The sequence below is a fragment of the Thermoleptolyngbya sp. C42_A2020_037 genome (assembly GCF_015272455.1).
Taxonomy (GTDB): Bacteria; Cyanobacteriota; Cyanobacteriia; order Elainellales; family Elainellaceae; genus Thermoleptolyngbya.
This window is the reverse complement of record NZ_JACYLP010000028.1, coordinates 112,951-164,844: the sequence shown is the minus strand read 5'-3', so window position 1 is coordinate 164,844 and position 51,894 is coordinate 112,951. Positions and strand designations below refer to the sequence as shown.

The 51,894-nt window shown below is 57.9% G+C and carries 43 protein-coding genes (1 of these 43 only partly in view); 20 read left to right on the top strand and 23 right to left on the bottom strand.

Going from position 1 to position 51,894, the window contains the following annotated elements:
* Positions 1-313: 313 nt before the first annotated feature.
* Complete coding sequence (locus IGS16_RS09020) at positions 314-613, bottom strand: hypothetical protein (RefSeq protein ID WP_297085049.1); 300 nt, start codon at positions 611-613, stop codon at positions 314-316.
* 288 nt (positions 614-901) lie between these two features.
* Here IGS16_RS09020 and IGS16_RS09015 point away from each other — a divergent pair, with 288 nt between their 5' ends.
* On the top strand, positions 902-1,345 hold the full coding sequence (locus IGS16_RS09015; RefSeq protein ID WP_297085048.1) for a hypothetical protein: 444 nt from the start codon (positions 902-904) through the stop codon (positions 1,343-1,345).
* 68 nt (positions 1,346-1,413) lie between these two features.
* Here the strand turns inward: IGS16_RS09015 and IGS16_RS09010 are convergent, their stop codons facing one another.
* The 4 genes from IGS16_RS09010 to IGS16_RS08995 form a co-directional block, all read right to left on the bottom strand.
* The gene (locus tag IGS16_RS09010; RefSeq protein WP_068510594.1) at positions 1,414-2,046 is read right to left on the bottom strand and encodes a Crp/Fnr family transcriptional regulator; all 633 of its coding nucleotides are present in this window, start codon (positions 2,044-2,046) and stop codon (positions 1,414-1,416) included.
* Positions 2,047-2,189: 143 nt separating this feature from the next.
* Positions 2,190-3,608 (bottom strand): ATP-binding protein, encoded by a 1,419-nt coding sequence (locus IGS16_RS09005; RefSeq protein WP_297085047.1) that lies wholly within the window; start codon positions 3,606-3,608, stop codon positions 2,190-2,192.
* 89 nt (positions 3,609-3,697) lie between these two features.
* The gene (locus IGS16_RS09000; RefSeq protein ID WP_297079788.1) at positions 3,698-4,651 is read right to left on the bottom strand and encodes an SPFH domain-containing protein; all 954 of its coding nucleotides are present in this window, start codon (positions 4,649-4,651) and stop codon (positions 3,698-3,700) included.
* A 115-nt stretch (positions 4,652-4,766) separates the two neighbouring features.
* Positions 4,767-5,198 (bottom strand): NfeD family protein, encoded by a 432-nt coding sequence (locus tag IGS16_RS08995; RefSeq protein WP_068510600.1) that lies wholly within the window; start codon positions 5,196-5,198, stop codon positions 4,767-4,769.
* 739 nt (positions 5,199-5,937) lie between these two features.
* Here IGS16_RS08995 and IGS16_RS08990 point away from each other — a divergent pair.
* Both IGS16_RS08990 and IGS16_RS08985 read left to right on the top strand, forming a co-directional pair.
* Entirely contained in the window at positions 5,938-7,947 is a 2,010-nt protein-coding gene (locus IGS16_RS08990; protein ID WP_297085046.1) for a PP2C family serine/threonine-protein phosphatase, read from the top strand.
* A gap of 123 nt (positions 7,948-8,070) precedes the next feature.
* Positions 8,071-8,295, top strand: a complete 225-nt coding sequence (locus IGS16_RS08985; RefSeq protein ID WP_068510603.1) for a ferredoxin-thioredoxin reductase variable chain — start codon at positions 8,071-8,073, stop codon at positions 8,293-8,295.
* On the opposite strand, the gene IGS16_RS08980 is transcribed toward IGS16_RS08985, so the two are convergent.
* The 6 genes from IGS16_RS08980 to IGS16_RS08955 form a co-directional block, all read right to left on the bottom strand.
* Positions 8,288-8,578 carry a hypothetical protein gene (locus tag IGS16_RS08980; RefSeq protein ID WP_297085045.1) on the bottom strand — a complete coding sequence of 97 codons (291 nt, stop codon included), beginning with the start codon at positions 8,576-8,578 and terminating at the stop codon, positions 8,288-8,290. The two genes, IGS16_RS08985 and IGS16_RS08980, sit on opposite strands and share 8 nt — an antisense overlap.
* 8 nt (positions 8,579-8,586) lie before the next feature.
* Positions 8,587-9,378 (bottom strand): YdcF family protein, encoded by a 792-nt coding sequence (locus IGS16_RS08975; protein WP_297085044.1) that lies wholly within the window; start codon positions 9,376-9,378, stop codon positions 8,587-8,589.
* Between the two features lie 171 nt (positions 9,379-9,549).
* On the bottom strand, positions 9,550-10,584 hold the full coding sequence (glsA, locus tag IGS16_RS08970; RefSeq protein ID WP_297085043.1) for a glutaminase A: 1,035 nt from the start codon (positions 10,582-10,584) through the stop codon (positions 9,550-9,552).
* 166 nt (positions 10,585-10,750) lie between these two features.
* Positions 10,751-11,512, bottom strand: a complete 762-nt coding sequence (locus IGS16_RS08965; RefSeq protein ID WP_297085042.1) for a MinD/ParA family protein — start codon at positions 11,510-11,512, stop codon at positions 10,751-10,753.
* Positions 11,513-11,890: 378 nt separating this feature from the next.
* On the bottom strand, positions 11,891-12,148 hold the full coding sequence (locus tag IGS16_RS08960; protein WP_297085041.1) for a hypothetical protein: 258 nt from the start codon (positions 12,146-12,148) through the stop codon (positions 11,891-11,893).
* A gap of 299 nt (positions 12,149-12,447) precedes the next feature.
* Positions 12,448-14,121 (bottom strand): low-complexity tail membrane protein, encoded by a 1,674-nt coding sequence (locus IGS16_RS08955; protein ID WP_297085040.1) that lies wholly within the window; start codon positions 14,119-14,121, stop codon positions 12,448-12,450.
* A 397-nt stretch (positions 14,122-14,518) separates the two neighbouring features.
* Here IGS16_RS08955 and moaA point away from each other — a divergent pair, with 397 nt between their 5' ends.
* Entirely contained in the window at positions 14,519-15,502 is a 984-nt protein-coding gene (gene moaA / locus IGS16_RS08950) for a GTP 3',8-cyclase MoaA (protein WP_297085039.1), read from the top strand.
* Positions 15,503-15,555: 53 nt separating this feature from the next.
* On the opposite strand, the gene IGS16_RS08945 is transcribed toward moaA, so the two are convergent.
* Positions 15,556-17,154 (bottom strand): peptidoglycan-binding protein, encoded by a 1,599-nt coding sequence (locus tag IGS16_RS08945; RefSeq protein ID WP_297085038.1) that lies wholly within the window; start codon positions 17,152-17,154, stop codon positions 15,556-15,558.
* Positions 17,155-17,397: 243 nt separating this feature from the next.
* Positions 17,398-18,072 (bottom strand): YqiA/YcfP family alpha/beta fold hydrolase, encoded by a 675-nt coding sequence (locus IGS16_RS08940; RefSeq protein ID WP_297085037.1) that lies wholly within the window; start codon positions 18,070-18,072, stop codon positions 17,398-17,400.
* Positions 18,073-18,223: 151 nt separating this feature from the next.
* Here IGS16_RS08940 and IGS16_RS08935 point away from each other — a divergent pair, with 151 nt between their 5' ends.
* The 4 genes from IGS16_RS08935 to IGS16_RS08920 all read left to right on the top strand — a co-directional run bounded on the left by IGS16_RS08935 (position 18,224) and on the right by IGS16_RS08920 (position 22,430).
* Positions 18,224-19,444 (top strand): succinate--CoA ligase subunit beta, encoded by a 1,221-nt coding sequence (locus IGS16_RS08935; RefSeq protein ID WP_297085036.1) that lies wholly within the window; start codon positions 18,224-18,226, stop codon positions 19,442-19,444.
* A gap of 93 nt (positions 19,445-19,537) precedes the next feature.
* Entirely contained in the window at positions 19,538-20,428 is an 891-nt protein-coding gene (locus tag IGS16_RS08930) for a CoA-binding protein (protein ID WP_297085035.1), read from the top strand.
* A gap of 236 nt (positions 20,429-20,664) precedes the next feature.
* Positions 20,665-21,519 (top strand): peptidoglycan recognition family protein, encoded by an 855-nt coding sequence (locus tag IGS16_RS08925; RefSeq protein WP_297085034.1) that lies wholly within the window; start codon positions 20,665-20,667, stop codon positions 21,517-21,519.
* Complete coding sequence (locus tag IGS16_RS08920; RefSeq protein ID WP_297085033.1) at positions 21,519-22,430, top strand: DMT family transporter; 912 nt, start codon at positions 21,519-21,521, stop codon at positions 22,428-22,430. Before IGS16_RS08925 ends, IGS16_RS08920 begins: the two co-directional genes overlap by 1 nt.
* On the opposite strand, the gene IGS16_RS08915 is transcribed toward IGS16_RS08920, so the two are convergent.
* Entirely contained in the window at positions 22,320-23,309 is a 990-nt protein-coding gene (locus IGS16_RS08915) for a LysR family transcriptional regulator (RefSeq protein ID WP_297085032.1), read from the bottom strand. The two genes, IGS16_RS08920 and IGS16_RS08915, sit on opposite strands and share 111 nt — an antisense overlap.
* Before the next feature lie 257 nt (positions 23,310-23,566).
* Between IGS16_RS08915 and IGS16_RS08910 the strand changes: the two genes are divergently transcribed.
* Positions 23,567-23,875: a hypothetical protein gene (locus tag IGS16_RS08910; protein WP_297085031.1), complete on the top strand. Its 309-nt coding sequence runs from the start codon at positions 23,567-23,569 to the stop codon at positions 23,873-23,875.
* Positions 23,876-23,929: 54 nt separating this feature from the next.
* On the opposite strand, the gene IGS16_RS08905 is transcribed toward IGS16_RS08910, so the two are convergent.
* From IGS16_RS08905 to IGS16_RS08890, 4 genes are all read right to left on the bottom strand, one after another.
* On the bottom strand, positions 23,930-25,066 hold the full coding sequence (locus IGS16_RS08905; protein ID WP_297085030.1) for a spermidine/putrescine ABC transporter substrate-binding protein: 1,137 nt from the start codon (positions 25,064-25,066) through the stop codon (positions 23,930-23,932).
* Between the two features lie 234 nt (positions 25,067-25,300).
* Positions 25,301-25,810, bottom strand: coding sequence for an inorganic diphosphatase (locus tag IGS16_RS08900; RefSeq protein WP_068510631.1), 510 nt, complete (start codon positions 25,808-25,810; stop codon positions 25,301-25,303).
* A 303-nt stretch (positions 25,811-26,113) separates the two neighbouring features.
* Positions 26,114-26,413, bottom strand: a complete 300-nt coding sequence (clpS, locus tag IGS16_RS08895; protein WP_225894776.1) for an ATP-dependent Clp protease adapter ClpS — start codon at positions 26,411-26,413, stop codon at positions 26,114-26,116.
* Between the two features lie 77 nt (positions 26,414-26,490).
* Positions 26,491-28,317 (bottom strand): PAS domain S-box protein, encoded by a 1,827-nt coding sequence (locus tag IGS16_RS08890; RefSeq protein ID WP_297085029.1) that lies wholly within the window; start codon positions 28,315-28,317, stop codon positions 26,491-26,493.
* A 765-nt stretch (positions 28,318-29,082) separates the two neighbouring features.
* Here IGS16_RS08890 and dnaN point away from each other — a divergent pair.
* From dnaN to IGS16_RS08850, 8 genes are all read left to right on the top strand, one after another.
* A complete protein-coding gene (dnaN, locus tag IGS16_RS08885) occupies positions 29,083-30,234 on the top strand; it encodes a DNA polymerase III subunit beta (protein ID WP_297085028.1) in 1,152 nt (383 codons plus the stop codon).
* A 442-nt stretch (positions 30,235-30,676) separates the two neighbouring features.
* A complete protein-coding gene (locus IGS16_RS08880; RefSeq protein ID WP_297085027.1) occupies positions 30,677-31,537 on the top strand; it encodes a DUF72 domain-containing protein in 861 nt (286 codons plus the stop codon).
* A 15-nt stretch (positions 31,538-31,552) separates the two neighbouring features.
* A complete protein-coding gene (locus IGS16_RS08875) occupies positions 31,553-32,449 on the top strand; it encodes a UbiA family prenyltransferase (protein ID WP_297085026.1) in 897 nt (298 codons plus the stop codon).
* A gap of 265 nt (positions 32,450-32,714) precedes the next feature.
* The gene (locus IGS16_RS08870) at positions 32,715-35,261 is read left to right on the top strand and encodes a PEP/pyruvate-binding domain-containing protein (protein WP_297085025.1); all 2,547 of its coding nucleotides are present in this window, start codon (positions 32,715-32,717) and stop codon (positions 35,259-35,261) included.
* Positions 35,255-36,448: a DUF3419 family protein gene (locus IGS16_RS08865; protein ID WP_297085024.1), complete on the top strand. Its 1,194-nt coding sequence runs from the start codon at positions 35,255-35,257 to the stop codon at positions 36,446-36,448. The genes IGS16_RS08870 and IGS16_RS08865 overlap by 7 nt, the downstream gene beginning before the upstream one ends.
* Positions 36,449-36,591: 143 nt before the next feature.
* Positions 36,592-37,488, top strand: a complete 897-nt coding sequence (locus tag IGS16_RS08860) for a class I SAM-dependent methyltransferase (RefSeq protein WP_297085023.1) — start codon at positions 36,592-36,594, stop codon at positions 37,486-37,488.
* 162 nt (positions 37,489-37,650) lie between these two features.
* Entirely contained in the window at positions 37,651-38,361 is a 711-nt protein-coding gene (locus tag IGS16_RS08855) for an HAD family phosphatase (protein WP_297085022.1), read from the top strand.
* A gap of 129 nt (positions 38,362-38,490) precedes the next feature.
* On the top strand, positions 38,491-39,858 hold the full coding sequence (locus tag IGS16_RS08850) for a Glu/Leu/Phe/Val dehydrogenase (RefSeq protein WP_297085021.1): 1,368 nt from the start codon (positions 38,491-38,493) through the stop codon (positions 39,856-39,858).
* A 112-nt stretch (positions 39,859-39,970) separates the two neighbouring features.
* On the opposite strand, the gene IGS16_RS08845 is transcribed toward IGS16_RS08850, so the two are convergent.
* Together IGS16_RS08845 and IGS16_RS08840 are read right to left on the bottom strand one after the other, a co-directional pair.
* The gene (locus IGS16_RS08845) at positions 39,971-41,146 is read right to left on the bottom strand and encodes a TRC40/GET3/ArsA family transport-energizing ATPase (protein WP_297085020.1); all 1,176 of its coding nucleotides are present in this window, start codon (positions 41,144-41,146) and stop codon (positions 39,971-39,973) included.
* A 160-nt stretch (positions 41,147-41,306) separates the two neighbouring features.
* Positions 41,307-41,699 (bottom strand): DUF2358 domain-containing protein, encoded by a 393-nt coding sequence (locus tag IGS16_RS08840; protein WP_297085019.1) that lies wholly within the window; start codon positions 41,697-41,699, stop codon positions 41,307-41,309.
* 553 nt (positions 41,700-42,252) lie between these two features.
* Here IGS16_RS08840 and IGS16_RS08835 point away from each other — a divergent pair.
* Positions 42,253-44,553 (top strand): bifunctional diguanylate cyclase/phosphodiesterase, encoded by a 2,301-nt coding sequence (locus IGS16_RS08835; RefSeq protein ID WP_297085018.1) that lies wholly within the window; start codon positions 42,253-42,255, stop codon positions 44,551-44,553.
* A 70-nt stretch (positions 44,554-44,623) separates the two neighbouring features.
* Here IGS16_RS08835 and murF read toward each other — a convergent pair whose 3' ends face one another.
* Positions 44,624-45,973, bottom strand: coding sequence for a UDP-N-acetylmuramoyl-tripeptide--D-alanyl-D-alanine ligase (gene murF / locus IGS16_RS08830; protein WP_297085017.1), 1,350 nt, complete (start codon positions 45,971-45,973; stop codon positions 44,624-44,626).
* A gap of 348 nt (positions 45,974-46,321) precedes the next feature.
* Between murF and IGS16_RS08825 the strand changes: the two genes are divergently transcribed.
* Both IGS16_RS08825 and IGS16_RS08820 read left to right on the top strand, forming a co-directional pair.
* A complete protein-coding gene (locus tag IGS16_RS08825) occupies positions 46,322-49,147 on the top strand; it encodes a response regulator (RefSeq protein WP_297085016.1) in 2,826 nt (941 codons plus the stop codon).
* Complete coding sequence (locus tag IGS16_RS08820; RefSeq protein ID WP_297085015.1) at positions 49,144-50,529, top strand: diguanylate cyclase; 1,386 nt, start codon at positions 49,144-49,146, stop codon at positions 50,527-50,529. The genes IGS16_RS08825 and IGS16_RS08820 overlap by 4 nt, the downstream gene beginning before the upstream one ends.
* Before the next feature lie 42 nt (positions 50,530-50,571).
* Here IGS16_RS08820 and IGS16_RS08815 read toward each other — a convergent pair whose 3' ends face one another.
* Both IGS16_RS08815 and murG read right to left on the bottom strand, forming a co-directional pair.
* A complete protein-coding gene (locus IGS16_RS08815; RefSeq protein ID WP_297085014.1) occupies positions 50,572-51,330 on the bottom strand; it encodes a 1-acyl-sn-glycerol-3-phosphate acyltransferase in 759 nt (252 codons plus the stop codon).
* Between the two features lie 298 nt (positions 51,331-51,628).
* On the bottom strand, positions 51,629-51,894 hold the final stretch of the coding sequence (gene murG / locus IGS16_RS08810; RefSeq protein WP_297085013.1) for an undecaprenyldiphospho-muramoylpentapeptide beta-N-acetylglucosaminyltransferase. Its footprint extends 805 nt past the window's final position; the window shows 266 of its 1,071 coding nt (coding positions 806-1,071); the start codon falls outside the window, past its right edge; its stop codon occupies positions 51,629-51,631.

Here is a 51,894-nt window from a genome sequence, read left to right as displayed (position 1 = left end):
TATCTACCCCGCAGAGGGCAATTAGGCTGAAATCTCTCTGTCTAAGATCCCAAATTGGGTAGATAGGCTGATTCAGATCTGTCTAAGATCCCAAATCGGGGAATTAGGCTGACGATTGTCTGTATAATACCCCTGTTTCAGGGAGTTAGGCAGACGGCTTTACACAGGCTTCAGATAAGTGGGGCTGATGAATAGGCGCGATGCAGCGTTAGGTGCAGTTGCCCTGTTTGAAATTTTCGATTGGGGAGTTTGGATTTTGGATAGGCAGACTAAACCGCCAAAATCCAAAACCCAAAATCCCCCTTATCTGTTCTTACTCATTCGCGCCAGGGTTGCTCCGCATTTCGCGGTGCAGGCAGCGCAGCACTTCGCCGGGTTGCTCGGCATTGAGGACGATGCCGTTGGGCGGAAATTCCAGGGCGTGCGTCCACTCAAAGCGTTCGGCGTAGCGGAGCAGGTGCAGCCGGTCGATCGCCAGTTGCGCGTCTTCGGGCAGGCCGATGATGTAGTGGCGCAGGCGGCGACGGTGGGGCAGTTCGCAGGTGAGCGGGGGCAGCGAAAACTGGGTCGCCTCCGAGCGTGGGGACGACCAGGTGTATTGAACTGTTAGCATTTGGGGTTTCCTCCAGGAAACGAGTGGGGTAGGAAACCCCGAAATGTTGGCCGCCCCCGGAGGTGAAGCGCTGGGACAGGGCGGCCTACAATGGACGCAGCCCTGAGACAGGCGGTGACTGTCGAGGGGTCAGGCGTTGGTGGGTGTTGCGAGCACCTGCCAATGCCGTGGATGACTAAACGACCAAAATTTCGGGGGAAAGGTAAGCCGCGCTGACTTGGGGTCATTCACAGCTTGATGGACGATTGTACTGGATGCGATCGCCCTCGTCAATTGCCCTGATGACTTATGCTCTTGCAACCCTATCCATCCGGCGATCGCCTGGTGCGAATGTTCAATCATCCGGTGGTACTTTGTCTGGGCAATCAGGGTGAAGTAATTACAGGTAGCTCAGCAGGGATACTGCGATTTTGGGAGTCTGGAAGTAATCAAATTGTGACCGTGAAAGCACATGAGGGACAAATTCATGCGATCGCCATTAGCCCTAACGGTACTCAAATTGCAACCCTAGGTGAGAAGAAGATAAATGCTACCGGAGATAGCCAGATTCGGGTTTGGAATCGCCAGGGAGATCTGCTGGAGATATTGGAGGAAGATGCCTCAACGCTTTTACGAGAAGGCACGATTGATCAGCTAACTAGCTCATTCTCTTTGAAATTTACGCCTGATGCAGCGCAAATCATGGCCGCTGAAACAGGTCAAGTTGGCCCTACCTTCCGATGGACACTATGAACCTAGAGGCAGGGCAGAAAAGTCACTCAGAATAAGCTCGTGAAGTTGTCACGCTCAGATCCTAACCGTTACACATTCGCGTAGGGCAGCAAGACGATGTGGCGATCGCGATCGATCAAGAGCCAGCCTTCTTCGCGCAGTTGGCTGATCAGGCGCGTGACTGTGACGCGAGTCGTGCCGATGGCGTTGGCAAGCTGCTGATGAGTCAGGCGGACGCTCAGGCGGGTTCCCTCTGGAGCAGGCTGTCCCACTTCCCGCTTTAGCAGCACCAGCAAATGCCGCAGCCGATCTTCCACCCGGCGATAGCCCACCATCGCCAGCACGGCCTCCGTTTGCCGCAGCCGCCGCGCCATGTGTTGAAAAATGCCCTGCGCCAGCATGGGCGACTGTTCAACTTCTGACCAGGTGAGGCGCATCAAGTCTACGTCCGACAGCGCAGTGGCGTGATAGGGACGAATCAGCGTCAGCGGCAGCCCAAACGGCATTGAAGCGGAAGCCAGCCCCAGCAGCGCCTCGTCGCCCGTGTCATAAAACGTGCCCAACTGCACCACGCCCCGGCAAACCACCCAGACTTCATGTGGCGTGAGCGGGATGTCTTGCCCTGCACGGAAGGACTGCAAGCTTCTGCCCTGATAAAGTTTCTCCAACAACAAGCGCAAGTCTGACTGGCTGGGAACTTCTAGGGCGAATGACTGAAGCATATTGAACTCCCTTGTGTGAGCGTGCCCCCTCAATCTAGGATCTGCACCTAAAGACAGGGTAATTCTCTGGTTTAGAGGAGGTTAAGATCCCGTATACTCACGGATACGCAATCATTTGCAATTTTACGTAAGAATTCATGGGTTTATCTATCCAACCGGTCTGGAAGGGGCGGATTGGCAGATGGCAAGTTGGCGCTCCGAACCCAATCGACGAACTGGCGGGCGGTGCGGCCCGATCGCCCGTTTTGCTGGGTTGCCCACTGTAGGGCCTGAAATTCCAGCGTCTTGGGGTCGAGCGGGAGGTCATTTTGGCGGGCGAGATGACGCACGATGTCCAAGTAGGTGTCCTGGTCAGCAGGTTCAAAGGTGAGCGTCAGCCCAAAGCGATCGCCAAAGGACAGCTTTTCTTGCACCGTGTCCCAACTGTGGATTTCGTCGGCATCACTAGGGCGGGGGCGATCGCCAAAAAACTCGCGGATCAGGTGACGACGGTTGGAGGTGGCGTAGACCACAACATTGGGCGATCGCGCGACTACGCTGCCCTCTAGCACGACCTTCAGCGCCTTAAAGGCTTCGTCGTCTTCTTCAAAGGACAGGTCATCCACGAAGAGAATAAACGCCTGCGGCACCTCGCGCAGCAGCGGCAAAATGTCGGGCAGTCCCGCCAGTTCCGCCTTGCCAACTTCGATGAGTCGCAAGCCGCGATCGCCATACTGATTCAGCAGCGCCTTCACCAGCGACGACTTGCCCGTACCCCGACTGCCATACAGCAGCACGTTCAGCGCCGGAGCGCCCGCCAGCAGCGCCTCAGTATTTTGCAAAAGCGTCTGTTTTTGCCGCTCATAGCCCACTAGCGCATCGAGCGAAATTGGGTCGGGATGGGCAATCCCCTCTAGCCGACCACCTTGCCAGCGAAAGGCACGATAGCGGGCATAGTCGCCCACGCCCGCGCGGCGGTAGTGTTGCGCCAGATCGGGCAATAGGCTGGCCCAATCGGCGGCGGTTTGAACCTGAGCGCGAAGTCGTTGGGTTTGCAGGGCTGTCGGTGCTGTTGGCAGATCGTCTGCTGCGCTCCAGCCCACCGGCGGCAGCGACAGCCCGGCGGCGATCGCCAGCCATTGCCCCAGGCGATCGCCCGTGCAGGTGGTATAGAGCGCCTGGAGCGATCGCAGGTCGGCAGCGGCGGCGGCCACCAAGGGTTGCGGCAGGTCGCTCAGGTCGGTTCGCTGGGCCGCCTGGGTAAAGGGGTTGTCGTCTAGCAAGATCTGGTCGAGCAGGTGCGATTGCCAGCTTTGCTGACGAGTCGCCAGCGTATGAAACCAGTCGCCATAGGTATGCAAAAGGTCTACCCGGTCGGCGGGCGATCGCCCCAGTGCGGTCAACAGCCGCAGCAAAGCCTGCCCTGGCGCTTGCCGCAGCACCGATTGATAAACCAACAGGGAGGCGGCTTGCTGCTGGAGGAGGTGAATTTGCTTTAAAACCTGGGCATCCATTCGGCGATCGCGCGGTTGAGGAAACAGAGTTCGGGACGGGGGGCGGAGGTCAGCCCGACTCGTTTGCATTCAGTCTGCATTCAGTCTGCATTTAGCCTGTATCTTAGACTGAACAAATTCAGAAAGAACACAGCGGCGAACCCCCACACCCTGAATCCCTAACCCTCTTTCTCGTCCACCATCGACAACATGCCTTGCAGCGCGGCGGGGATGCTCTTGGGGTCCATAAACATCACCTTGCTGCTGTCGCTCTTGCCGATGGTGTTGCCCATGTCGAGGTAGCCCAGCGCCAGCAGAACCTGACCTGCCTCCATTGCGCGGGGGTCGTTTTTCAAGGCTTGCGTGACGATGCCGATGGCTTCGGCGGTGGCCTGGGCCTTTAGCACGGCGGCCTGGCGCTCGGCCTGGGCCTTTAGCACGGCCGCTTTTTGGTCGGCTTCGGCTCGCAGCACGACGGCTTTCTGGTTTGCCTCGGCTTCGAGAACCTGCGCGTCGGCCTTGCCTCGGGCAGAGTTTACCGCCGCTTCGCGATCGCCCTCGGAGGTCAAAATCGCCGCCCGCTTGCGCCGCTCAGCAGACATTTGCAGTTCCATCGACTCTTGCACCGCTTTCGACGGCACGATGTCGCGCAGTTCCACGCGAGTCACCTTCACGCCCCAGGGGTCGGTGGCGGTGTCTAGCTCTCGCAGCAGGATTTCATTAATCTGCGATCGCGCAGTAAAGGTTTCATCTAGCTCCAGCTTGCCCATCTCGGCGCGAATCTGGGTCAGCACTAGGTTCACCATTGCCGCCTGGAGATTTTGCACTTTGTAATAGGCTTTTTCCATGTCCACAATCCGCCAATAGACCACCGCATCCACTGTGATTGCTACGTTGTCTTTGGTAATCGACGGCTGGGGCGGAATGTCCAGCACCTTTTCCCGAATCGTTTCCTGAAACGCAACGCGATCGGCAAAGGGCAGGATAAAGTTCAAACCGGGCTTTAGCTTCTTGTTGTAGCTGCCGAGGCGTTCGACCAGGGCTTCGTTCCCCTGGTTCACAATTTTGACAGAGCTAGACAGCCCCGCCGTACCCAACACCAGCGCAATCAGAGCGGTGAAAAAACCTTCCATGCAAAACCTCCAAAATCCAAATGTGAATCCAATGAATCCAATATGCAAGAGCAACTAATCCGCGACTTACCCGCAGCGACTCATCCTCGGCGATTTATCCTCAAGCGACTTACCCTCAACGACGCACCATATGCTCTGGCAGCACGATTAGCGTGGTGCCCTGACGTTCTACCACCACCACCTTTTGATCAGCGGCGATCGCCAAATTTTCGTCCTCACACCGGGCCTGCCAGGAGTTGCCTTCGTAGATCACCCGCCCCGTTTCGCCAGGGGGAATCGAGGTCAGCGTCCGCGCCTCGTGGGAATCTTCGATCAAGCGCGATCGCCGCTGCGGGATGAATCGGCGCGACAGCACCACCAGCAGCACCGACAGCACCAGCCAGAGAATTACCTGAAGGCTGACCTGCGGCACCGACAGCGCCACAAAGGCAACAATCAGCGCACTAATTCCCATCACAAATTCCACGAACGCAGTCGGCAGGACGATCTCCATCATGCAGAGGACAATGCCTGCAATTAGCCAAATCACGCTAGGACTCATGGTCATCAGCCGTTATCCGAGAGAGAGGGACAAACGATACAAGGAGAAAGCCAGGAGAACGCTTGGTTGAGAGACTTTTCAGCAAGACGCTGTGGACGAAAAGACTCTGTTGACGAAGAGGACTATATTTCGAGGAGCAGAGGGCTATGCAGAGACATGAATGCAAGGAATGCAAACGTCGCCGCTTAAATCCAACACGTCGGTGTCACGGGTTCATTACGACACTTTCGATACTACGGATAGCTACAAAAAACGCTGGCAATATTCCAGATGGACGGCCGTTGAACGAGCCGCTGGGTTCAGACTGCGGGTGGCGATGTTTCAGCCAGTTCTACGTGAAATCTGGGTAACGTCTGCACAAACCCTGGGACGCGCTCGGATTGGGGGATTGGTTTGCGGGTTTGAGCGTCTGCCTGTTTGAACCCAGCCGCTTGAATCTAGCCACTTGAATTCAGCCACGCTTGCAACATTCGACCGGAATTGTCGCGTTTTCTGGAATTGGCGCTATCTTTGGCTAGTTAAGGGCTGCCCTAGTCGGGCTTGCTGAGATGCCTTTCACTCCCCTTCTATCCTGACTGATTCCATCTTGAACGACCCCGTTCCAAAATCAGAAGATTTGAATGATGGCTTAACGATTGGTCAGGAATTTAGAGGATCGTGCCCGACGGGCAAGGCATTCAAAATCCGTCGCCCAGTCTGATAGACCCTGTTAATTAGCTCAGCGTCGAACGCCTCTATCACGCTTATGATCTCCTCTTCACCTCCTTCGCGTCGTCCGGCGGCGCTGCTGTCTACCCGAATCCAGTGTGCCCAGGCAGATTGTCAACACGACAATCCTGCGGATCAATCGCTGTGTGAACACTGTGGGCGGCCGCTGACCTATCGCTATCTCTGGGTTGTCGGGCAGAGCGAGGGGGTGAATCCGGCCCATGTGTCTCCGTCGGGACGCTATCGAGCCGTGTCGCCGAGGGTGTGGCTAGATACGCAGCCCGCCGCTGCGCCCGACCTGCCGCAGCCCTGGCCCGAGGAGGCGCTGCCCTATTTCCACCTGTTTCCCCATCGGCTGCATCTGCCCGTGCTGTTTGGCTTTGGCTGGCATGGGGGGCAACGGCTGATGCTGCTAGAGAATGTGCCCGTAGATGCGGCGGGGAAACTGCTTCCGGCGATCGCCCCTAGTTTCGCGGCTGCGTCTCCGACTCGTCAGGTCTACTGGCTGTGGCAAATTCTCGACCTGTGGGCTCCGCTGCGCGACTATGGCGTGGCGGCCAGCCTGCTGATGCCAGACAACTTGCGGGTAGAGGGCTGGCGGGTGCGTCTGCGGGAGCTAATTCCCGATCGGCTGCATCCGGGGGGGCAGCCGTCCCTGGCGGATCTGGCGGCGGGCTGGCTGGGCTGGCTGGGGGCAATGCAGATCCAGGTGGCAGACCCCGTGCGATCGCTCTGCGAGCAAATGCAGCAGCCCATTGCCGACACGCCAGAAGGACTGCGGGCGATCGCCCTCCAGCTTAACGACCTGCTGCTGCAACAATCGACCCAACTGGCGCTGAAGCTGGCGGTGGCGGGTGGCACAACGGCGGGCCCTCAGCGGGCCCACAACGAAGATGCCTGCTATCCGCCGACGCAGCACTCGGCAGAAACCAGCCTCACCTGGCTCCAGAGTCCGCCTGACTTGCTCTCTGGTCTGGGCATCGTCTGCGACGGCATTGGTGGGCACGCGGGCGGCGAGGTGGCCAGCCAGATGGCCGTGCGATCGCTCGTGATGCAACTGCGGGCGCTGCTGTATGAAGTGGCAGAGGAAACCACCGTGCTGTCGCCGGACGTGGTAATGCAGCAGCTAGAGGCGATCGCCCGCGTGGTGAACAATCTCATCGCCAGCCAAAACGACAGCCAGCAGCGCCAGTCGCGCCAGCGCATGGGCACGACCCTCACGCTAGCGCTGCATCTGCCCCAGCGGGTCAACGGCGGTACTGCCCAGGAGCTTTATCTGCTCAACGTGGGCGATAGCCGCGCCTACTGGATTACGCCGGAGCGCTGCCAGTTGCTCACGCTAGACGATGACCTGGCTGGGCGGGAGGTGCGCCTGTCTCGCGCCACCCATGCCGAAGCCCGCAAGCATCCCAACGCAGGCGCTCTGACGCAGGCCGTAGGGATTCATGAGGGCGATCGCCTCTATCCCACGGTGCAGCGCTTCATGATTGACGAAGACGGTGTGCTGCTGCTGTGTACCGACGGACTCAGCGACCACGGCTGGGTCGAAGCCCTGGGGCCAGAAGTGGCGCAACTGCTGTTCAATGACCAGCTTACGCCGCAACAGGCCGTGCAAACCTGGCTGGAACACGCCAACCAGCGCAACGGCCACGACAACGCTTCGGTGGTGGTGATGCGCTGCCGCGTGACGGCGCAGGCTCCAAAACTGTTCGACCCGACGGTGTTCGACCCGACAATGACGGAGCGGGCGATCGCCACCGCCATGCCCCAGCCCGCCCCAGATGCCGATGTGGAGCTATCTCAGGCTTCGCGGGCCCTGCTGTTTGACGACACCCTCGATGCGCCAACTCCGGCAAAACTTCGTCCTAAGGGAGATCGCTGGATCACGATGCTGCTGCTGGGCATCACGCTGCTGACGCTGGGAGCCGCAGGCGTGCAAATCTGGCGGCAGATGCACACTCGCCAAACGCCGCGCCTCTGGCCCAGCGCCCCGGTCGATCAGCCTGCGACCCGCGACCCAATGGATTCCATCAACACCCAGCCTTAGGCTGAAGGATCATCCTGTGAGATGATGAGAGATGCTGTTTTGCTAAGCACCTCTCAAAAATTGCTGGCTTGTTACAGGTCAGCCTCTTTTGTATAAGACACTCTTTGGAACCCTTGGAACACTATGAAGGCTGGCGATCGCGTCCGGGTGACTGAATCAGTCATTGTTTACCACCATCCCGAACATCGCAACGAACCCTTTGACCTCAAAGGGCAGGAAGGTGAAGTTGTCGGACTGGCAAATACTTGGCAGGGCAAAGCCATCAGCGCCAACTTCCCAGTCCTGGTTCAGTTCACCAAAAAATTCAAAGCCCATCTGCGCGAAACGGAGCTAGAAATCATCAGCTAGCATCCGAGCCTGAGTTAGAAGCCTCTGGGTCAGGCTCAGGGAGCTTGGGCTTGTCCGACCGTCGGTTCAGCCATCCAAAGAAATTTAGCTCCCGCTGCATCTGGGCAAGATCCCGCTGATTTTCGGCAGCCGTTTCGGCGTACCACTGGCAATACTGCTCAAAGGCCTCGCGATAGCGCACCTCGCGATAGAACTCGTAGGCTGCATATTGGCTTTGCAGGATTTCCTGCGCCTCGGTTTCAGGCGGCGGCAGAATGCGGCGGTAGAAGATGGGTTCCGGCATGGTCACGCTTACAGCCACCCCCGCAGTCGGTAGACCAGCAGCCCAATATATTCCTTGAGGGCGCGGGTGGTTTGCTGAAGGCGATCCGCATCCGGCATAACGTTGAGAATTGTGGCCTGCCAGGAATTATCGACTTCTTCGAGTTCCTGGTTGCTCACAAAAAAGTCGGTGGGCGCAGGGATTGCGTCAATGCCCAGCTTTTGGAAAATTTTGAGCGATCGCGGCATGTGCATCGCAGACGTGACCAGCAAGATCTGCTGAATGCCCCGTTCGTCTAGAATTTTTTTCACATTTACCGCGTTTTCGTAGGTGTTGAGCGAGGTCTGGTCTTCCAGAATGGCATAGGAGGGAACGCCCAAATCCTGCGCCAGCTTTGCCATGTCGGTCGATTCGGGTGGACCACCGCCTTTCCAATAAATTCGCCCGCCGCTCATGATCACCAACGGCGCTTTGCCCTGGCGATATAGCTCGGCTCCATACAAGACGCGATCGCCCGGCTCCATCACATCGATCGACGGGCGCGGCGGAATATGCGGCTTCAGGCTGCCCCCCAGCACCACGATCGCCCCAGCACGCGGCAACTCTCCTTCGGGAATATGCTGCCACTCCAGGGATTGTGTCAGCGCGTTGGACAGCCGCAGGTTGCTGCCCAAGAGCAGGCTGGCCAGCGCCAGCACCAGAGACACTGCGGCCAGCCGCGGCCGCTTCCATAGCGTCGCCAGCGCCACCAGCATCAGCACACACGCCAGCCCAACTGGGTAAATAAACAGCGGCAAGAGTTTGGAGAGGAACAGGAACATGAGCAGTTGGAGATTGGGACAATCAGGTGGGTTGGGGTAGGGTGAGGGGTTACTTTATAACTCCATCACACCATCCCCCACTACTCTAATGCCCTCGCTCCTGTCCTGGCTGCTCAAGCCGCGATCTATCCAAAATCAAATAGCTAACCCTCAATTGCCAGCCGTTCGGAATTACCAACCGTCTGGAACGTCCCGACTTTCGATCCAGTCGTAGAGGTCGCGCTCTGCCTTGGCGACGTTAAATAAATGCAGCCCAAAATCGCGGGACAGATCCTCACAGGCCTTGATGCCCCGGACGCTGTTGCCCTTTTCGTCGAGCAGGGGCGAGAAGGTGCCAATGCCCAGCTTTCCGGGCACGACCGCAGTAATGCCGCCGCCGACCCCGCTCTTGGCAGGCACCCCCACGCGATAGGCCCACTCGCCGGAATAGTCGTACATGCCGCAGGTCAGCATGACGCTGATCACGTCCTGCACATAATGCTCATCGATCGCGCGATCGCCCGTGATTGGGTTCACACCGCCGTTGGCCAGCGTAGCCGACATCATCGCTAGGTCGCGGGCGCTGACCAGGATGGAACACTGCTGAAAGTACAGATCGAGTGTTTCATCAATGCGGTCGGTCACCATGCCAAAGTTCAGCATCAGGTAGGAAATCGCCCGATTGCGGTGTCCGGTTGCTTTTTCAGACAGAAACACGGGCACGTTGATGTCGATTTCTTTGCGTCCGGTGTAGCGCAGGAACATATCCAGAATGCGCTTGAGCCGATCGGTGGCGCTGTTTCCCTTGATCAGGTCAGTGGTGGCGATCGCCCCCGCATTCACCATCGGGTTATAGGGTCGATTCGTCTTTTCGTCCAGCACGATGGAATTAAACGCCTCACCCGTCGGCTCCACGCTCACCTTGCTGTTGACATACTCCCGCCCGTGATCTTCCAGCGCCAGACCATAGACAAACGCCTTAGAGATAGACTGAATCGTAAACACCTGGTCGCAGTCGCCCACATCAAACACGCGCCCGTCCGTTGTGACGACACAGATGCCAAACCACTCCGGTCTAGCCTGGGTCAGTTCTGGAATATAGTCCGCAACCTTTCCGGTGTTGAGAGGCTTGTATTTTGCGTGCAAATCGCTCAGATAAGCCCGAAACGGCGATGCCACAGCCTGAATCGAGTTTGCCAGCGATTTCAAGTCTCCGATATCCGCCATAGCTGCCTCAACATAGCTACCTCAAACAGTGACCTTAAACAAACTTAGGGGCAAATCTGGACATGAAGGGGCAAGTCTTAAATGAAGAATGAACATAGAGGCGATTCGTCTGGTATCCGCTATTTAGATAGGGTTTGCGGATTTACCGCAACACAGAATCTACGCGCTAATCCGTGTCCCGGATCTGCTGCGCCAATCGCTGAAATTCCTGGCTTACTGGATGATCTGGGAACTTCATGCAAAACACGCCCTCGCTGGCCAGCTGCACCACATCTTCAGACAACGGAAAGATGCCCGCCACCGGGGCATCGTAGGTTTCTTCGATCTTTTGCTTCAACGCCCCAAAGTTGAGGCGGCTATGTACCTTGTTGATGGCCAGCAGCATCTTGCGGACGCGCAACTGTCGGGCCACGTCCACCGCCACCGCTGTTCCCTGATAGTCTTGTTTATCGGGGCGCAGCAGCAGGATCAGCACATGGGAAATGGCGATCGACAAAAAGGTTTCCTTCGATAGCCCCGGATGCGTATCGATAAACAGGTAGTCCAGCTGGAGGTTTTTGACCAGGCTGCGGAAACCGTCGTTGAGCAGCTTTACGTCGTAGCCTTCTTTGAGAATGCGGGCAATGTCGTCTGCTTTGACGCTGGAGGGCACCAGCAGCACCTTTCCGTCGCCAGATAGCCCTGCGTTGGCGCTCACGTCGTAGGCGGCTTCCTCAATCGGCGCTTCTCCCCAAAGGTAGTTGTTGAGCGTCTTCGTTATTACATCGGGTTCCAGGCTGAAGATGTTGTGAATGCCCGGAGAGGGCACATCAGTATCGACCACGCCCACCCGGTTCCCCTGCATCGCCAGCGCGGCTGCCAGGTTTGCCGTGAAGTTAGATTTGCCAGTGCCACCCCGATAGGAGTGGATCGAGACGACTTTAGGCATCAGAGGCTTGTGAAAGCGTATGACTTTCAGTAGATAAAAGTACAGTCAAACAAGGTGTGCCTTTCAATACAAATTTGCTCTAATTGCGGATTTTTTCTCTTGTTTTAGCTGAGGATATCAGTCTTTTCCCTGGTTTTCACCGCTATTAACCAAGTTCGTTACCATTCAGTACAACAGGACACAAATTCCGAAGAAATGATTAACAAACACGGGGATTGCCCAAGATTCCTGGCAGGATCAATATAATTTCAAATGAGGTCAGCCGAATAAAGACCTTAATCATAAACTACTGTTATCAATAGCAATAGGCGCCAGTTACCGTGTTTGGTATCTGGCGCTTTTTAGCCTTTATGTAGCTCCAGAAGTTCACTCAGAAAGTCAATAGGCAAGCGTTTCTAGTGTTTCTCGTAGGTAGCGACGAACGCGCTGATCCAGAGGTAAGGTGCTGAGTTCGTCTGCGACTGGCGGATCGCCCGCTGCGGATTCAGCCGCCGACTGTTCGCCGCTGCGCTCAAGCTGCCAGCGCTGGAAACCAGAGCTAGAGGCGATCGCCTGCTTTAGGCTTTCCCAAATGGTTTCGTCATTTGAGACTGAGGGATTTGGCAGCGAGTTGGAAGGTGTGGATGAGCTGGTCATAGGATCTCAGTAATGCCTCAAACGTTAGATCAGCAATCAATCAACCGAGCAGAACACAGCGAACCGTCAAGAGACTTAATCTCACAAGATACAAAGCTAAAGAGGGAAAGCTAGGTAGTCGCAATGCAAACGCATACAAAAGCAGCACAAGGGTTCAGGCTTAAACCTGTTTCCTTTCTCACCATAGCGTACTCTTTGGGGCGAGTTGTGCTTTGAAGCACGGTCGCTGTGCCGGATCAAGCCTCGACCCGCCCAAATTTTAAGTCTTTACTCAAATCTTGCAGCAGCCTGCGGCTTCTTTACGGGTTCTCGGCGGGCGGGCACTCTGGCGACTCGAATTCGGACGCTGCATCGTCGGTCAGGCTGACATCGGTCAGCGGATCGGGTAGCTCACGCAATAGCTCGGCATCTACCGCTTCCAGGGCCTCTGCGACCAACGCTTCTACGTTTAAGTCGAGCGTGTCTGCGGAGATGGGGTCTGAGGGTTCCTCCAGGGAATTCTGCTCAGGGGCGATCGCTCCCTCGGGGGTTTCCTCTGTTTTCTCTATCGACTGTTTCTCTATCGACTGATTTGCCAACAGAGCGCTGGCATCGACAATTTCCAGGGTTTGGGGTTCTGCGGAGTCGTGGGTCAATTCTGGGGTTAATTCTGTCGCGCTGGCATCAATCAGTTCTGGGAGTTCTGGGGTGGAATCCGGCGCGTCCAGGGAATCCAGAGCGTCTAGCCCAGCGGCGATGCCGCTGCCAAAATCGTCTCCAAGATCCAGGCCAGGGTTGAGAGTTTCGGTGTCCAGAATCGTGGCTTCCGCTGGGGGGGGTTCGGGAGCCTGGGCAATCAGGTCTGCTGCCTGGGCAATCGCCCCCGCCATCGCGTTTATCTCTGCCACGCCCTCGTCTGCGTCTGAAGGCGCTGCGGCCCCGTCTGGCGGCTCTGCGGAAACCCGCACTTCTGAAACGATCGTCTCTGAAACCACGGCTGCGGCATCTGACAGGGGTGCGGACGAAGCTTGTGCGTCTGAAATGGCTTCCGAACCGACACTCGTGGGCTGGAAGCTCTCAGGCGAGTCCTCTCTCTCAGGCGGGTTCTCTACTTGGAACGCTTCAGAAAACGGCTCAGGCAGGGCGGTGGAAGTTTCCAGCGGCGGTTCTGGGGTTGAAACCTCTGGGCTTACAGGTTCCGGGATTGCAAGGTCGGGAGTGCCAGAGTCTGGGGTCAGTTCCGGCGCGAGAGGCTGCGACCCTGAAGGCTCAGATTCGTCCCAGGGCGACTCGTTCAGCGCTTCGTCAACCATCAACGGTGCAGCGGAGGGCGGTTGGGGGCGATTCCCGTAGGGCTTGCTTCGCGAATCGCGCTGGATGGCAGGCGGAACGCGGGGCGCAGCGGTGACCAAATCGGGCACAATTTGCTTGACCCGAAAGCCGGGAATCGTGAAGGATTTCGCCACTTCGTCCGGCGTATAGGGTGCGAACTGGGCGATCGCCCCATCGGTTGACAGCAGCACCCGAATCACGCTCAGCGGCACTTGCACAAACAGGTTGCACAGCAAAAACGCGATGGCTGCAATGAGCAGGCCCAGCGCCCGGTTTTGGGGCAGGGTTGCGGCGGCTTCCGTCGCCACGGGCGCAAAGCGAAACAGTTGCCAGAGCAAGAGAAACAGGGCGATCGCTGCCGACCCCGCTAGTGCCTGTACCTCAGTTCCCTTGAACAAATGCAGCATCCGTCGCCGATCGTCCGACAGCGCATCGGGGCGCAGCGCCAGCGGGGTCAGGCTAAAAATACAAAACGGCCGCTTCCACTGCATCCACAGCACGGGCGCAATGCCCACCACCCCCACCAGCAGCACCTCCAGCCACACGGGCAGCCACGGATCACCCACCGCCAATCCGACCAGGCACACCTCCGCCAGCAGGGGCACTGCCGCCAGACCTGCAAGATGAACCCAGAGATACGGATCAGACCAGAAAGATCGCATAGGGCTTACCAGAGTATCCGCCGCGATAGCAGCGAGTGTTACAGCAAAAATTAGAGCCTGGGGCTAAGTTTCTTGACCTACTTTTGTGATCCTAATCCAACCCGCGTGCGATCGCGCTGTTTCTATGGCACAACGCTCTCCCCAGGGCGGGTCGCGTTCAGCCACGGTTTACCACAGCGCCGATGCTGCGATAGATGCAGAGGATTGCCCCAGACTGTTTCAAACCCCAACATCCTGCTTACATCCCTTAACATGGTCAGTAAGCTAAAGGGCAGGGACTCGATCGCCTTGGGGCAGGACTTTCACACTCGCAGCCTCCCATCCTGATCCCCCCTTAACCTCCTGAATCAGGAGGAATGCTAGGAATGCCGGAAGGATCATTGTTTCAGGAATTGGGATGCCGCTGGATCGCTTTGGTCGCAACATCAACTACCTCCGCATTTCCCTCACCGATCGGTGCAATCTGCGCTGCGTTTACTGTATGCCCGTTAATATGACGTTTCGCCCACGGGCAGAACTGCTGCAAGACGCAGAGTTGTATCAACTGCTGCCGATTTTTGCCAAGCTGCTGGGCTTCAACAAGTTTCGGCTGACAGGCGGCGAACCCACCCTGCGAGAAAACATCGTCGAAATCGTCCGCTTTATCGCCGACCTGCCCGATGCGCCAGAGGTCGCCATGACCACCAACGGCGTGCTGCTGGGGCAACTGGCTGCGCCCCTGGCGGCGGCCGGTCTGCGCCGCGTCAACATCAGCATCGACACGCTCAATCCAGAGAAATTTCAGCAGATTACGCGCTGGGGAAAGCTAGACGACGTATGGCGCGGAATGCAGGCGGCGGCCGATGCGGGGCTGCGGGTGAAGCTAAATGCCGTTGTGGTGCGCGGCTTTAACGATGGGCAGGACGTGGTAGACCTGGCGCGGCTGACCTACGAATTTCCCTGGCAGGTGCGGTTTATCGAGATGATGCCCTTTGGGGAAGTATCGGGCTTTCAGCAGCAAAACACGGTCAGCGAGGACGAGTTGCTGGGCGTGATTGGGCAACACCTGCAACCGCCAGCCCTGCTGAACCAGGGAGAACTGGATGGCGAAGCACGGCTCTATCAACTGCCCGGAGCGCTGGGCACGCTGGGCTTTATTAGCTCTGTGACGAAGCCGTTTTGTGCGGGCTGCAATCGGGCGCGGCTGACGGCAGACGGGCGGCTGCGGCTCTGCCTGCTGCGGGAAAAGGAACTGGACTTGCTGACTCCGCTGCGCCGGGGAGCCAGTGTAGATGACCTGAAGGCGCTGATTGAAGAGAGCATCTGGTGGAAACCCTGGGGCCACGGGCTGGCAGATCGGGACGTGCCGATGAATCGGGTGATGTCGGAGATTGGGGGCTAGTGCTGGGAATTGGGGCGTGAATTTTCTCGATTCCAGTCGGCTTGAAAGCTCGTCTAGTCTGCTTGAGTGCCCGCGCTGCCGTTCAAGTCTGAGCGCGATCGCCCCCGCGACAACTGGGCGATCGCCCAACGCGCCGTCGCCTGCACCTCTGGGTCTGGGTCATTCACCGCATGGCTGAGCAGGTCGCTCATCTGCGTCACCACGTCATACATGCGCGTCACGTCTCGAATCGCGTTTTTGCGAACATCGGCATTGCTGTCGCGCAGGGAGGTGAGCAAGGCTTGCTTCATCGGCTTGAGCGTCCGCAGGGCAATCTCCGACAGCGTTGCCAGAATCAGGCCGCACTGCTGCGAATCGGCCTCCACCAGCAGATCGACCAGCGGCTGCACTGCCCGCGAATCGCCCGCCTGACCCAGTTCCCAAATGGCCTTGCGGCGAGTCGCTGGGTCGGGGCTGTGCAGTTCCTCCAGCAGCTTATCCACGATGCTGATGCGCTGGAGCCGGGTGGTTTCTGTGAGAACGGTTTCCAGGGAAGTTTCAGGGTTTGAGTCGGGTGCGGCGTGGGCTAGGGAATCCACAGACTGGGGCGATCGCGCTGGCGTAGGAATCAACGCCTGGGAGGAACTGGTCGCCGCGATCGGGCCCACCGTTTCCCACAGCATATCGGGCTTTGGATCAGGCTGTGGGGCGGGTTCAACGCCCGTCGCGCGGGTCACGACCTCAGAAGTCGCAGGTGAAGCCTGTGGCGGTGCATCGCCATTCCCTGTGGCGGCATGACCTGTGGCGGCATGACCTGTGGCGAGGTTGCTTGGGGCGGCCGACTCTGCCGCTGCCCGCGACCAGCCCGGATTGAGCGGCGGCTCCAACGGCACGCCCACCCCTGAGCCGCCGGCCCCATCGAGCGCAGGCCCGCTGTCTGTTTCCAGCGTCCCCAGCCGACTCTGGCGCAACTGGCTGTAGATAACCCCGATGGCGATCGCCAGCCCTGCCAGCAGTCCTGCCCAGCCGATCCAGTCTGCGGATTCAGTCGATTCTGGTTCCGGTGGCACTGGCTCCCGCTGCGGCACTTCAGCAACTTCGCCAGACTCACCCACTGGCAACTCAGACGGTTCCACACCCGCTTCATCTTGGCCTATTCCACCAGCAGACACATCTTCACCACCAAACAGCGGCGCTTCATCCCCCAACAGTTCCACTCGAGCCTGCCGCAGTCTGGCGCGGGTAGGGTCGTCTAGCTCACCCGTAGCCACCAGCCCCGATTCTTTTTGAAACGTCAGCAGCGCGGTCTGCGTCTCTTTGCCAAACTCGCCATTGATCGCGCCGTAGTAATAGCCCAGCCGATTGAGCGTGGTTTGCAATTCTTGCACAGCCGCGCCCCGGCTGCCCAAGCCCAATAGCTCTGGCGGCGAGGGCAAAGGAGCGCTGGACGGGTCAGTTGGCTGGCGGGTCTGGGCAATGCGGAATGCAGGGGCAATTGCCCCATCCGTCTGTGCCTCCTTGCCGCTGGTTTGAGCTGCTGCAACAAAACCCCAAGGCGAGCTAGCGGAAACCCCTCGCAAGTTGGCAGCGAGTCCCACAGAAGAAATCACAGTCAGCAGCAGAACCGCAGAGCAGCGCATGAAACTCCAGGTCAAGATTGCAGACGGAGGCACCGTAGCTCGGAGGAGAACACCATCACGCCCGTTTTCACCTCAGCAACTCTAGGTTATAAATGCCCGTTATAAATGCCCATCGAACACCCATTTCATCGATCCATTTCACCTAGTAGTCAGGATTTTAGAGTGAATTTACGCTACCAGATGCGCGGCGCGGATTTACCCTTCAGATGACTATTTTTCCAATTCTAGGCAGCTTTAACGGCTCTAGTATCCAAGCACGAGGGGCAACGCCCCCCACTAGCTTAGTTCTAAATCAATTTCACAGAATGTTCGGACGGCCTGCCAAATCGCATCCTGTTGGTCGGTTAACGCATGGTCACTATCAAATTCCAGTAGCGTCACCCAGGGGCGCGTAGCGGCGTAATCTCGGCTGGACTGAATTGGAATTACGTCATCTCGAACCCCGTGCAAGATCAGCGTGGGCACTGGCCGCCTCAGCGTGGTGTGATCATACATCGCTGCATCCGAGACAAATCCATAATGCAGCGGCCGCATTGCCTGATCGCCATAATGATAAACCGACAAAAAGCCGGTCGTTTTCCACTGCTCGACCTGCGCTGGGCCCAGGCGAGGCAGCCAGTGATCGAGAAACCCAAACGCCGGAGCCAGCAGCACCAGTTTTTGCACCTGGGGAGGGCGATTCCCGCAGGGATCGCTTCGCGAATCGCCCAGCCAGGCCGCCGTCAGCCCCCCAAGGCTCGACCCAATTAGCACCACAGGCTCCGGTGGAGGCGGCAGCAGCGCCTCTACCTGGGCAATTTGGCGACTGAGCGTTAGATGGGCAAAGTCATTTTGGTTTAAATCTGGGATGACCAGAGAAAGACCCGCCGCCCGAAAGCGATCGCCCAGATCCCGCGCCTTAGCAGAATTAGGACTCGACGCAAACCCATGCAAGTAGCAGTAGAACACCATTGCTCAGTCGTTTTCTGGTCTATATTTAGATCTCTCTTGCAATCTTCTTTGAGATTACGCGATTGGTCATCTGTAGGGCGCGGAGTGTTCAAGCAGTCAGCAACTCACCTCCCTCCATCGCCTCCTCCCTTCCTTACCCTTCTCTTACTCTATGGATCTCCTTGAATATCAGGCAAAAGATCTATTTCAGAAAGTTGGCATTCCTATCCTGCCGTCGCAGCGGATTGACCATCCCAAGGACTTGAAACAGTTGCGGATTCCCTACCCCATTGTGCTGAAGTCGCAAGTCTATGCGGGCGGGCGAGGCAAGGCGGGTGGCGTGCGCTTTGCAGAAAACACAATTGATGCAGTGGCGGCGGCTCAGGCGATTTTCCATCTGCCGATTTTGGGGCAATATCCAGAGGTGCTGCTGGCGGAGGCAAAATATGAGCCAGACCAGGAACTCTATCTGGCAGTGGTGCTTGATCCGTCGCTGCGACGACCGCTGCTGCTGGGGTCGCGGGAAGGGGGCATGGCGCTGGAAGCAACCTCGCGACAAATTCAGCAGGTGCTAGTGGATGGGGAGTTTTCGCCCTTTTATGCGCGGCGATTGGCGATCAAAATGGGGCTAACGGGTGAGCTGATCGAGTCCGTCAGCGCGATCGCCGAGAAAATGTATCGCCTGTTTTTGACCTACGACCTGGATCTGGTCGAGATCAACCCCCTGGCAGTGAATCCGGCTGGGGAAGTGATGGCGCTGGATGGCAAAGTCACCGTAAATGATGCGGCGCTGGGGCGACATCCCGATTTACTGGCGATGCCATCGGGCGATTCCCACAGGGATTGCTTCGCGAATCGCCCCGCCCTCTCTGCCCTGGCCATGGGGCCGACCTGTGGCGTGGCTGCCAGCGCCTTTGATCTGCCCAACTTGAACCCCATGCTGTTTCCTGGCAGTTTGGGCATCTTGTGCAACGGGGCGGGGCTGACGATGGCGACGCTTGATCTGGTTGATCGGGCGGGTGGACAGCCCTCGGCCTGTCTGAACCTGGGGGGAGAGTCGTCCTACCGGCTGCCGCCTGATACCTTGTGCGATCGCCTGGAAAAGGGGCTGGACTGGATTTTGCAGACCCAGCGGCTGCGGAGCGTATTGCTCAACTTGCTGGGCGGCGCAGACACCTGCAATGCAGTTGCCAAGGCGATCGCCCGCTACCTGGAGCAGCAGCGCCCGCCTGTGACCGTTCCCCTCGTTGTGCGGCTGGGCGGGGCCCACGCGGCGGCAGCCCGTAAGCAACTGGCTGCCCTAGACTTGCCGATGCTGTTTGTTCTGGATTCGCTGGATGAGGCCATCACCAAGGCGATCGCCCTCAGTGAGGGAGCCAGAGTCGGGCGATAGGGTCGCTTCTGGGCTGGCGTTTTGCGTTTTGCCCGTCTCTTCTGAAGGCTCAAGTTTCAAACCCAAATCTCACACCAAAACGCTCTATCAGGCATGGATTTATCTGCAAATAGTAAAGTTCTGGTGCAAGGCATCGCCGGCGCTCTGGGAAGCCTCTACACAGCGCGAATGCGGGCCTACGGCACGTCGATCGTGGCGGGGGTGTCGCCAGGGCACGGTGGGCAAGTGCTAGAGGGCGTGCCGGTGTTTGACCTGGTGGAACAGGCCGTAGCGACCACTGGCCCGGTGGATGCCGCCGTGATCCTGGTGGAGCCATATCGGATGCTGGATGCGGCACTGGAGGCGATCGCCGCTGGGATTCGGCATCTGGTGCTGGTGACGGAGGGCGTACCACCGCTGGACATGGTGAAACTGCTGCATATTGCCGAGCGCACCGATACGCTGGTCGTTGGGCCCGATAGTCCCGGCATTATCCTCCCTGGCAAGGTCTTATTGGGAACTTACCCCGCCGAGCTATATTCCCCTGGATGCATCGGGGTGATCAGCCGCAGCGGCACGCTCACCCACGAAATTGCGCTGCACCTGACGCAAGCGGAACTAGGGCAGTCAATCGTGGTGGGCATCGGGGGCGATCGCATCGTTGGCTCCTCCTTTCAGCAATGGCTACAAATTCTGGACGAAGATGACCAGACCGAGGCGATCGTGCTGGTGGGCGAAATTGGGGGCAACAGTGAAGAAGCAGCAGCCCGCTACATCGTCGAGGCGATCGACAAACCCGTGATTGCCTATATTGCTGGCCACACGGCTCCCAAAAACCATCGCATGGGCCACGCCGGGGCTATCATTGCTTCTCTAGTAGCGGGCTGGGGCAGCGAAATCGGTACGCCTGACAGCAAGGTGGCTGCTTTCCAAAAGGCAGGCGTTCCAGCAGCCAATCGCCCCTCCGATATTCCTGGCTTGATAGAACGCGCCCTGCGGAAATGACTGCAAATGCTTCTGAGGTACTTTATTCTGCTTAAGCACCCTTGTTTCTCTTTCCGAAACGGGTTAGAAGGCATTACATTGAGGTAGCTTGGCGCGGGTTTGGGTGATGTTTTGCAGAAGCGATGCAGAAAGCGGTGAAAAAGCTTGCGGAAGCTTGCGGAAGGCGATCGCCCTCTTCTGAAAAAACAGTCAGACCTCGGATAATTTAGACCTTAGAGCATTGAGAGAACTTCAGTATGGGACGACGGCTATTGCAGGGGATGATGGCGGCGCTGCTAATCCTTTTGGTGATGAAAGGGGCGGCGGCGATTCCCCGGTTTTCGCGGCCAGAGCCTGCGCCGCGTCTCCCTGTGTCGGAAGTTCCCGCCGTTGCCGACCCTGCCATTCCGCCCGATCGCGTGCCGCTGCCTGTGCCGCCCGACCCCATTCCCAACGATTTGCGGCAGGTGCTGGTTCCTGGCAAAGCGGATTTTTCTGGCGTGCGTGTGCCCTATCCCATCATGCGCGAGGTGGCATCCCGCTATACGCCGCGCCAGGAAATTGCGCCGCCGCACCCGACCAACTTTGGCTATCGCTTTTTGACGGATGCCTCTGGTCGCCCGGTTAGCAACGACCCAATTATCGTGCTACATGAAACGGTTGGCTCGGCCAGCAGCGCTATCAACACCTTCCGCACGCCCCATCCCAACGACGCAGATCAGCGCAGCTATCACGCCCTGATTCGGCTAAACGGCACGGTGGTGTATATCGTGCCGCCGGAGTATCGCGCCTTTGGCGCAGGGAATTCGGTGTTTGACGGGCCCAACGGTCGAGAAACGGTGAACACCAACCCGCAGTTTCCGCCCTCGGTGAATAACTTTGCCTATCACATTTCCCTAGAAACCCCCGGCGACGGCCGAGGCAACCAGTCGCGACACAGCGGCTACACGTCAGCCCAGTATCAATCGCTGGCCTGGCTGACTGCCCGCACGGGCATTCCGGTCAACCGCATCACCACACACCGCGCCGTCGATCGCTCTGGCAGCCGCAGCGACCCGCGCAGCTTTGACCGGGAGCAGTTTTTGGCGCTGCTGCGGCAGTTTTCGGGTTGATGGGGCTGACGGCGTTTCGGGGAGAACTGGCGGCGCTGGCGGCGGCCCTGATCTGGGCGATCGCCTCCATTGCGTTTACCAAGCTGGGTCGGCGGCTGTCGCCGATGGCGCTGAATTTGTCCAAGGGGCTGATTTCCATTGGGCTGATTTTGCTGACGCTGGGGCTGAGCGGGTCGGGGCTGCCAGCGGTCAGCGGGTCGGCCGTCTGGCTGCTGGGGCTGAGCGGGGCGATTGGCATTGGGCTGGGCGACACGGCCTATTTTGCATCGCTGAATAGCATCGGGGCGCGGCGGGGTCTATTACTCGAATCGCTGGCTCCCCCGCTGACGGCGCTGCTGGCGCTGGTGTTTTTGCAAGAGCGGCTGAGCGGGGCGGCGTGGCTGGGCATTGGGCTGACGGTGGGCGGCGTGGCGTGGGTTATTGTGGAGCGATCGCCCGATCTGGCTATTGGTCACTATCGCCCCCTGCGCGGCCTGGCCTTTGGACTGATTGCAGCACTCAGCCAAGCCAGCGGGGCCGTCCTCTCGCGGGCAGCGCTTTCGACCACCGACATTAGCCCGCTGTGGGGCACGCTGATCCGGCTGGTGGCGGGGCTGCTGGTGCTGCTGCTGTGGCTGGCGTGGCGGCCGCCGCAGTTTGTCAGCGTAGGCAAGGAAGTGGGCCAGTTGCGATCGCCCCGGTTTCTCGGCATTGTGGCGGCCACGGCCTTTGCCAGCACGTTTCTCGGCATCTGGCTCCAGCAAACCGCGCTGAAGTTTGCCCCGGCAGGCATTGCCCAATCGCTGCTGGCCACCAGCCCGCTATTTGTGATTCCGATTGCCGTTGCGCTGGGCGATCGCGCGAGTTTCCGGGCGGTGCTGGGCGTGCTGGTGGCGATCGCCGGGATCTGGCTGCTGTTTTGGCGGGGCTGATTGCTTCAGCGCGTCCAAAAAGGCATACACCGCAGGCGGATGCAGCGCGTCTTTGCGAACCGCGACTTGAAATTCGCGCATCAGCGGCACGGGCAGCGGGTAAACCTGAATTCCCGGCGGCAACGGCTCGGCCGCCAGTTGCGCCATGATCGTCGCGCCCAGCCCGCGCATCACCATGCTAACGATGGTGGAATCTTCGCTGATTTTGTAGGCGGGCTGGATGGGAACCTTGTGCGCCGCCAGATGAGTACGAATCAGGTAATAGCAGTGGTCGTTGTCTACAGGCATGATCATCGGGAAACTGGTCAATTCTTCCCAGGTCAGCGGCGGGTGCTGCAACTCCGCATCGGGCGGCAGCAGCGCCACGTATTCATCCTGAAACAGCGTCCAGGTGTCAAATTCTTCCACCGACGCGCCCCAGCAAAACAGGGCAATATCGACGCGTCCTTCGCGCAGGCTTTGCTCGATCTCGGCGGCTCCGCGAAATTCTTCAATGCTAACGGTGATGCCGGGATAATCTTGCCGAAACGCGGCGATGATGTCGGGCAGCAGGTGCGTCGCCGCGCTGCGAAACGAGGCCACCCGCACCTGGCCGCCCTGGAGTCCTTTGGCCAGGTTGGCTTCCTTATCCATCACCTCCAGCAGGTGCAGCATTTGGCGGGCGTGGCTCAACATGCGATCGCCCACGGGTGTTAAATGCGCCCCGCGTCGCCCCCGCGTGAACAAAATCACGCCCAACTCAGATTCCAAAGTGGCGATCGCATGGCTGACCGCTGACTGCGACACGCCCAGTTGCAGCCCCGCTTCGCCAAAGTTGCCCGATTCTGCCACGGCCACCAGCGCCCGCAGTTGCGAAAGCTTGATGTTGTCCTGGTTCATGGCGATTGCCTGCGTGAGTGGGATGGAGTGAGGTGCGGTTAGGACGAGTTTGAACCAGTCAGGACAGGTGATTCCCTGCCGCCGTTACTCTTCTCCTGACCTTCTCAGATTATCCGCTCTGCCTTCATTCATCCATGAATTGCATTCATGAATTGCATTCATATAAATTTTTGATCCTCTGGGTGGCGCTGCCTAGAGTGGGAGCATCTGCGATCCAGACAACCCTTTCCAACCCACCATCCCCTGGAGACTCTGCCATGCTTAGCCCATCCGAATCCTTGAATCAGCCCTGCCTGGATTTAATTGATATCGACAGCCTCGACAGCCTCGACAGCCTGGAGCGCCCCACCCCAACGACTCGGTTGCAGAAAATGCGGGCCCTGGGCCAGCGGATTGAAGCAGTCCTCAACCGCTTTGGCGGCGCACCCGAACCCCGTGTCTGGCAAACGGGCGATCGCGCTGGCAACATTGTCTGGCACGTCTACGATCCCACCAGCAACCGCTCCGCCACCTTTGCCTCGGAAGCTGAAGTGCGGATCTGGCTGGAGGAGCGATATCGGCAGTAGATCAAGATTCAGGCTTCGGGCGCAGCCCAACGTGTCCGAAGCCTGAACTGAACCCTAACTCGCTTTCAACTGGGTCCACAGCTTGTCATACTGCTCATTGTCTGCGCCCAAATCTTTGATACCTTCAAACGTTGCCATCATTGCGTCGTCGGGGTATAGGTTCGTATTAGACCGAAGTTCCGCAGGCAGTAGGTCAAACGCCTTCTGGTTGGGCGTGGCAAACTTCAGTTCGCTGGAGGCAAACGCCGCCGTTTCGGGATCGAGCATGAAGTTCATCCACTCATAAGCCGCGTCCACATTCGGCGCAGTCGTGGGAATTACCATCGTATCCGTCCAAACTGAGGTGCCGCTCTTGGGAATCACGTACTTCAATTCGGGATGTTCGGCGGGTAGCGCATTTCCCAAGATCGAGTAAGTCATGCACAGCACCAGATCGCCCGCGATCAGCCGATCTTCCCACCCAAACGACTCAAACGCCCGCACCGCAGGCTTTAGCTCTTGCAGCTTTTGATAGGCTTCCTGCAACTCGGCTAGATTTGTGGAATTGTAGGAATAACCGAGCGACTTTAGCACTGCGCCCATCGTTTCTCGCGGGTCGTCGAGCAGCGTCATCTTGCGGGCTAGCTTATCCTTATTTTCCCAGAGATAGTCCCAATCTTCGGGGCCCGGATTGAGTACGTTACTGTTGTAGATAAACCCGGTCGTGCCCCAGCTTACGGGGACGCTGTGGACGTTTTTGGGATCGTAGAGCGGGTCTTGCCAGCGATCGCGCAAGTTTGCCAGCCCTGGCAGCCGTGACTGATCGATCTTGGTCAGCATTTCCAATTCGATCATCTGCCGCACCATATAGTCCGACGGATACAAAATGCTGTACTGACTGCCGCCGCCGGCCTGCATCTTGGCCAGCATGACTTCATTGCCGTCATACACATCGGCAATCACCTCGATGCCCGTTTTCTCCTGAAACCGCTGGTAGAGCGCGGGACTGGAATAGTCGGCCCAGGTGTAAATGTGCAGGGGGCCAGCGGCGGGGCTGGCGGGGTTGCTATTAGCAGCGGGTGCAGCGCCCGGAGCCGCACCAGACCCCGACGGGCTGCGGCCGCAGTTGCTCAGGGCAACACCCGAAATGGCAGCAGCAGAAAATTGCAAAAAGCGACGGCGCGTGGTGCGGGAAAAGCGGCTGGAGGTCATGAGCACAACTATTTTGGGGCGGGGGCAAGGTTTCACTATTGGGGAATAGATTACAACACTTGCAGCCGATTGACGCAATCAGGCGTTGCAAACCAGGTTCAGCCTTGGTGCAGCCCCAAGGACAAAACCCGCCCAGAGCATGAACTCCAGACGGGTTACTGCATAAGATTGATGCACCAGGGCGATCGCCCTTGGCCCATTCCTCAGTGGGTCGTTGAGCGGGTCGTCTTCAGGCTATTTGTAAGCCGCGACGCACTGCTCGACCAGCGGCAGCACTTGATCAACATCCTTCCAGCCCAAAATTTCCGTCACCTTTTTCTCCAGGTTCTTGTAGGTGCGGAAGAATTCGGCGATTTCGTCCAGGCGATGGGGCGCAATGTCTGCCAGGGACTTGACCCCTGCATAGCGGGGATCTTTGTCGGGCACGCAGAGGATCTTCTCGTCGCGATCGCCCCCATCTACCATTTCCAGCATCCCAATCGGCCGCGCCGCAATCACGCAGCCGGGGAACGTGGGCTGATCCATGATCACCATGCCGTCCAGCGGGTCGCCATCGTCCGCCAGCGTGTTGGGCACAAAGCCATAGTCGTAGGGATATTGCACCGAGGCGTACAGCACCCGATCCAGCGCGAAGGCGTTCATGTCCTTGTCAAACTCGTACTTGTTTTTGCTGCCCGCCGGAATCTCGATCAGCACGTTGATGAGGCCGGGCTTTGGCTGAGGGGGAATACGCGATAAATCCACTGTTCTTTCTCCAGCGCAAGGGTTCAGGTTATTGCAGGGGTCAGGCGCTAGGGCGATCGCCCCGCCACGCTGACGCGATAGAAATCGGGAACGAAGAATCAGCCTGGCTTAGTTCGATAGACCTGCTTTCGGTTCCCACTTTACTCTTTACCTGCACGAAAGCGGCTTACAGGATGCATTGACCCAGCATCCGCTCCCCGAATAGCATTTTAGGGGAAGACGTGGCCACGCTGAGAAATTGCAAGGCTTATTGCCGGAGTACCGGCAGAAAGCAACAGGATATTCAGGCATTCAGTCACTCGCCTATGCCGCTTCCAGGGGAGCCATCGTCAGCCCTTCGCGGCGAAGCTGCTGGTGATAGAGTTCGGCTTGCTCTTGCGGCCCCACCCAGACTGTGGCCTGCCCTTCGTAGTGAACCTGATTGGTCAAATCCCAGGCGCGATCGCCCGACATGCCCGGAATATACTTCATCAGGCACTCGGCCACATGCTGAAAGGTATTGAAGTCGTCGTTTAGCACGATGACCTTATAGTTTGGATAGGGCTTGCGGACTGTCTGACTTGTCTTATCGGGGGCGATCGTGGGCGCAGCAGCCATCGCCATCGGTGCGAAAGAGGCAGTCATCAGCATAAAACTTGCAGCTAAGCTCTACATTAAGCAAGATGTAATATTTCCCTTTCCTAGTCTACCTGGGGCCCCGAATTTTGGGTAGACTCTGGGCTTGGACTCGAAACGAGGGGAATCTCGATTTCAAAGGTCGTGCCTTCGCCGGGGGCCGAGAGACAGCGCAGTTCGCCACCGTGCTTTTCGACCACCACCTGATAGCTAATCGCCAGCCCCAGCCCCGTTCCCTTGCCGACGGGCTTCGTGGTAAAAAACGGGTCAAATAGCCGCTGCTGAACGGCTGGCGGAATGCCGGGGCCATTGTCGGCGATCGCCACACACACCCGATCTGCGCCCACCCGCTGCGTCCGAATCAAAATTTTCGGCTCAAACCCCGGTCGCCGCTCCAGTTCCTCTTCCAGCGCATCCACCGCATTGCTCAGCAGGTTCATAAACACTTGGTTGAGCTGGCCTGCGTAGCACTCGATTTCGGGCAGATCGCCATAGTCTTTTTCAATGGCGATCGCCACAGATTGTTCTCCGTTAGTTCCCGGCACGGGGCGCGGCTTTAGCCGATTTTGCAAAATCATCAGCGTGCTGTCGATCCCATCGTGCAAGTTCACCGCCTTCATCTCGGCTTCGTCCATCCGAGAAAACGTCCGCAGCGACGCGACAATTTTTTGAATGCGATCTGCCCCCACCTTCATGGAGGCTAGCAGCTTCGGCAAATCCTGCATCAGAAAATCCAGATCCACTTTTTCCGCTTGTTCCTGAATCGTGGAATGCGGTTCGGGATACTGCTGCCGATAGAGATGGATGATGTCTAGCAGTTCCCGGATGTATTGGCTGGCGTAGGTGAGGTTGCCATAAATAAAGTTCACCGGGTTGTTAATTTCATGCGCCACACCCGCTACCAATTGCCCCAGACTCGACATTTTTTCGTTTTGAATCATCTGGCTCTGGGTGCGCTGTAGTTCGATCAGCGTGTTTTGCAAATCCTGGGTCTTTTGCCGCAGCTCCGTTTCCGACTGTTGCAGTTTCACTTGGGCCTGCTTTCGCTCGGTGATGTCGCTAATCGTACCCACCATGCGGTAGACCTCACCCGCCTCGTTCTCCACAAACGCGCCGTTGTCTTCTACGTAGATATAGCTGCCGTCTGCTTTGCGAAAGCGATATTCCTCCACTTGGTAGGGCAGCCGCAGTTGCAGCGATCGCTCGAGCCGCGACAGCACAGCAGGCAAATCATCGGGATGCACCCGCTCTTTCCAGCCTTCAAAGCCAAATTGGTGGAACACTTCGGGGCTGTGCCCGGTGATGCTGGCGATCGCCCCCGCCCAGAGAATCTGCCCCGTCTGAAAGTCGCAATCATAAATCAACTGGCCCGTGCGCTCGGCCACCAGCCGAAACCGCTCCTCGCTTTCCCGCTGCGCCGCCTCCGCCAAGCGGCGATCGGTGATGTCCATCGCCGTGCCCACCAGCCGATACACGCGCCCTTTGCAATCCTTCAGCGGATTCAGCGTCGTTAAAAACCAGCGTTCCTTCCCCTGAAAAACCCGCAGTTCCTCATAGGTATACACATCTGCCCGTTCAACGCAGGTGCGAAACCGCTGGGCAATCTCGCCGCCCTGCTCCGGGCCAAACACCTCCTCCAGCGTCTTGCCGACCACATCCACCGAGCGCTTGCCCACATCCATCTCGCTGATGGGGTTCCACCCTGCCACGTACAGGTCGCCATTCTCTCGCACGTCGCACACAAACACCGAGAAGTTCACACCCTCATAGATGCTGCGGAGAAACTGCTCCTGCTCCCGCAGCACGGCATCGGAAGCAACACCCAAATCAGACAGCCTGTCGGCATCTGGGTGCAACCGAGACGTAGAAATAGGCTCAGGCAAGTTTGACACGGCTTAGGTTCTAGAATGCGGTCGTCATGCAAATCTGTTAAGTCGCGTCGAGGGAAATCGAGTCCTGATTGCGGGTCGAACCCAACGGACAACACTTACCCCTAATGCTTACACCCTTTTGCCACTGGTGTCCGGCTTGGAACACCCCCAATAATCTAGGACTTACGCGGTTGGATGATTTCTCGCGGGCGCGGCCCGCGAGAAATCATCCAAAACCCAGCAAACTTATCGCAAGTGCGTAAGCCTGAATCTAACTCAGGTTTCCCGGAAGCAGGTCAATTTTTTCAAAGTTTTCCAACCGTGCTTAAAAGGATTCTAAAGAAAGGGAAAAACTTACCGCCCTCGACCTGTGGAAAACCTGTGAATATCTGTGGAAAACCTGTTGAAACGATCGTGGAAAGCGGGTTTCGATCGTGGAAAAGTCTGGGAATCCCAAGGATGCTGTGGAAAAAGACTGGCGTTTTCCACAAGTTTTCCACAGGTGAGATCAGATTCTGATCGCGAGTCGGCCTATGATCCCCAATTTTTTCCACACTTTCCACAGCCCCTACTACTATCCTCTCCATCTTTAAAGAATTTTCCGAACCCGCTCAAAAAGATAGCCTGTTTGCCCACTTGGTTGCCCAGTTTAAACCTGACGGGCAACGGTGCTAGGATGACGTTCCAACCCTTTTGGAGATCGGCTGTCAACTGGCGCTTCAACCGTAGGGTTCCCCAGTTCACTGCTCTGCAAACCCGCCCGCTGAGTTCTTTTTGGTTCCCGCCATGAAATTTATCTGCCCACAGAGCGAACTCAATGCCCACTTGTCGTTGGTGAGCCGTGCTGTGCCCTCAAACCCAAGTCATCCGGTGCTAGCAAACGTGCTGATGCACGCAGACGAAGACAAGCAGGAAATCAGCCTGACAGGGTTTGATCTGAGTTTGGGTGTGCAGACAAGTTTTTCGGCGCAGGTGGAAGAGGGGGGGCTGCTGACGCTACCCGCCAAGCTTCTGAGTGACATCGTATCGCGCCTGCCCAACGAGGAAATCACCCTCAGTACGGAGGCAGACAGCAGTCTGGCCACGCTGACCTCGGCGCTGGGACGCTACCAGGTGCAGGGCCTCGACGCGACCGAGTATCCAGAATTGCCGACGGTGGAGACGGGAGAAGCGGTCTATCTGCCTGTGGAGCAATTGCTCGATGGGCTAAGGGGGGCGCTGTTTGCGGCCAGCACAGACGAAACCAAGCAAGTGCTGACGGGGGTGCATGTGGCGGTGGCGGCCAGTGAGATGGAATTTGCGGCGACGGATGGGCACCGGCTATCGGTGGTGAATACCGTGAAGTCGGACGCAGCAGACGGAGTTGCAGACGGTGAGGCTGAAACGGCGTTTGATGTCACGGTTCCCGGAAAGGCGCTGCGGGAACTGGAGCGGATGCTGCAACTGCACCCAGCAGGAGAGGCGATCGCCCTCCGGTTTGACCAGGGGCAACTGCTGTTTCAGTGGGACAATCAGCGCCTCACCAGTCGTCTGCTGGAAGGGCAGTATCCCAACTATCGCCAGTTGATTCCTCGTCAGTTTTCGCGCCAGATGACCGTCGAGCGCAAGCTGCTGATTGGGGCGCTGGAGCGTATTTCCGTACTGGCCGACAAGAAAAACAACATCGTGAAATTTAGCCTGGACACAGCAGGGCAAGAAGTGGTCATTTCTGTCGATGCGCCAGACGTGGGTAGCGGTCGCGAGGCGCTTCCATCTCAGATCTCTGGTGATAGTTTAGATATTGCCTTCAACGTCCGCTATCTGCTGGAAGGGCTGAGGGTGATGAACACGAGTGAGGTGCAGATGCAGTGCAACACTGCGACGAGTCCGGCGATTCTAACTCCGCTGGGGGGATTGAAAATGACCTACCTGGTGATGCCGATTCAAATCCGGAGTTGAAATACCTCCAGCGCCGTCTGTAGCAATGAACCGCTAATGGGGGATGAACCTCGCAAAGCCCTTGCGGACGAACATTTCGCAGTCTGGGGTCAAAATTGTCTGAAGCCTTTGCATGGTAAGCGCTTTGGATGTCTATTGTCTATCCTCCTTTTGGGAACCAGTGCCTATGAGTTCATCCCAGCTTGGCTGAGGACTTGAAAGACGACTTGAAAAAAAGTTGCTCAATTGGTCGTATCCAAGGGGTTTGCATTTTGCAGGGAAATGAGGGGCGATCGCCAAAAGCAGCGCTAAAGATGTAGCGAGCGAGATGAAGTGGGGCGATCGCTCATTCTGTCCAAATCAGATGCTAGCGTTAAAAAGCAGAGGGTCGTCTTATTCTTGAATACTGCTCTGAAATACTGTTCTGAATACTTAACCTACTCGCAACCCCTGCGGTTTCGCTATGTTTCGGATTGGCTGTGCGATTTGGGCATATAAGGCCTGGGTGGGCGGACTGTATCCCCACGGGAGTCGGTCGGCGGATTTTTTGCGGCTTTATGGGCAGCGGTTTACAACCGTGGAAGGCAACACCACCTTTTATTCCACGCCCGACGAGCAGACCGTGCAGCGTTGGGTAATGGACACGCCTGCGGGGTTTCACTTTTGCCCTAAGCTGCCGCGCGATGTGTCGCATCAGGGCTTGCTGGCTCCGCATCTGCCAGCGGCGATCGCCTTTTTGGATCGCATGGCAGGGCTGGGCGATCGCCTCGGCCCGATGTTTCTTCAACTGCCGCCCAGCTATGGCCCTGCCCAGCAAGACGACCTGCGGACATTTCTGGCGGGCTGGCCCCACGACCGCGCCGAACTAGCCGTTGAAGTCCGCCATCTGGACTGGTTTCGAGAGGTCAATGCTATCGAGTTAACGTATCTGCTGGCGGACTACCACACGAGCCGCGTCTTACTCGACACGCGCCCGATTTACGACTGCCCAGATGACCCCCAGATTGAGTCGGAGCGCAAGAAACCCCGCGTCCCGCTCCACAAAACCCTCACCACTGATACGGCGCTGATTCGCTACATCAGCCATCCCAGTCTCGACTTTAACGAACCTTATTTTCAAGACTGGGCGCGGCAAATCACCGCATGGCTGCAAGCCAATAAACGAGTTTACTTATTTATCCATTGCCCTGTAGAGGAACATTCTCCCCGCAACGCCAGACAGTTTCAGTATTGGCTAGAGCAGGCGGGCGCACCTGTGCCACCCCTGCCCTGGGATGCGATCGCCCAACCGCCCGAAGAACCGCAGCAGTTGAGTTTGTTTTGATGAGCCTGTTTTGCCATGAACCGCTGGTGGACTTACCAAAAAGAACGCTTTCCCTTGTTGACCAACGGGCTGCTGATTGCGGCGTTTGCGGCGGGGGCAGTGGGCTATGGGGCGCTGGTGCGGGGCGCGGCGGCGTTTCCAGTGGTTGCATGGGCGATCGCCTTTCCCTGCCTGTTTCTGTTCTTCCTGCAATTGCGCGTCGCGGATGAGTTCAAAGATGCTGACACCGATCGCCAGTTTCGCCCCTATCGCCCCGTGCCGCGCGGGTTGGTGACGCTGACGGAGTTGGGTTGGGTGGCGATCGCCGCAGGTGTGCTGCAATTGGGACTGTCACTCGCTGTCGGGCGATCGCTGGTGGGAATGCTAGGACTGGTGTGGGCATATCTGGGGCTGATGACCCGCGAGTTTTTTGCCCCGCGCTGGCTGAAGGCGCGGCCCGTGGCCTATCTGCTGTCCCACGCGGTGATTTTGCCGCTGATGGCGGGGTTTGCGATGGCGTGTGATTGGGCGATCGCCCAGGCTGCACCCGACTGGCGAATGCTCTGGTTTTGCGGGGTCAGCTATTTCATTAGTCTGGCCATCGAAATCGGCCGCAAAATTCGCGCTCCCCAGGACGAAGAACCCGGTGTGGAAACCTACACGGCGCTGTGGGGGGTGCAGCGAGCCGCGATCGCCTGGCTGACGGTGATCTGGCTGATGGCGATCGCCACGCTCATGGCCGCCCGCGCCGTCGGCATCCTGCCCCTGGGGGTTCTGGCCGTGCTGCCCCTGCTCACCCTGGCGATGGTCGCTCCCTGGCGCTTCCTTGCCCGCCCTGTTCCCGCCTGGGCCGATGCCTTTCAGGGCGTGACGGGCTTTTGGGTGCTGGGCGTGTGCCTGATTCTGGGTCTGGTGCCGTTCTGGGTGCGGTAGGGAGTGGTGGAGGGGGGAAGAGAGAAGAATGAAGGAAGAACGAAGAACGAAGAATGAAGAACGAAGAACGAAGAACGAAGAGATTCCATTTTCGTTAGTGTCCCGATTTATTCGCCACCCTCAAAATGACCAATCAAGAGCAACCATGCTGTAAGGGTTTCAGCGATTGCCAGATCGAGGTGGCGAAAAACTAAGGACACTAACCCATTTTTCGTTTTTCGTTTTTCGGTTTTCGTTCTTCCATTTTTTCCTCTCCCCCTCCCTTATGTCTTTTATTCTCTTTTCCGCTGACCCCGACCTCCTGCCTGATCAACTCGGCGGCAAGGCGCGATCGCTCTACGATTTGCAGTATTCCGCAACGGGCGAGTTTCCGATTCCCGACTGGTTTGTGGTGTCGCCGGCAGCGTTCACGGCGGGGCAGGGAGTCGCGCTGACCGAGGCGGCGACGGCAGAACTGGGGGCGGCGATCGCCCGCTTGTGTCCCCAGGGGGAACCCGTGGCCGTGCGCTCGTCGGCGGTGGAGGAGGATGGCGCAACGCTGTCGTTTGCAGGGCAGCTAGAGAGCTATTTGTTTGTGCCGCCGGAGCAGGTGGGCGATCGCATTGTGCAGGTGTGGCAATCGGCGACGAGCGATCGCCTGCTGGCCTATCGCCGCGAGCATGGGCTAACGGAACCACCCCCGCCGCCGGCCGTGCTGGTGCAGCGCATGGTCAGTGCAGAAGTGGCGGGTGTCGCCTTCAGTGCCAACCCCATCACCCATCAGCGAGGCGTGGCGGTGGTGTCGGCAGTGCGGGGCGTGGGCGAAAAACTGGTCTCTGGCGAGTCGGATGCAGACACCTGGACGGTGAATCGGGATGGCGAAATTCTCTCCGCCCAACCGCAGGACCCCGCAAACCCAGTGCTGACTCCGGCTCAGGTGCGCGACATTGCCCAGCTTGCCCGCCGCGCCGAGCGCCACTTTGCCTGCCCGCAGGATATCGAATGGGCGATCGCCCAGGGCCGGCTTTACCTGCTGCAATCGCGCCCTATCACCACCCTGCGCGGCCAGCCCGACCCCGACGATCGCCTGGTCATTTGGGACAACAGCAATATCGCCGAAAGCTATGGCGGCATCACCACGCCGCTCACCTTTTCCTTTGCCCGTCGCGCCTACGAAGCGGTGTATCGAGAATTTTGCCGGATGATGGGCGTTGCAGAAGGGGCGATCGCCCAGCAGGACTCCACCTTCCGCTGTCTGCTGGGGCTGGTGCAGGGGCGGATTTACTACAACCTGCTGAACTGGTATCGCGTGCTGGCGCTGCTGCCCGGATTCCAGGTGAATCGCCGCTTTATGGAACAGATGATGGGCGTAAAGGAGGAGCTTCCTGCCGATGTCCTCGCCACGCTCCAGCAGGCCACTGCCCAGGATAAGATCCGCGATAGCCTGCGTCTGGTCAAAACGCTGCTGGGTCTGGTGAAAAATTATCTGACCTTACCGGATCAAATTCGCCGATTTTATACTCGTCTGGATGCAGCCCTCAGCCTGCCCGCTGCCTCGCTAGACACCCGCAGTGCCGAAGAACTCGTCGCCCACTACTACGACCTAGAGCGCCAGCTTTTGACCCGCTGGGATGCGCCCCTTGTGAACGACTTCTTCGCCATGATCTTCTACGGCGTGCTGCGAAAGCTCACCGCTGCCTGGTGTGGAGACGCTGCCGGAACCCTGCAAAACGACCTGATCAGCGGCGAAGGCGGTATGGTTAGCGCCGAACCCGCCCGCCGCATCCAGCAGATGGCCCACACCGCCGCCCAGTCGCCTGCCCTTGTCGAGTTGCTGCAACGGGGTTCCCTCTGGGAAATTCGGGTTGAGCTACCCGCCTTCCCCATATTTCAGGCGCAATACGAGGATTACCTGGCAAAATTTGGCGATCGCTGTCTGGAAGAACTGAAGCTCGAAAGCCCTACATTGCAGGACGATCCGCTGATGCTCCTGCGCTCTGTGGGCAGTTTGGCAGCCGTCAGGGGGCAAGCATCCGGCGACATGGAGCCAATCGCCCCAGTCCCCCAGCCCTCCTTGCGCCATCGCGCCGAAGCTCAGGTTCAGCAGTCTCTCCAGTCTGCTCCCCTGAGGCGGCTCCTCTTCCACTGGGTGCTTCAGAATGCCAGGGCACGGGTGCGCGATCGCGAAAATTTGCGCTTCGAGCGGACTCGCGTGTTTGGGCGGGTGCGGCGCATCGCCGTGGAACTGGGTCGCCGCTTTTATGCCGAGGGCTGGCTGGACAATCCCCGCGATGTCTTTTATCTGGAGCTAGAGGAGCTCTTGGGCAAGCTCGACGGCACGGCCACCTGCCACGACCTAAAGGGACTGGTGCGCGTCCGCCGCGCCGAATTTGACCGCTACCGAGAATTGCCTCCACCGGGCGATCGCCTCCAGTTGCCAACTCCCCAACCCGCCAGTTCTCCACAACCGCAAAACGCCAGCACTCTGCAAGGACTGGGCTGTTGCCCCGGCCGCGTCCGCGCTCCGGTGCAGGTCATTACCGACCCCAAAACCGCCGTGCTAAAACCGGGCAGCATCCTGGTGGCCGAGCGCACCGATCCGGGCTGGATCATGCTGTTTCCGGCGGCGGCGGGCGTATTGGTAGAAAGGGGCAGTCTGCTGTCCCACGCGGCGATCGTGGCGCGGGAGATGGGCATTCCGGCAATCGTGTCGATTCCGGGCGTGACCACGGCGCTGCAAACGGGCGACTGGGTGGAAATGGACGGCAGCACGGGAACCATTTTGCGGGTTGTGGCCGTCGAAGCGTCTCAGGAGGGCGCAGGCGTATGTTGAGTAACGTAGACGATGAAACCGGGGAACCGACGGGCGATTTGAGTGGCCATGCGCCCCGAAAGACCATACCGCAGGCTCCACCGCCCCAGACTGCCTCAGAGGTGCAGCGACAGGCCGACTTTTCCTATATCCGCTACGCCCAGTGCTGGGAAGATGCCGAAATTTTACTGGAGGCGCTGGATATCCGCCCCGGCGACACCTGTCTGGCGATCGCCTCTGCGGGAGACAATGCCCTGGCCATGCTGACCCAAGACCCGGCGCGAGTCATCGCTCTCGACCTCAGCCCAGCGCAGTTGGCCTGTTTGGAACTGCGGGTCGCGGCCTACCGTGAGCTAGAGTACGAGGAACTGCTTGTGCTGATTGGCTCGCGTCCGGGGCGCAACCGACCGGAACTTTACCAGCGCTGCCGCAGCCAGCTTTCGCCAGACGTGTGCTACTTCTGGGATACCCATCCAGCCGAGATTGAGCGGGGCATTGGTCATGCAGGCAAGTTCGAGCGCTATTTCGACCTGTTTCGCCGTCGCGTGCTGCCGCTGGTTCACTCCCGCCGCCAGGTGATGCGGCTGCTCGAGGGTGGCCCGCCGGAGCAGTGCGAGCGGTTTTATCGACGCGAGTGGGACACTTGGCGTTGGCGGCTGATGTTTCGGATTTTCTTTTCGCGGTTGGTGATGGGGCGGATGGGGCGCGACCCCAGCTTCTTTAAGTATGTAGACGGCGATGTGGCCAGCCGCATCCTCGACCGCACTCGCTATGCCCTCACCCAGCTCGATCCCGCCGAAAATCCCTATTTGCAGTGGATTCTAACGGGGCAACATCTGACGGCGCTGCCTGTGGCGCTTCAGCCCGAACACTTCGACACGATTCGCGCCAACCTGCATCGGCTGGAGTGGCACTGCTGTTCGGTAGAAGCTTATCTGAAGCGCCTGCCCCACGCATCGATTAGCCGCTTTAACCTAAGCGACATTTTCGAGTATCTGTCGCTGCCCAACTATTACCACCTGCTGCATCGGCTGGTGCAGGTGGGCAAACCGGGCGGCCGCCTGGTGTATTGGAATATGTTGGCTCCCCGGAGCCGCCCAGAAGGAATGGCCGACCAGTTGCGCCCGCTGCCCGAACTGGCCGAAGCCCTGCACCGCCAAGACAAAGCCTTTTTCTACAGTGCTTTCGTGGTCGAGGAAATCTGCTAGTTCCAGAGGCTTGCAAGGTTGCTGGAGCCTGCTTGTTGACCCGTAGAATCGGGTTACAATCCTGATATAACAATTTGTTACAAACGAGAGATCGAAACGACTGCACTCAACTCTTGGAGGCGCGTTCGAGGCGCGATCGCCCTATGCCTGTCCGCAATGACACCATTTTTGAGCGATTTCTGGCTCCGGTCGTCAAAACCTTCCTAATCGACCGGGACGCGATTCTGCGCTATTACCAGAGCCGCGATTGGCAGCAAGAGAGCGATCGCCTCCGCAACCCAGCAGTAGAATACCCCAGCTATTACAGCAGCCAAAATTTTCATAGCATCGAGGGTGGCTATCTCAGCCTGGAAGCGGCGCTGTCCTACGACCCGATTACGCAATACGCACTGCCGCCGAATGAAACCTGGGTTCGCAAGGCGCTGCTAGAGCGGGTGCAGGGTAATCCCCGTCGGATTCTAGATCTGGGCTGCGGCACGGGCACCTCAACGCGGATGCTGAAGCGAGCGTTCCCCCAGGCAGAGGTGGTCGGGCTAGATCTGTCGCCCTATATGCTGGCGGTGGCAGAGGATAAGGCGAAGGGCGATTGCCTCGATATCCAGTTTGTCCATCAAAATGCCGAGCAGACGGGCTTTCCCGATGCCAGCGTCGATCTGGTCACGGCCACGCTCCTGTTTCACGAAACGCCGCCGGAAGTCGCCCAAGCCATCCTGCGGGAAGCCTTCCGCCTGCTGACCGTGGGCGGGCAGGTGCTGGTGCTGGATGGCAACCAGGGCGTGATTCGCCAGACCGAGTGGCTCACCGAAATTTTTGAAGAACCCTACATCAAAGCCTACGCCGCAGGCAGCGTCGATGCCTGGATGGGCAAGGCCGGGTTTGGCGCGGTGCAAACCGACAGCCTGTGGGTGATTCACCAAATTACGCAGGGTGTAAAACCATTGCCAGGACAGCAGGTGCGCTCGGTGGAGTTTGCCACGCCGCTGAGCGAGGGCGATCGCCAGTGGGCATGGAATTGGCGCGGCGAGGCGGCCAAGGGATGATGAGATGATGTGAGAAGAAGTGACGGAAAAAACTAAAAACGAAGAACGAAAAACGAAGAACGAAAAACGAAAAACGCCACCTCTTCCTTCTTCTCTCTTCGTTCTTCCTTCTTCCCTCTTCCCTCTTCGTTCTTCCCTCTTTCCCCACCCCCCTCTCCCTCCATGTCTCTCCGCGCGATTCTCTTCGACTTCAACGGTGTCATTATCAACGACGAACCGCTGCACCAACGGCTGCTCGAAAAGCTGCTGGTGGAAGAGAATCTGCGCCCAAAGCCCGAAGAGTATCGGGAAGTCTGTGTGGGACGGAGCGATCGCGCTTGCATTCGAGAACTGCTGTCGCGGCGCGGGCGCATCGTCACCGATACGTACCTGGATGAACTGGTGGCCCGCAAGTCGCGCTATTACCAGTTGCAGATTCAGGAAATTGAAAAGCTGCCCAGCTATCCGGGGCTGGAGGATCTGATCTTTCAAATTCGGGCGGCGCAACTGCCAATGGCGATCGTCAGCGGAGCTGTGCGGGCAGAAATCGAAACCGTACTGTCACGGCTCAATCTGGCAGACTATTTCAAAGTGATCGTGGCGGGCGACGAGATCCCTACTAGCAAGCCAGAGCCAGACGGCTACCTGCTGGGCGTGCAGCGGCTGAACGAAGCCATTCCCGGACTCAATCTGCAACCGTCGGAATGTCTCGCTATTGAAGACACGTTTGCAGGCATTGAAGCGGCCAAACGCGCAGGGATTCAGGTGGTCGGCATCGCCAACACCTACCCGTTCCATATGATGCAGCGCCACGCCAACTGGGCGATCGACTACTTTAATGACCTGGATTTGGATTATGTGCGGCGGGTCTTCTCGCAATCGGCTGCGGCCTAAGATGCGCTACCAATCTTGTTGAAATATTAAAAAGTAGCGAAATATACCGTTTATTAGGCATTATAGAAACAGATGCGGACAGGGCGATCGCTTCAATTCCCTTACTGCCCGTCCCAAAAGGAGAGGTTTATGGTTAACTTGCTGTCCAACGCCGCAGCAGACTCTGCCACCCACGCCCTCAACGGCAAAGCAGGCAAGAGTCTCCTCGATGGAGCCGCCCACAGCACGCTGTCGGATGCCAATCGACGACTGGAAAAGGCGCTGAGATATGTCTCGATCAATGAAGATGTTGCAGAGCGGCTGCGCTATCCCAAGTCCAGCTTGGTGGTGTCGATTCCCGTGCGGATGGATGACGGCTCGTTGAGAATCTTTCAGGGCTATCGCGTGCGCTACGACGACAGCCGTGGCCCCACCAAGGGGGGTGTGCGCTATCACCCTGGCGTGACGCTGGACGAGGTGCAGTCGCTGGCGTTTTGGATGACCTTTAAGTGCGCCGTGCTAAACCTGCCTTTTGGTGGCGCAAAGGGTGGCATCACGCTCAACCCCAAGGAACTGTCGAAGTTTGAACTAGAGCGGCTGACGCGGGGCTATGTAGATGCGATCGCCGACTTTATTGGCCCCGACATCGACATCCCCGCCCCCGATGTCTACACCAACCCAATGGTGATGGGCTGGATGATGGATCAATACAGCATCATTCAGCGCAAGATTACGCCTGCGGTGGTGACGGGCAAGCCAATCACAATGGGCGGCAGCCAAGGGCGCGAGTCGGCCACCGCAATGGGTGCATTTTTCGTAATGCAAACCGTTCTGCCGCGTCTGGGCAAATCGCCCGAAAATACCACCGTTGCGGTGCAGGGCTTTGGCAATGCCGGGTCAATTATTGCAGAATTGCTCTACAAAGCAGGCTACAAAGTCGTTGCCGTCAGCGATTCTCAGGGCGGCGTGTATGCTTCACAGGGCCTCGACATTCCCAGCGTGCGACAAATCAAGGAATCGAGCCGCAGGCTTAAGGCGATCTACTGCGAAGGCAGCGTTTGCAACGACCAGGAGCATTCCATCATTACCAATGAGCAGTTGTTGGAACTGGATGTGGATGTGCTGGTGCCTGCGGCGCTAGAAAATCAGATTACCGCTGAAAACGCCAGCCGCATTCAGGCCCGCTACATCTTCGAGGTCGCCAACGGCCCCGTTACCTCCGATGCCGATGCGATTCTGGAAAATCGTGGCATCCAGGTGTTTCCCGATATTCTGGTGAACGCAGGCGGCGTAACGGTGAGCTATTTCGAGTGGGTGCAAAACCGTAACGGCTTCTACTGGTCGGCCGACAAGGTGAACCATCGGCTAGAGTTTGCCATGAAGCAGGAGACGGAGCACATCTGGGCGATCGCCCAAGAGCGAGACATCGACCTCCGCACCGCCGCCTATGTCCACGCGCTAAACCGGCTCGACGATGCCATCCGCGCAAAGGGCACGCGGGACTTTTATGTGAGCTAGGTTGACAGGAGCCAGGCCTCTTGTTTCCCAAACCAAAATCAGACCCTGTAAAGTGGCTATGTAAAATGGCTGTCGCTCTATAGGGTCTCTTTCGTGGCTAGTTGTTTTGCAGCTAGCTAGCAAAGCGGATTTTCAGGTAATCCTCTTCCATCTTGGCTCCGGCGGGTTGCAGCGCCGCTAGGGCCTGGGGCAGCACCAGATTTCGGCGATGGTTACCAATGCGGACGTTTAGCTCATCGGCCGACTTGCTGAGTTCGATCTTGTCTTTGGGAATGCCGGGTAAGTAAAGCTCCAGGCTGTATTGGTTTTGCTCTTGCACCACGCGCATCGTCGTCTCTTTGTAATAGACCTGGGCCGGGTCTTCGTCGGCATAGAGCGTTTCCTTCAATCGCTCCAGCGCCGCCAGTCCGCAAAGTTCCTCAGAATAGAGCGGCACTTCTTTCACGGGCAGCGGGTGAAAGTTTTCGTGAATTTCCTGGCGATATTGCTGCTGATTCTCCTTCCAGCGCTGAAAGAAGGGATCACTCACCTCATTGGGGATGATGCGGTTGGCCACCACCATGTCGGTTGCCACGTTATAGAGGCTGAGGTACGCATGGGCCCGCAGGGATTCCTTGATCACCATCTTTTCGGGATTCGTAACCAGACGCACTGAGGTCTGCGTGTTGTCGGTCAGCACCTTTTCCAGGGCTTCGATCTGCTGATAAAACTCGTAGGGCGCGTCCATCACTTCCTGGTTGGGCAGGGAAAAGCCTGCGACCGGACGAAACAGCGGCTCTACTAGGGGCCGCAGCGCCGCAGACACCGCTTGCAGTGGCTTGTAGAATCGGCGCATATACCAGCCCGCTACCTCCGGCAGACTCAGCAGCCGCAGGGCTGTACCCGTTGGTGCAGAGTCGATAATCAGGACATCGAAATCGCCTTCGTCATAGTGGCGCTTCATCCGCACCAGGCTGAAGATTTCGTCCATGCCAGGGAGAATCGCCAGTTCTTCTGCCTCCACGCCTTCCAATCCCCGCGCCTGGAGAACCTGTGTAATGTAGCGCTTCACAGCTCCCCAGTTGCCCTCTAGCTCCATCAGCGCGTCTAGCTCTGCGCCCCAGAGGTTTGGCTTGACCGAGCGCGGGTCGTGCCCCAGCTCTATGTCAAAACTGTCGGCCAGGGAGTGGGCGGGATCAGTGCTGAGCACTAGGGTGCGGTAGCCCAGTTCTGCACACCGCAAGCCTGTTGCGGCAGCCACCGAAGTTTTGCCAACACCGCCCTTTCCGGTCATTAAGATTACGCGCATGAGTGCCCAGCGATTTCGTGAAGAATGGTTACATCCCTCTAATGTATCGGGTTTTGCAGGCAGATGGGGCGTTTGGTGCGGGATTGGAGCGAGTCGGTCAGTAGGGCGATCGCCCCTTGTCAAGGCATTAGTTGATCTGCAAAGCCTCTGTCTGGAGGGGTCAGGCAGACTGCTTGCGAACGCTGAAATGCTGCCGCAGCACGTCAAGCCGCGAACAGTGCCAATAGTCGATGTGGGACGTGATTAGCCCCTGTCCATTGACGGTCATTTCGCTCCAGCCTGTGATGGCGATGCGGGGCTTCCAGGGCAGCGGGGTTGTCCAACTGAGCGTCCAATCGGTGCGGATGTCTGCGCCCGTTTGCTGAATCTGGTGCAGATCAAGCTGGGGGTTGAGGAACCAGGTCTGTATAAAGCCGATCATGCGTTCGTAGCGATCGCGCCCGCGAAATTCTGTCATTGGATCGCGAAAGTAAACGTCTTCTGCATAGGCGCTGAAGGTCTGGGATTTGGGGAAATTACGGTAGTCCTGTCTGAGGATTTCTAGGATGTCCATTTTGCTTTTTTTACTTTTACTTAAAGATATAAATCCTTTTTGTTGATTAGGCTGGGGGCGATCGCTCCAGTCTGCATCCAGCCTGCGGTTCTCTTGTAAACCAAGCAGTTCGACCCATCAGAGGGTTAATGCATTGGGATTAATATCCATCTCCTAAAGGTGATTTCTGTGAGGGCAACCCTTCAAAAGTCAGAAAACTGATTAATCAAAATTCTAGCCTTTTGAAAGGAGTAAAGATCTGGCTACGTAGGCATCAACACGGAGGCTGCACTCCGTTAAGTTGCTGATGGATATGAGCTTTCAAACGGACGGAAAAGAGGGTTTTTTGTTTCTAGAACTGAAGTAGGAAGGCACGATTTGAGTGGTTCGCATTGTTGCGCTGAACCCTTCTAAATTTTCTTGAAAAACTGCTGATTTTGAGATCAAGAGTTTTTGGAAACGGTCTTTGCAGTCAATCGTATTTTGGATGCAAGGCGCTCCTAGAAAAAACTCGAACCTCAGCGAAATGAAGCAGTTTTGATTTTCCCTTTTTCCAGGATCGAGGCTAGTTGAGATGCAATTTGGGCAATCGAATTTTTCAGGGCGATCGCCACGATCCTCTACCCCAGATTCAGACGAGTTCCAGTTCCGCGATACCTGGCTCCCTGCAAGTTGCTTTCAAGTCCGACAACAGGCAGACACGCTGGCGCACGACCTATCCTCCATTTTGGGACAGGTGTCTGAGGCGATCGCCCTGCTGCAAAATCAGCAGGAACTCCTCCGCGCCAACGCCGCGCTGGATAATCTGACGGATCTGTGGTGGCAGCGAGCGGCGATTGAGGCGGCGGCCGATGGGATAGCCGTATTCGATGCAAAGGGAACCTTTCGCTATGCCAACCCGGCCTATCTACACCAGTTTGGCTATCCACCTGATGAGCCGCTCAGCCGCCAGACCTGGCAGCAGTTCTACATCCCCGCCGAGGTACGGCGGTTTCAGCAGGAGATTTGGCCCGGCCTGAGCCGAAATCCCCAGTGGCGCGGAGAGGCGATCGCCCTGCGGCCAGACGGCACTACCTTTCCTCAGGAAGTCAGCTTGACGCGCATCGCTGATAGCCATCTGGTGTGTATTTGTCGAGATATTAGCGATCGCAAACGGGCCGAAGCCGCCCTGCGAGAAGCCGAAGCCCGCTACCGCAGCATTTTTGAAAACGCCATTGAAGGCATCTTTCAAACCACACCGGAAGGACGCTATCTCAACGTCAACCCGGCCCTGGTTCGCATCTACGGTTTCAAGTCTCCAGAAGACCTAATCGCCAACATCCACAGCATTCAGCACCAAATCTACGTCGATCCAAACCGCCGCAGCGAATTCATCCGGCTCATGCAGGAGCACGGGCGCGTCTCTAATTTTGAATCGCTGATTTATCGGCGCGATGGCACGCCCATCTGGATCTCGGAAAATGCCCACTGCGTCTACAACAGTCGCGGCGACCTGCTGTATTACGAAGGCACTGTCGAAGATATCACCACCCGCAAGCAGTCCGAAGAGCAGCTTTTTCTCAACGCCTTCCATGATTCGTTGACCAGTTTGCCCAACCGGGCCCTGTTCATGAACCGACTAAAAACTGCTCTGAATGCCCTGCCGCGCCGTCCGGGGCACCAGTTCGCCGTGCTGTTTGTGGATCTGGATCGGTTCAAGCAGGTGAATGACAGCCTTGGTCATTTGCTGGGCGACCAACTGCTGATCCAGGTGAGCCAGCGGCTACAAGACTGTGTGCGCGGTGGCGATACTGTGGCGCGGCTGGGTGGCGATGAGTTTGCCATCTTGCTGGAAGACATTCAAAGCGCCGATGATGCAATCCACGTTGCAGAACGAATTCAGGAGCAACTCGGCTGGGCTTTTTGCCTCCAGGGGCATCAGGTTCACATTAGCGCCAGCGTGGGCATTGCACTGAGCCATCACCGGGAAACCTGTCAGCCTTACCAAAACTTGGAAGACTTGCTGCGGGATGCCGACATTGCGATGTATCGCGCCAAGCATCGGGGCAAGGCCTGCCACGAATTGTTTGACGGCACGCGCCAAACCCAGGTATTTACCCAGGTGCAACTCGAAGCAGATTTGCGGCGGGCCCTAGATCAGCAGGAACTAGAGCTGCACTATCAGCCGATTGTGGCGCTGCAAAGCCGCCGGGTGCGCGGGTTTGAGGTGCTGATGCGGTGGCAGCATCCCACCCAGGGACTCGTGCCACCCGGCAAGTTCCTCGACATTGCCACCGAAACGGGGCTGATTCTGATGCTGGAGGAATGGGTGCTGCGTCAGGCTTGCCAGCAAATGCAGCAGTGGCAGCGGCAGGGATTGGCGGATGGGTCGATGACGATGAGCGTCAACCTGACAGAAAAGCAGTTCGTCCAGCCCAAGCTAATTGGGCAGGTGGGGCGAATTTTGTCGGAAACCGGGTTGCGTCCCAACTGTTTGCGGCTGGAGTTTGCGGAGGCGCTGCTGCGAGCGGATATGGAGGCGATCGCCCAAAACCTGTACGGATTGACCGATCTAGGCGTGCAGCTTTGCATTGACGACTTTGGCACGGGCTTTTTATCCCTCAGCCAGCTTCACAGCCTGCCCATCCACAGCGTCAAAATCGACCGCTCCTTTATTCACCGGGCGGGCATCAGCGTAGAAAGTCAGGCAATCGTGAAAACCATTGTGAGTCTGGCAGAAACGCTGCGGATGAGCGTCATCGCCGAGGGCGTGGAGACGCTGGAACAACTGGTGCAACTGATGGCAATGGGCTGCGAATACGGCCAGGGCTATTTGTTCTCGTCTCCGGTTGATCGGGCAATAGCGGAGTCGCTGTTGCTCAAGAAGCAGCTTTAGCAGCCAGCTTGAGTAGCCGTCAAAGACCTGCGATTCGTGGGACTGTGCATTGCGGAATCGAGTATCGTCTTCACGGTGTGTCCAAAAACCGACTTACCACCTGATCTAGCCCAACGGCGCGGGAGGCTTTGAACAGGAGGCGATCGCCCGCAGTCACATTCTGTCTCAGCCAGTCTACGACTTCGGCATGGGTGGTAAAGCGCTCGGTGGGAATGCCGCTGGCTCCGACAGCGAGGGCCTCGGCTTCGGCGGGGTCAGCCAGGATCAAAAGCGCGTCGAGCTTGAGGTCTTGCACCGCCGCGCCGACCTGCTGGTGAAATTCGAGGGAGCGATCGCCCAGTTCTTTCATCGTGCCCAGCACGGCAATGCGGCGGGCACCGGGCGTGTCTGCCAGCAGCCGCAGCGCCGCCAGCATCGATTCCAGCCCCGCGTTGTAGGTTTCATCCAAAATCACCACATCATTGGGCAAGTCTAGCCGCCGCGCCCGCCCCTGGGGAAGCTCCACGGTTAAGCCAGCCATGAGCGGCTGCCAGCTTAGCCCCAGCAGTTTTGCAACAGCCAGCGCCGCCAGGTAGTTGAGTGCGTTGTGGCGGCCGGGCAGGGGTAGGGGGAGCAGGGTGTCGTCAACCCTCAGCGTGTGGGCATCGACCAGTTCGCCCCGCAGGTCGCCGCCTTCTAGCCCGTAGGTGATTGTTTTGCCACGCCACACGCGGGCAGCCGTGTCCATCAACCGCAGATTGTCGTGGTTCAGCACGGCTGCGCCTGCTGAGTCTAGCTCCTGGAGCAGTTCGCACTTGGCATCGGCGATCGCCTGCTCAGACCCCAGCCGCCCGATGTGGGCCGTGCCGACGTTGGTAATCACCGCAATATCCGGTTCTGCAATTTGCCCCAGCAGGGCAATCTCGCCTGCCGCTCGCATTCCCATTTCGATCACGGCAAACTGATGCTCAGGCCCCAGTTCCAGAAGGGTTTTGGGAACCCCGATTTCGTTGTTATGGTTGGCGCGGGTTTTGAGGACGGGGCCGCGGGTTGCCAGCACGGCGGCAATTAGCTCTTTGGTGGTCGTCTTGCCGACGGAACCCGTGATGGCCACGACGGGCCCAGAAAACTGCCGCCGCCAGAGCGTGCCCAACTGCTGATAGGCTACCAGCGTGTCGCTGACCTGGAGCACCGGCCCGGTTGCATCGGGGGGCAGGTCAGACACGACAGCGGCAATCGCCCCCTGCGCGAGCGCCTGTTTAACGAAGGCATGACCATCGAAGCGATCGCCCCGCAGCGCCAAAAATAGGTCGCCTGGTTCTAGGCTGCGGCTGTCGGTCGTTACCTGGGCGATCGGCGTGTGGCTCACTGGCTCAGACCACTCGTGCAACCGAGCGCCCAGGTTTTGTGCTAACCTGCTCAGCGGCATTGAAAACGGCATAAACTTTTTTCGATCCGGATTCTGCATCAGAGCAAGATCATACCGCGCCGTGCCTCTAGCCACGTTTCAGTCTGCGTATCTCTGCGCTGAATTTCTCCAGGCAGATTGAAACTACAGATTGGGGCTATTGACAACCGCAAGACTGCTCATCTGGTTGTTAGGGAAAGCGTTAGCCTGCTGCCAAATCCGGGAAATATACGGACATCTCCGTCCTGAACGTCGGCATCTAACCTTGTTAGTCTAGCTAACCTACCGACAGCCCGCTGCGGGTCCTGCCATTCGACCGCGCTCTCTTTATCTGCCCCCTCTCACCAGCCCCGGTGCCTCGTTGCAACTGCTTCAGACTCTATGGGTGTTTTGAATTCGCGCCTTGGACGCAAATTGCCGCTTCAGTCACTCTTGGTCGTGCCCTTTTTGCTACAGCTTGCCGGAACGACTGCGCTCATCGGCTATCTGTCCTATCGCAATAGCCAGAGAGCGGTTAATCATCTGGCGCTAGAGTTACGCAATGAGCTGACCGCCCGCATTCAGCAGGAGGTGAGTACCTATGTCCAGTCGCCCTTTGTGATCAATGACCTGAACGCGATCGCCCTCCGGCAAGGTGACCTTGACCCCTCCCAGCAGCGGGGCGAATATCTGTTTTGGACGCAAGCACGCAGCCTTCCTGCAAACAACCTGATCTATTGCGCCGTAGAAGATGGCTCCTTTATGGGTGTAGGGCGCACTCAAGACGGGGCTAACCTGCAAGTGATTCTGTCGAAGGCCGGCCCGACGGGCTATTTTCGCTATTACGACCTTAGCGAGACGGGCGATCGCAGCAACCAGTTTCGCCCACTCAATCGACCCTACGACCCCCGCATCCGACCCTGGTATCAAAAAGCACGACAGGAGAAAAAACCGGTTTGGAGTGACATTTACCTCGATTTCGATGCTCAGGTGCCCGTGCTGACCGCTAGCAAGCCGGTTTATGAGGACGGGCCGGGTCGGCTGTTGGGTGTTTGCGCCACGGATTTCATTCCCTCGCTCGAACTCAACCGATTTCTCAGCAATCTTAAGGTCGGCAAAACTGGCGAAACCTTTATCCTTGCCCGTACAGGAGAACTGATTGCTAGCTCCACCGCTGACGAGGAAAGTCTGCTACTTCGCGCTGGAGAAGATGCCCAGCTTTTGCCCGCCCGCGATAGCCAGAATCCTCTGGTCAACGCGACGGCTGACTACTTGTATGAACGGTTCGAGGATTTGCGGCAGATTGACCAGGTACAGCAGCTTGAGTTTCGGCTGCCAGGGGGCGATCGCCAGTTTGCTCAGGTGTCACCGTTTCGTGACGAGTATGGGCTGGACTGGCTGATTGTAGTCGCGGTGCCCGAATCCGACTTCATGGCTGAGATCAATGCCAACAATCGTCTGACGCGGTGGCTCTCGCTGGGGGCGCTGGCGCTGGCCGCGGGCATCGGCGTGCTGACCAGCCGCTGGATTGCGCGTCCGATTTTGAAGCTGAATCAGGCAGCCCAGGCGATCGCCGAGGGCGATCTGGCGCAAACGGTCGAAGTCAGCGGCATTGCCGAACTGGAAACCCTAGCCCAGTCCTTTAACCAGATGGGACATCAGTTGCAAGACTCTTTTGACACCCTGGAGCAGCGGGTGCAGGAGCGCACCGCAGAACTGGCCGAGTCGAACCGACAGCTAGAATTAGCCAAGGAAAAGGCGGAAGTGGCGAATGAAGCCAAAAGCACCTTTATCGCCAACATGAGTCATGAGCTGCGATCGCCCCTGAATGCAGTGCTGGGCTTTTCGCAGCTGGCCCTGCGCTCTCACAGCTTGCCGCCAGACCAGCGCGAAAACGTCGGCATCATCTATCGCAGCGGCGAATACCTGCTGACGCTGATTAACAACATTCTGGACATTTCCAAAATTGAAGCAGGCAAAACCACCCTCCATCTCAAAAGTTTCAACCTGCATCGGCTGCTGAGCGACCTGGAAGATATGCTCTACCTACGGGCCGAGAGTAAAAACTTGCTGCTGACGGTCATCCGTAGCGACGACCTGCCGCAATATATCCAGGCCGATGAGGTAAAACTGCGCCAGGTACTAATCAATCTGCTGAGTAACGGCATTAAGTTCACGCAGACAGGCTCGGTATCGCTGCACGTCTCCACCCAGCCACCCAGCCCCACGCCGCTGGTGCTTCCGGCTCAAACGCTGCCTGCTGCTACCCTGCCGATTTACTTTGAAGTGCGCGATACGGGCATTGGCATTGCGCCGAAGGAACTGCCCCACCTATTTGAAGCCTTTACCCAAACCCAGGCAGGTAAGGAGTCGCAGGAAGGTACGGGGCTGGGGCTGGCGATTAGCCGCAAGTTTATCCAACTGATGGGCGGCGATATTGCGGTAAGTAGTGAAGTGGGTGTGGGTACGGCGATCGCCTTCTACATCCAGGCCAGCCTGTCGGAAGCAGCGCCGCTCGATCTGCAACCTGCTCGGCGGCGGGTGCTGGGGCTAGCTCCTGGCCAACCCACCTATCGCATCCTGGTGGTAGACGACAAAGAGGTGAACCGCCGTCTGCTGGTAAAGCTGCTAAGTCCGCTGGGTTTTGAAGTCCGCGAAGCCAGCAACGGTCTGGAGTGCATCGAAATCTGGGATGATTGGGAACCGCACCTGATTTGGATGGATATGCGAATGCCTGTGATGGATGGCTACGAGGCAACCCAGCGGATCAAGGCGACGACCAAAGGCCAGGCAACCGCCGTGATTGCCCTGACGGCCAGCGTTCTAGAAGAGGAAAAAGTGGTGATTTTGTCTGCGGGCTGCGATGATTTTCTCCGCAAGCCGTTTCATGAACAGAGCATTTTCGATGCGATCGCCAAGCACCTCGGCGTGGTCTTCCTGTATGAGGAAAGTGAGTCTGTCAGCCGTGAGCAGGAACCGCCGACCGACCTGCACTCGCCAGATTTGCAGGATCTACCAGATGCCTGGAAGTCTGCTCTCTACACCGCAGCCCTGGAGGCCGACAGTGCCCAAGTTGAGGCGCTGATTGCCCAAGTTTCCGTGACCCATGCCGCCCTGGCCCAAGATCTGAGCCAATGGAGTCATCAGTTTCGCTTTGACAAAATCCTGGAGTGGGTCGAAGCACTTCCCGGTTCAACCGCCCCGATTCCTGATGCTGAGCAGCTATGAACCCTAGTCCCAACGCCGAATCTAAAGGCAGTGTCCTAGTTGTAGACGATATCCCCGAAAACCTGCGGCTGCTGACCGATATCCTGAGCCAGCAGGGTTATCAGGTGCGGAGCGTCACCAGTGGCGCGATGGCCCTGCGAACGGCCGTCGCCAAACCCCCCGATGCCATTTTGCTGGATATCAAAATGCCCGACATGGATGGCTATCAGGTTTGTGAGTTGCTCAAAGCAGACGAGACGACGCGGGACATCCCGGTGATTTTTATCAGCGCCCTCGACGATCTGCTGGATAAGGTTGAGGCGTTTCAGGTGGGCGGAGTGGACTACATTACCAAGCCGTTTCAGGTGGAGGAAGTCGTCGCCCGCCTCGAAAGCCAGCTTACGATTCAGCGGCAAAAGCGACAGCTTCAGCAAGAAGTTATCATCCGTCGCGAGACAGAAGAAATTCTCTATCAATCGCGGGCGCTGCTGTCTAGCATTTTGAACAGTTCCCTCGACGGCATCGCAGCCATGCAGTCAGTGCGGGATATAGACGGCACGATTGGCGATTTTCGCTGCCTGGTGGTGAATCCGGTGGTGGCAAAAATGCTGGGCAAAACCCGTGAAGAACTGATCGGCAACCTAGCTCTGCGGCGGTTGGTGCAGCAGATTGATCCGGGGCTATTTCAGAGGTTTGTGGATGTGGTGGAAACGGGCGAAACGTTTGAGAGTGAGTTGGCCTATTCCACTCCGGAGGGCGATCGCTGGTATCACTACATTGCGGTAAAACTGGGCGACGGCTTTGCGGTGACAGTGCGCGACATCACCAGCCGCAAGCAGATTGAGCTAGCCCTCCAAGCCGCGAATGAAAAGCTAGAAATCCTGGCGAATCTGGACGGGCTGACGCAGTTGGCCAATCGTCGCCGCTGGGATGCTTGTTTGGAGCAGGAGTGGCGACGATGCGCCCGTGAGCAGCAGTCGCTGTCTCTGCTGCTGTGCGATGTGGACTATTTCAAGCGCTACAACGATGCCTATGGACATCAGGCTGGGGATGACTGCCTGAGGCAAATTGCTAGGGCGATCGCCCAGTCTGCTAAGCGTCCCGCTGACTTGGTTGCCCGCTACGGGGGAGAAGAGTTTGCAGTCTTGTTGCCCAACACCACTGCCGACGGAGCGGCCCAAATCGCCGCGCTAATTCAGGCTGCGGTGCGGGATCTGGCTATTGCCCATCGTCAATCCGACATTAGCGATCGCGTCACCCTGAGCATTGGTATTGCCACCCTAATTCCCCATTCGGAGGGGTCGCCAGAGACGTTACTCACCGAGGCTGATGGTGCGCTTTACCGGGCCAAGCAGCAAGGGCGAAACCAGACTGTGCAGGCGATCGCCAGCCCTGTGAGATAGTCCGCCGTGGAATAGGTCGCAGAGAATCTTGCTGCTCCGCGCCTAAGCCGCCATTTCAGACTTGTGGGCAGCCATCAGGCTCTGAGTTTCTGGGCTAGGACTGAGGCGCTCCAGCGCGTGGCGGAGATCGGCAGTCAGCCGCTTTGCCCCCTGCTTGGGCGGCTCTTGGAGATAGGGTGCAACCTGGATTGGGGCACCAATGTTGATCGAGACATGGCAGCCCCAGCGGGGGAGTGGTTCGTCGTAGCGCAAGTGAATGGGCACAACCTGAACCCCCAGCCCCGGCTGGCTTTGTTCTGCCTGGAGCGCAAGGCGAGCCAGTCCCGGCTTGAGCGAATGCACCAGTTGATCTCGGAAAATGCCGCCCTCTGGGAAAATTACCAGCATTTCGCCCTGCTGCAACAGTTCCAGCCCAAATCGCAGGCTGGCAACCCCTGGCTGGCGTGGGTTCACCGGAAAGCCGCCCAAGCGGCGAATAAACCAGCCTTGAAGCCCCTTCACTTCGTCGGCCGTGACCATGAACCGGGGAAGACGGCCTGTGACACTTGGCCCAGTGGCATGGGGAACCAGCAGCGCATCCCACCGCGCCCGATGGAGCGGCGCAAGGATGACCGGCCCTTCGGTGGGCAAATGGTGTTGCCCATGAATCTCGATTTTGCCGAAGTAGGCTGGCAGCAGCAGGCGATTTCCCAGAGGATAGGCGATCGCCGACAGCCAGGGCGACACCTTTGAGTTCACTTTGCTTTCTCGACTTGGGTCAGGAGGGGTCAAAGGGTCGTTGGTGGGGCGATGTAAAACCATAGAGCAGGAAAAAACCAGCAAAAACAGCAGGGATGATTCGGGTGAGCCAAAAACTAAGCTCTGCGTTCGCCTACTGCACCAAGTTCGACGGAAGAATGCTCCCGATCGCGCTATGAACTGGATGCAAAAGACGGTGCAAAGCAACTGTTTTTTAGCTTAGGGCGATCGCCCTTGGAACTGATCTCCCAAAAGGACAGTTGTGAGGGTGTCCTGTAGGGGGTTGAGTTGGAAATGAAGCGGGATTTTTGGATTTTGGGTTTTGGATTTTGGGTTTTGGATTCTGCGCTTGGCAACGCTTCTAGCGACCGACGGTTTGTTGAATGAGCTTGGCAAGCTGTTCGGCGCTGTCGGCGATCGCCAGTCGTCCAGCGGCTTCGGCCATGGCTGCCCGTTGGGGCGATCGCATCAGCTCCAGCACCTCGGTCGTGAGCGTTTCGGCAGAGAGATCCTTTTGCTGAAACACTTTGGCAGCGCCCGCCCGGACGAAAGCGGCGGCGTTGACGGTCTGGTGGTCTTCGGCGGCAAAAGGATAGGGAATCAGGATGGCGGGCAGATGGGCGATCG

Excerpts from the sequence above, each read along its gene's own strand:
- IGS16_RS08880 (WP_297085027.1), top strand. The coding sequence starts at position 30,677 with ATGTTTCGGATTGGCTGTGCGATTTGGGCATATAAGGCCTGGGTGGGC.
- IGS16_RS08905 (WP_297085030.1), bottom strand. The coding sequence starts at position 25,066 with ATGACCTCCAGCCGCTTTTCCCGCACCACGCGCCGTCGCTTTTTGCAA.
- IGS16_RS08940 (WP_297085037.1), bottom strand. The coding sequence starts at position 18,072 with ATGGTGTTCTACTGCTACTTGCATGGGTTTGCGTCGAGTCCTAATTCT.
- IGS16_RS09020 (WP_297085049.1), bottom strand. The coding sequence starts at position 613 with ATGCTAACAGTTCAATACACCTGGTCGTCCCCACGCTCGGAGGCGACC.
- IGS16_RS08990 (WP_297085046.1), top strand. The coding sequence starts at position 5,938 with ATGATCTCCTCTTCACCTCCTTCGCGTCGTCCGGCGGCGCTGCTGTCT.
- IGS16_RS08870 (WP_297085025.1), top strand. The coding sequence starts at position 32,715 with ATGTCTTTTATTCTCTTTTCCGCTGACCCCGACCTCCTGCCTGATCAA.
- IGS16_RS08995 (WP_068510600.1), bottom strand. The coding sequence starts at position 5,198 with ATGACCATGAGTCCTAGCGTGATTTGGCTAATTGCAGGCATTGTCCTC.
- IGS16_RS08860 (WP_297085023.1), top strand. The coding sequence starts at position 36,592 with ATGCCTGTCCGCAATGACACCATTTTTGAGCGATTTCTGGCTCCGGTC.
- IGS16_RS08930 (WP_297085035.1), top strand. The coding sequence starts at position 19,538 with ATGGATTTATCTGCAAATAGTAAAGTTCTGGTGCAAGGCATCGCCGGC.
- IGS16_RS08975 (WP_297085044.1), bottom strand. The coding sequence starts at position 9,378 with ATGTTCCTGTTCCTCTCCAAACTCTTGCCGCTGTTTATTTACCCAGTT.
- IGS16_RS08920 (WP_297085033.1), top strand. The coding sequence starts at position 21,519 with ATGGGGCTGACGGCGTTTCGGGGAGAACTGGCGGCGCTGGCGGCGGCC.
- IGS16_RS08980 (WP_297085045.1), bottom strand. The coding sequence starts at position 8,578 with ATGCCGGAACCCATCTTCTACCGCCGCATTCTGCCGCCGCCTGAAACC.
- IGS16_RS08955 (WP_297085040.1), bottom strand. The coding sequence starts at position 14,121 with ATGCGATCTTTCTGGTCTGATCCGTATCTCTGGGTTCATCTTGCAGGT.
- IGS16_RS08845 (WP_297085020.1), bottom strand. The coding sequence starts at position 41,146 with ATGCGCGTAATCTTAATGACCGGAAAGGGCGGTGTTGGCAAAACTTCG.
- IGS16_RS09010 (WP_068510594.1), bottom strand. The coding sequence starts at position 2,046 with ATGCTTCAGTCATTCGCCCTAGAAGTTCCCAGCCAGTCAGACTTGCGC.
- IGS16_RS08815 (WP_297085014.1), bottom strand. The coding sequence starts at position 51,330 with ATGGTTTTACATCGCCCCACCAACGACCCTTTGACCCCTCCTGACCCA.
- IGS16_RS08985 (WP_068510603.1), top strand. The coding sequence starts at position 8,071 with ATGAAGGCTGGCGATCGCGTCCGGGTGACTGAATCAGTCATTGTTTAC.
- IGS16_RS08935 (WP_297085036.1), top strand. The coding sequence starts at position 18,224 with ATGGATCTCCTTGAATATCAGGCAAAAGATCTATTTCAGAAAGTTGGC.
- IGS16_RS08855 (WP_297085022.1), top strand. The coding sequence starts at position 37,651 with ATGTCTCTCCGCGCGATTCTCTTCGACTTCAACGGTGTCATTATCAAC.
- IGS16_RS08840 (WP_297085019.1), bottom strand. The coding sequence starts at position 41,699 with ATGGACATCCTAGAAATCCTCAGACAGGACTACCGTAATTTCCCCAAA.
- IGS16_RS08820 (WP_297085015.1), top strand. The coding sequence starts at position 49,144 with ATGAACCCTAGTCCCAACGCCGAATCTAAAGGCAGTGTCCTAGTTGTA.
- glsA (WP_297085043.1), bottom strand. The coding sequence starts at position 10,584 with ATGGCGGATATCGGAGACTTGAAATCGCTGGCAAACTCGATTCAGGCT.
- IGS16_RS08865 (WP_297085024.1), top strand. The coding sequence starts at position 35,255 with ATGTTGAGTAACGTAGACGATGAAACCGGGGAACCGACGGGCGATTTG.
- IGS16_RS08910 (WP_297085031.1), top strand. The coding sequence starts at position 23,567 with ATGCTTAGCCCATCCGAATCCTTGAATCAGCCCTGCCTGGATTTAATT.
- IGS16_RS08925 (WP_297085034.1), top strand. The coding sequence starts at position 20,665 with ATGGGACGACGGCTATTGCAGGGGATGATGGCGGCGCTGCTAATCCTT.
- IGS16_RS09000 (WP_297079788.1), bottom strand. The coding sequence starts at position 4,651 with ATGGAAGGTTTTTTCACCGCTCTGATTGCGCTGGTGTTGGGTACGGCG.
- dnaN (WP_297085028.1), top strand. The coding sequence starts at position 29,083 with ATGAAATTTATCTGCCCACAGAGCGAACTCAATGCCCACTTGTCGTTG.
- IGS16_RS08825 (WP_297085016.1), top strand. The coding sequence starts at position 46,322 with ATGGGTGTTTTGAATTCGCGCCTTGGACGCAAATTGCCGCTTCAGTCA.
- clpS (WP_225894776.1), bottom strand. The coding sequence starts at position 26,413 with ATGGCGATGGCTGCTGCGCCCACGATCGCCCCCGATAAGACAAGTCAG.
- IGS16_RS08875 (WP_297085026.1), top strand. The coding sequence starts at position 31,553 with ATGAACCGCTGGTGGACTTACCAAAAAGAACGCTTTCCCTTGTTGACC.
- murF (WP_297085017.1), bottom strand. The coding sequence starts at position 45,973 with ATGCCGTTTTCAATGCCGCTGAGCAGGTTAGCACAAAACCTGGGCGCT.
- IGS16_RS08835 (WP_297085018.1), top strand. The coding sequence starts at position 42,253 with ATGCAATTTGGGCAATCGAATTTTTCAGGGCGATCGCCACGATCCTCT.
- IGS16_RS09005 (WP_297085047.1), bottom strand. The coding sequence starts at position 3,608 with ATGCAAACGAGTCGGGCTGACCTCCGCCCCCCGTCCCGAACTCTGTTT.
- IGS16_RS08965 (WP_297085042.1), bottom strand. The coding sequence starts at position 11,512 with ATGCCTAAAGTCGTCTCGATCCACTCCTATCGGGGTGGCACTGGCAAA.
- moaA (WP_297085039.1), top strand. The coding sequence starts at position 14,519 with ATGCCGCTGGATCGCTTTGGTCGCAACATCAACTACCTCCGCATTTCC.
- IGS16_RS08915 (WP_297085032.1), bottom strand. The coding sequence starts at position 23,309 with ATGAACCAGGACAACATCAAGCTTTCGCAACTGCGGGCGCTGGTGGCC.
- IGS16_RS08850 (WP_297085021.1), top strand. The coding sequence starts at position 38,491 with ATGGTTAACTTGCTGTCCAACGCCGCAGCAGACTCTGCCACCCACGCC.
- IGS16_RS09015 (WP_297085048.1), top strand. The coding sequence starts at position 902 with ATGCTCTTGCAACCCTATCCATCCGGCGATCGCCTGGTGCGAATGTTC.
- IGS16_RS08960 (WP_297085041.1), bottom strand. The coding sequence starts at position 12,148 with ATGACCAGCTCATCCACACCTTCCAACTCGCTGCCAAATCCCTCAGTC.